This is a genomic window from Streptomyces sp. NPDC037242 (genome assembly GCF_055604165.1).
The window spans coordinates 1-57,671 of sequence record NZ_JBVJUY010000020.1 but is presented as its reverse complement, the minus strand read 5'-3'; the positions used below and the strand labels follow the sequence as shown (position 1 = coordinate 57,671).

Sequence of the window (57,671 nt, the reverse complement as noted above, 5' to 3'; positions counted from 1 at the left end):
CCGCCCAGGCGCAGGCGAGGCCGGCGTTGCCGCCGGAGGCGATGGTGACCCCGGCGTCCGGGAGGGCGCCGGCCCGGTGGTGGGCGGCGAGGAAGTTGTGGGCGCCGCGGGCCTTGAAGGAACCGGTGTGCTGGAGGTGCTCCAGGGCGTACCAGACGCCGTCGGCCGCGGGCACCACCGCGACGGGCCGCACCGCCCCGGCCGTCCGGTCGGCGGCGGCGCGTACGGCGGCGTAGTCGAGCTGGTCTTCCATGGACTCACTCCCCATCAGGCGGCAGGCCGGGCGGCCTCGATCAGCTGGCGCAGGGCGCCGTAGTACACCTCGTGGTCGGTCAAGGCGGGCAGTACGTCGGCCAGCCCGCCCGAGAGGACCGGGAACCGCTCCGGGTCCAGGGCGGCCAGGGCGGCCCGCGAGGCGGCGGTGGCCCCGGCCGGATCGCGGTGGTCCACGAAGGCGGCGCTGCCCAGGGTCAGCAGGTACATCCGGCGGTAGGTGGTCATCGCCTCGGCGGGGGTCATCCCGGCGGCCACGCTGTCGGCGAGCGCGGGTTCCACGAGCCGGGCCAGCAGCTGCCGCCCGAGCCAGGGCCGGCCGCCGCGCAGCACCAGCAGTCCGGGGTGCGCGGTGAGCAGCCGGTACAGGGCGGTGAACCGCTGCTCGGTGGCCTCGGCCCAGCCGGTCCCGGCCGGGATCTCGGGCAGCTGCGCCGCGAGGTGCTCGGTACAGAGGTCGAGCAGTCCGGCGAGGTCGGTGCAGCGGCGCTGGACGGTGGCGTGCGAGACCTCCAGCCGGTCGGCGAGGGTGCGGAAGCTCAGCGCCCCGGGCCCCTGCTCGTCGAGGATCCGCAGGGCGGCGACGGCAATGGCCCCGGGCGTGGCGCGGTCCAGGGCGGCTGATCTCCTCGGCATGAGATACAGCGTATCAGCCGACGTACCGTACGGCGTATCACCTTCTTGGCGCGGCACCGACTACACCCAAATTGCTGGTCATTGGCCAATAATCAGCGACTTATGTTGACAGCGGGTAGTCACACCGCTGCACTGAGCCGTCGACAGCCGTCCCCACGTCAAGGAGACTCCGTGCCGCCTCGCCTGCGCGCCTCGCTCCCCTGCCTGACCGCGGCCGCCCTGCTCGCCCTCTCGCTCTGCCCCGCCCCCGCGGCGGCCGAGCCGACGGCGACCTCGGACACCCCGCTCGCGCTGACCCCGCCCATGGGCTGGAACAACTGGGCCCACTACATGTGCGACATCGACGAGGCCAAGGTCGTCGCGAACGCCGACGCGCTCGTCTCCACCGGACTCGCCGCCAAGGGCTACGACACGGTGACCATCGACGACTGCTGGATGACCAGGAGCCGGGACGCGCAGGGCAACCTGGTCGTCGACACCGCGAAGTTCCCGCACGGCATGGCCTGGCTGGGCGACTACCTGCACGCCAAGGGGCTCAAGTTCGGCATCTACCAGGACGCCGGCTCCCTCACCTGCGAGCGCTACCCCGGCAGCGGGTCCCCCGAGGGCGGCGGCCCGGACCACTACGCCCGCGACGCCCGCCAGTTCGCCTCCTGGGACGTGGACTACGTCAAGATGGACGGCTGCAACCTCTGGGTGCCCCCGGGCAAGACCAAGGAGCAGGCCTACCGGGACGCGTACAACTCCGTCGCAAAGGCCCTGCGCGACAGCGGCCGGGACATGGTGCTGTCCGCCTCCGCGCCCGCGTACTTCCAGCAGGGCGAGTGGGGCGGCCCCGACTGGCACAAGGTGCTCGGCTGGGTCGGCGAGACGGGCCAGCTGTGGCGCGAGGGCCGCGACATCAAGGTGTACAAGCCGACCGCGCCGAACACCTCGCGGTGGAGCTCGGTCATGGGCAACTACGGCTACAACCGCTGGCTGGGCCGGTACGCGGGCCCCGGCAACTGGAACGACCCCGACTTCCTGATCGCGGGCGCCCCCGGCCTCACCGAGGCGGAGAGCCGCAGCCAGGTCGGCCTGTGGGCGATGATGGCCGCGCCGTTCATCCTCTCCTCCCAGGTCTCCGAGCTCTCGCCGGCCGGGCTGGCCGCGCTCGGCAACACCGAGCTGATCCGGCTGGACCAGGACCCGATGGGCCGCCAGGGCGCCGTGGTCTCCTCCAACGCCACCTTCGACATCCTGGTCCGCCCGCTGGCGGGCGGCGACCGCGCGGTGGCCGTGCTCAACCGGTCCGGCGCGGCGCGCGACATCAAGGTGCCGCTCGACGAGATCGGGCTGCGCGACGGGCACCACGGGGCCTGTACGGCCGAGGCGAAGGACCTGTGGAGCGGGGAACGCCGCGAGGTCTCCGAAGCGTTGACCGGGAAGCTGGGCGCCCACGACACCGCGGTGTGGCGGCTCACCCCGCGCGGCTGCGCCGAGGCCCTGCCCACCGGCCAGATCACCGGGGACGGCGTCAAGTGCGCCGACGGGGCCAACACCACCGGTGTCGGCGCCGTCGTGATGGCCGGGTGCACCGGCGCGCCCGACCAGCGCTGGACCGCGGGCCCCGACGGAGCCCTGCGGCTGGCGGGCGAATGCCTGTCGGCGGGCGAGGACGGCCTGGTGGAGCTGGCCGACTGCGCGGACCGCCGGCAGCCGGGGCAGAGCTGGACCCCGCGCCGCGACGGGGCGCTGATCGAGGACGCGAGCGGACTGTGCCTGACCGCCCCCGCTCCGGCCGCGACCCCGGGCGCTCCCGCCGAGCGGCTGCGACTGACCGAATGCGGCGATCACCGGGTCGATCAGGCCTGGGCGCTGCCGGTCTGACGGGCACGGGGATGAGCGATCAGATGCCGCGTACCCGACGCCTGTCCACCTCTCTCGTGGTGCTGCCCGCCGCGCTGCTGACCCTGGTCTGCGCGGGGGCCGCGCCCGGAGCCGCGGCGCCCGCCGCCGAGCCGGGGGGCGGCGTACCGGATGCCGTACGGGCACCCGCGCGGGTGGCGCCGAAGCCGCGGGCCCTGGACCACGGGCCGGCGCGGGCCGCGCTGCAGCGGCTGCTCCCGCGGCACGCCGCGCAGTTCACCCTCGTACCGGACCCGGCAGCCGGGGCCGACACCTTCACGGTGTCCGGAGTGGCCGGTGCGATCACCGTCCGGGGCTCCACCGGCGCCACCCTGCTCACCGGGGTCGGCTGGTACCTCCAGCACGTCGCCGGCGCCGACATCGGCTGGCCCGGCGACAGCATCGGCATGCTGCCCGCCGTACTGCCGCGGGTCCCCGAGCCGGTCACCCGCAGTGCGCTGGTCCCGCACCGGTACGCGCTCAACGACACCGACGACGGGTACTCCGGCCCGTACCGCTCCTTCGAGGACCACCAGCGGCAGATCGACCTGCTGGCCCTGCACGGCATCAACGAGGTGTTCGTGCAGGTCGGCGCCGAGTACCCGTACTACCGGGCGTTCCAGGAGTTCGGCTACTCCGCCGAGGAGCTGCGGGAGTGGATCCCCGGCGCCGGGCACCAGAGCTGGTGGCTGCTGCAGAACCTGAGCGGCTTCGGCGGCCCGGTCACCGAGCGGCTGATGCGCGAGCGCGCCGAGCTGGGCGGCCGGATCGCGGAGCAGTTGCGCGGCCTCGGCATGACGCCCGTGCTGCCGGGCTACTTCGGCACCGTGCCGCCGGGGTTCGCGGCGCGCAACCCGGGCGGGGCCACGGTCGCGCAGGGCGACTGGGCCGGCTTCGACCGGCCGGACTGGCTGGACCCGAACTCGGCGGCCTTCGGGAAGCTGGCCGCCGCGTACTACCGGGAGCAGCGGGCGGTCTTCGGCGACAGCACGATGTACCGGATGAGCCCGCTGCACGAGGGCGGCCAGACCGCCTCGGTCGACGTGAAGTCGGCGGCGGGCGCCGTGCAGTCGGCCCTGGATGCGGCGCATCCGGGCGCCTTGTGGGCGGTGCTGGGCTGGCAGGACGATCCGACGAAGGAGCTGCTGGCCGGGGTGGACACCTCGCGCCTGCTGATCCTGGACGGGCTGTCCGACCGGTACAACCGCCTGGACCGGGAGGCCCGTTGGGGCGGCGCCCGCTACGCGATGGGGACCATCTACAACTTCGGCGGGCACACGACGATCGGCGCGAACACCTCGGTGTGGATCGACCGGTTCGGCTCCTGGCGGTCCAAGCCGGACAGCGCGCTGGCCGGCATCGCCTATCTGCCGGAGGCAACCGGGACCAATCCGGCGGCCTTCGACCTGTTCACGGACCTGGCGTGGGAGCCCGGCCCCGTGGACCAGCGCACGTGGTTCGCGCGGTTCGCCCAGCGGCGGTACGGGCGGGCCGATGCCGCCTCGGCCGCGGCCTGGGAGGAATTGCGCAAGGGGCCCTACAGCACCTCGTCGGGGCTGTGGTCGGAGTCCCAGGACAGCCTGTTCACCGCCCGCCCGGACCTGGCGGCGGTGGGGGCGGCGTACTGGAGCCCGAAGTCCATGCGCTACCAGGCCGGTTCGGTGCGCCGCGCCCTGGGCCACCTGCTCAAGGTGGACCCGGCACTGCGCGGCTCCAGCGCGTACCGCTTCGACCTGGTGGACACGGCCCGCCAGGCCCTCGCCAACCACTCGCGGGTGCTGTTGCCGAAGATCAAGGCGGCCTACGAGGCCAAGGACCTGCCCCGCTTCCGCGAGCTCACCGCCGAATGGGCCTCCCGGGAGCGACAGTTGGACGCCCTCGTCGGATCCGACCCGAACTTCCTGCTCGGCAGCTGGCTGACCGCGGCCCGCTCCCGGGGCGCGGACGCGGCCGAGCAGGACCGGCACGAGTACGACGCCCGCTCGATCCTGAGCGTGTGGGGCCGGCGCAGCACGAGCGAGGGCGGTTTCCTGCACGACTACGCCAACCGCGAATGGAGCGGCCTCGTCTCGGAGTTGTATGCCAGGCGGTGGGCTTCCTACTTCACGTCGCTGGAGGAAGCGCTGGTCCGGCGGGCCGCGCCCCGCCCGATCGACTGGCACGCCTTCGAGGAGGAGTGGGCGCGGCGCACCACCCGCCACCCGGACCGGCCCCACGGGGACCCGTACGCGCTGGCGGAACAGGTCGCCGCCTCGCTCCCCGCCACCGACTGACGTACCTCACCCGGACGGTGGCGATCACATCATGCGGTGATCGTCACCCTCCCGTGGGAATCTCGGTACCCGTGCGGGGGAGATGGCCCGCTGCGGTTCGTCGCGCGGGGCGGACACTCGGTTCACTGGCCCGGAATTGATCAGGGGCGGCTGCCGGCGCGATCCGACGGCCGCCCCTTCCGACGCCATGACGGCGCGCAGCCGTCGTGCCTCACGCAGGAGTGCGCCGAACATGTCCGACACCGAACAGGGACGGCCCGAGGCCGCCGCGCCGACGGCCGCGCCGGCCGCGGGAGGGTTCAATCCCTCCGCGACGCTGGAGCTGCTGACCCTCCTCGCCGCCGGGGTCGCCGATCTGGCCCTCGACCAGTTACGCCAGTCCGCCGACAAGGCCCAGGACGTGCTGCGCCGCTCCGACCTGCGGGAACTGCTCACCGACGGGGTGGTCGAGCTGCGCAAGCGCGGGGAGCTGGCCACCGCCAGAGCGGGAGCGGGCTCCGACAACTACCTGGAGACCATGGCCCGCCGGGCCGCGGAGAGGGCCGGTCACCCCCGTGCATGACCACACCGGCTTCAAGGACCGCATCGACGAGGTACTGGTCCGGCTGGCGGACGAGGAGGAGCGGGCCCTGCTGGGCCTGCACATCGAACTCTCCCCGCTCTCGGAGCAGTTGCGCCGCTCGCTCGCCCGCGGCAAGCGCATCCGGGCCGCGTTCCTGTACTGGGGCTGGCGGGCGGCCGGACAGCCCGACTGCGAGGGCGTGATCCGGGCCGCGGCCGCGATGGAACTGGTGCACGCGGCGGCCTGCACCCACGACGACATCATCGACGACAGCCGGATGCGGCACGGGCAGCTCACCGCGCACGCCGCCTTCGCGGCCGCCGGGCAGCGCTCCACCGCACTGGCGATGATCCTCGGCGATCTGCTGATGGGCTACGCGGGCCACGTCTTCACCTCCTGCGGGCTGCCGGGGGCCTACCTCGCGCGGACCGTACCGCTCTGGTCCACGCTGCTGCGCGAGACCATGGCGGGCGAGTTCCTCGAAGTGCTGCGCACCGACGCTGGCCCGAACCGGGAGCCGCAGGTCGCCGAGTCCCTGGAGGTGTGCCGCTACAAGACGGCCAAGTACACCGTGGAGCGGCCCCTGCACCTCGGCGCCACCCTCGGCGGCGGTTCCCGCGCCCTGCTGGAGGCCTTCTCGGCGTACGGACTGCCGCTCGGCGAGGCCTTCCAGCTCCGCGACGACCTGCTGGGCACCTTCGGCGACCCGGCCAGGACCGGCAAGTCGAACCTGGACGACCTGCGGGACGCCAAGCCCACCGCGCTGCTCGCCCTGACCGTCGCGGCGGCCGGCGAGGACGACCGGCGGCTGCTCGCCAAGCTGGTCGGAAACCCCGAGCTGGGCGAGGAAGAAGCCGCCGCGGTACGGGAGTTGATGGAGCGGTGCGGCGCCCGTCAGCAGGTCGAGGACATGATCGGGGAGCGGATCGTGCGCGCCGGCGAAGCGCTGGACACCGCCCCCATGCCGGCGGAGGCGCGGTCCGCGCTGCGCGGGCTGGCCAGCACGGCGGCCGACCGGTCGCTGTGAGGCCCACGCCGCCGCCCGCGCCGACCTCACCAACAGCCCTTCGGCTTAAGACTTCGAGCACCCTGAACGACGAGGACTGACGTGAACGCCAACGCCACCAACACCGCTCCCCCGAAGACCCGTTACACCCACGCAGCCCTCGACGCGCTGCGCACCCAGGGCGATCCGCTCGCCGACGAGACCGTCGCGACGATGTTCCGCCGCAAGGAAGTGGGCGACCTCAACACCCTGATGCGGTTCTTCAGCACCGCCGGGGACAAGCTCCCCGAGAAGCTCCCGGCCGCGGCGGCCGCCTACTTCGAGGCCACCGCCATGCCGCCGAGCTGGGTGGACTGGGACGTCATGGAGCAGGCCCGGCTGTTCTTCATGGACAACGCGGCCCACATCAACACCGGCCTGTCCTTCTCCGCGATGCCCGCGACCTACGCCATTCCCCGGCTCTCGCGGCTGCTCTCCTCGACGCACTCGCTCTCGTACCCCTCGCGGCGCATGGCCAACACCGGCCAGTTCGTCACGTACCTGATGCAGACCAACTCCTTCGCCGAGGGCAGCAAGTTCATCCCCGCCGCGCAGAAGGTGCGGCTCCTGCACGCGGCGGTCCGCCACCACCTGCGCGAGGGCGGCCACTGGGACATCGAGAAGGACGGACTGCCGATCTGCCAGGAGGACATGATCGGGGGTCAGATCTGCTTCTCGCTGCTCGTCCTGGACGCCATGCACCGGCTCGGCATCCACATGAGCGAGGACGGCGCCGATGCCTACTTCTACGCGTGGCGGGTCGTCGGCTCCATGCTGGGCTGTGACATGTCGGCCGTACCGGAGAACCTGACCGAGGCCCGCGACTACTGCGACCTCTACCTGCTGCGCAACCTCGGCCCCTCCCCCGAGGGGGTCAAGCTCAACGCCCAGCTGATGCGGATGTACGAGGACGTCGTGCCGGGCACGCTCTTCGACCCGATGGTGCCCGCCACCGTCCGCCACCTCGTCGGCGACACCATCGCCGACTGGCTGGAGATCCCCCGCAGCCCCTGGGACACCGCGGCGAAGGCCGTGCCCGTGTTCCTCGGTCTGCTGGAGACCGTCGAGGACAGCAGCCCCTTCGCGGAGTGGGCGCTCGACAAGGCGGGCTCACTGCTCGCCGGCTTCGAACTGTCCGCGCTGACCCGGGGCCGGGTGATGCACCACGCCATCCCCGCAGAGCTGAAGACCGAGTACGGGGTGAAGCCGCCGCGGACCGGACGCTGGGTGCCGCCGGCGCCCGTGCACTGACGGGGGCCGTGCACTGACGGGGGCCGCGGTTCGGGGTGACACTGGCCCTGTGAACGCGCAACCCGCACCCCCGGCGGACCGCCAGGGCCGCCTGCCCGGCGCCGTCAGCGGGCTGGTCGCCGCCCTCGCGGGACTGGCGCTGGCGGAGCTGGCCGCGGCGGCCGTCCGGCCCGAGGCCGCCCCGCTCACCGCCGTCGGCGGAGCCGTGGTGGACCGTACGCCGGTGGCGGTCAAGGAGTGGGCGATCCGCCAGTTCGGCACCGCCGACAAGCTGGTGCTGACCCTCGGCATCGTCGTGGTGCTGGGCGCGGTCGCCGTACTGGCCGGCCTGCTCGCCGTACGCCGCCTCCCCGCGGCCACGGCGCTCGCCGGGGGCTTCGGGGTCGTGGGCGCGGTGGCCGCGGTCAGCCGCCCGGAAGCGACCTGGCGGGACGCACTGCCGTCGCTGGCTGGCGGGGTGGCCGCGGCCGCAGTGCTGTACCTGCTGGTCATGGCGCTGAGCCGGCCCCGGCCGGAACACTCCCCGGCCGGCGGCGCCTGGGCGATGGACCGGCGCGGCTTCGGCCGGCTGGTCGCCGCCGTCCTCGCGGCCTCGGCCGGGGCCGGATTCGCCGGGCGCCGCCTGGGCGCCTTCGGCTCGGCGGGGGCGACGGCCTCCAGGGCGGGCTTCGTCCTGCCGCCGCCTGCGGTGCCCGCACCGCCGGTACCGGCCGGGGCCGATCTGCGGGTGCCGGGGGTCTCCCGGTTCCTCACCCCCAACCGGGACTTCTACCGCGTGGACACCGCCCTGGTCGTGCCGCGCGTGGACGCGGACACCTGGCGGCTGAGGATTCACGGGGACGGAGTCGCGAGGCCCCTCACCCTGGACCTGCGGGAGCTGCTCGCCCGCCCGCTGGTCGAGCACGACATCACCCTGACGTGCGTGTCCAACGAGGTCGGCGGCCCGTACGCGGGCAACGCCCGCTGGCTCGGGGTGCGCCTCGCCGACCTGCTCCGCGAGGCCGGAGTGCGGCCGCCGTCCCAAGGGGGTCCGGCCGACCAACTGGTGGCGCGTTCGGTGGACGGGATGACCCTGGGCACTCCCGTCGAGGCCGTGATGGACGGCCGGGAGGCGCTGCTGGCCGTCGGGATGAACGGCGAACCGCTCCCCTTCGCGCACGGATTCCCCGTGCGGATGGTCGTACCGGGCCTGTACGGGTACGTGTCGGCCTGCAAGTGGCTGCGCGAGCTCCGGCTGACGACCTTCGACGCGTACGACGCCTACTGGGTGCGCCGGTCCTGGGCCGCGCAGGCACCGGTCAAGACCCAGTCGCGCATCGACACTCCGCGGCCCTCCGCGGACCTGACGGCCGGGCCGGTGGCGGTGGCCGGGGTGGCATGGGCGCAGCACCGGGGCATCTCCCGGGTCGAGGTACGGGTGGACGGCGGCCCGTGGCAGGAGGCCCGGCTGGGGGACGCGGACGGCGACGACACCTGGCGCCAGTGGGTGTGGCGGTGGGAGGCGACTGCCGGCCGGCACACCTTGGAGGTCCGTGCGACGGACCGCGGGGGCGCGGTCCAGACGGGGGAACGCACCGGGACGGTCCCCGACGGGGCGACCGGGTGGCACTCGGTCCCGGTGCGCGTGGCGTGAACCGGTAGCCGGGTCTTCCCGCGGTTGCTCAGTGGCGGCTGCCCGGGGTCGGTCCGGTGCCGGGTCCGGCGCAGATCATGGACTGGGGGCCGGCCAGCTCCCGGGCGAGGTGCAGGAGGTCCGGGTCGGTGGGGCCGTGCACCGTCCAGACCACCGCCCCCGAGGGGTCCGGCGGGGCCACGGCGGCGAACTGTGCGCGGATGGCGGCCTCGGTGACCGCGCCGTGGGGCAGGTGGAGGGTCTCGTAGCGCACCGGCGCGGTGTTCACCTCCCGTACCTCGATCCGGCCGCCCTCCTCGATCACCAGTTCCGCGAAGCCGCGGCCGCCCGCCTCGGCGGGGCCGCGGCCGTGGGTGTTGCCCGCGTACGCCGCGTCCAGGCCGACGGCGGGGACCAGCCGGTGGTGGACGTGGCCCAGGGCCCAGTAGTCGTACCCGGCGCCCGCCAGCGTGCGCACGCTGGTCGGCGCGCAGATCCGACGGCTCCAGGCGCCGTGCAGGCTGGTGTGCAGGAGGCCGATGTTCACGGTCCCCGGGATCCGCCGGGGATAGCCGGCCGCGAGGTCGCGCGTCTCGTCGGGGTCCCCCACCGACTGGCCGTGGACCGCGATCCCGAGGTCCGGCCAGACGACCGTCTCCGGCGCGTCGGCCGCCGGCCAGCGGACCGAGGGCGGCAGCAGCAGCTTGCGCGGCAGCGGAGTCTCGGCGTCGTGGTTGCCGGAGACGACCACGGTCGGCAGACCCGATTCGTGGAAGGCCCCGAGGATCTCCTGGAACGCGGCCAACGCGTGGCCGTCCGAGTGGCGGCGGTCGAACACGTCCCCGGCGACGAGCACCGCGTCGTAGCCGCCCGCGAGGATCCGGTCCGCGGCCGCGCGCAGCGCCTCGTACGGGGCCGCGTGCGGGTCTATCTCCGGTGCGCCGGCGTAGTCCTCCAGCCCGTGGAGGAAGGAGCCGATGTGCAGGTCGGCCAGGTGGGCCACACGTATTCGGCCGGGGTCGGCGCGGGTGGGATCCGCGCGGGTTGGGCCCGCTCGTCCGGGGTCGGCGCGGCTGGGGTCCGCCGGGCCGGGGGCTGCCGGGCCGGGGTCCGCTCGGCCGGGGTCCGCTCGGCCGGGAGGCGCGGCCATCAGCGGCCGCCTCCGTGTATCCGGTGGTGGGCGAGGATGAGGTCGGTCTTGAAGGCGTCCCGCTCCAGCAGCCAGCCCTCCGCCCGGAGCATGCCCATCAGGTGGGAGCGGAGCTCCAGGGCTTCGGGGAAGGTGCCCGCCTTGGCGGTGATCTCCGCGAACCAGGACCGCTCCCCGTGGCTCCCGGTGCGCAGCCGGGACACCTGCAACTCGATCGCGCGGTCGAGCACCCGGCCCGGGTGGTTGGTCTGCCGCACGGGGCCGTGGATCAGGGAGCCGGCCGCCGCGGACTGCGCCCGCTGCCACAGCCCGTCGGGCAGCCGCTCCAGGGCGAGGGCGCGGGAGGCCTCGGGGCCGGGAAGCTCGCCCGGCCCGAGGTGGGGGGCCGGGGCGCGCCGTTTCGCGCAGAAGTCGAGGGTGGCGCGCGTATGGCTGAGGTTGATCCGGGCGGCGCGGAAGCACCCGTCGGCGCCGAAGCCGTCCCGGCCCGCCCGTTCGAGCGCGCGCCTCAGGGCCGCCGGGTCGGTGCCGTCGCCGTCGATGCCGAAGCGGGCCTTGTACGCGAGGCGGATGCGGCCCTCGTCGTCGTGGCGCCGCATCCGGACGATCCAGCCCTGTCCACTGAGGCTCCGCTCGGCGTCGTCCAGGTATTGAGCGACCTCGAAGCTGCCGGCGGCGCCGAGCGAGAGCGTGGCGACGGGCCCGTCGAGCGGAGCGCCGTCGGCGTCGAGTACGTGGCACGGGTCGACCAGCAGCTTGACCTGGTACGCCCCGTGGTTGATCCGGCGAAGCAGGGCGTCCTCCATGGGTCTGTTGATCACGTCGCACAGGACACCAGCGCGCCCGGCGTCCTCCGGGCAGCGCCACTGCCCTCACCTTTGAACCTACCCCGGGAGCGCGGCCATGCCACCCGGATGGCCCTCCACCCGGGGGGCGCGAGCGCCGTACATTAAACGGGTTGTCCGGACATCACTCGTATGTCGCCGTCCCGGACGTCAGGAGCCGGTGCGCAGTGGAGCTGACCAGTACGTCGTTCCTCGTCACGCTGATCGTCGTCACCGTGCTCGCCATGCTCGCCGCACTGCTGCTGTGGAACCGGATCCCCGGGCCGGGCTGGCTGCGCTGGCCCGCGCGGCTCGTGATGATCGGCCTGTGTCAGCTCACCGCCATCTGCGTGGTGGCCACGTGGATCAACGGGAGCTACGGGCTGTACTCCTCGTGGGACGACCTGCTGGGCACCCCCACCGGCGAGGACGCCTCCGTGATGACGGGGCCGCCGCTGGGCAGGGCCAAGTTCACCCAGGGCAGCGACGGCACCCAGGTCACCTACTTCCGCGGCTCCCACTCGAAGCTCGCCGGGCAGGTCACCGTATGGACTCCCCCGGAGTACAGCGCGCCCGGGGCGGAGAAGACCCGGTTCCCCGTACTGATGCTGCTGCACGGCTACCCGGGCTCGCCGCGGACCTGGATCGACCTCGGCAACATGCCGGGCGCGCTGGACCAACTCGTCCAGGTGGGCGCGGCGCACCCGTTCATCCTGGTGATCCCGGAGCTCTACCCGGGCGGGGTGAACACCGACTGCACGAACACCCCGCAGCGCAAGCTGGCCAGCTGGCTGGCGGAGGACGTGCCGGATCTGGTCGCCAAGAACTTCCGGACCCTCCCGGAGCCCAAGGGCTGGGGGCTGATGGGCGTCTCGACCGGGGCCTTCTGCGCGGCCAAGCTGCCGCTCCAGTACCCGAAGGCCTTCCGGGCGGGCGTGGCCCTGGACCCGGACCCCCTGACCGGGGATCCGGGGGTGCTGGCCGACCCGGTCCTGCGTGAGCGCAACAGCCCGATGTGGCTGGTCCAGCACGTCAAGAAGGCGGACGTCGGGCTGTTCCTGGCCACGTCGGCGCAGGACAAGGACAGCCCTCCCGATCAGCTGGCCGCCTTCGTCAAGGCCGCGGAGGGCAGCGGGGTACGGGTCAAGACCCTGGTGCGACCTCAGGGCGGCCACAACTTCCAGACCTGGACCGGGATGTACCCGGACGCGCTGGGCTGGCTGAGTACGGAGATCTCGCCGCCGGCGGGCGGGGCGGACACCCCGGTGCCACTGCGCTAGGTCCCTGCTCCTGAGCGCCCGTGGGCGCCCGTCGGTGGGTCAGAACCAGTTGAGGGTGAGGGGGAAGGTGGTGGTTGCGGTGGTGGGGGTGGTGTCGGTTGCGGTGGCGGTGATCTGGACGGTTCCGATGGCCCAGGGTTTGCCGGTGATGCGGCCGGTGTTGGTGTCGAGGGTGAGGCCGAAGGGGAGTCCGGTGGCGGTGTAGCGGGCGGGGGGTTTGCCGCCGGTGGTGGTGAGTTGGATGGTGCAGGTCTGGTTGAACTTGCAGGTCTGGGGGCCGGGGTTGGTGATCTTCAGGTCACCGGGAGTCGGGGTCGGGGTGGGCGTCGGAGTGGGTGTGGGCGTCGGAGTCGGGGTAGGGGTAGGGGTAGGGGTAGGTGTGGGCGTAGGTGTGGTGCCGCATCCGGGGGTGGCCTCGGGCGGCAGCGGGACCCGCCAGATCTGGGTGTCGTTCTCCGAGCCGACCAGCAGGTTCGTGCAGTCGGCGTACGTCACCGTCTCGCCCTGGGACTGCGCGGGCAGGGCCACGTCCGCGAGCTTGGTCCCGGCGGCGCTGTACACGGAGGCCGTGTTCGCGCCGAGCGGCCCGCCGCTGCGCAGGGTGTACGAGGCACCCGACGGCGAGAACGCGCCGTCGGTGGCGAAGACCGGTCCCGGCCGGACCGCGGTGAGGGTGCCCAGCTGGCCGGCGACCGGCGGCAGCGGAGCCTTGTACAACTGGCCCGCGGCGCCGATCAGTTTGCTGGCGACGTAGAGCTGACCCGTGACGGGGTCGGCGAGCAGGGACTCGGCGTCGTGCTTGCCGTCGGCGTAGGCGAAGCGGTAGGTGACCGGGGTGACAGCGGCGTTGGCGAGCTGGTCGGGTTCGGGGAAGCTGTGCACGGTGATCTCGGCGCGGTTGGCGAAGTTGTCCCCGATGTCGCCGACCAGGATCACCGGGCCGCCGGCCGCGTCCTTGCCGAGGGCGAGGCCCTCCCAGTCGGTGTTGCCCACGCCGGAGACGGTGAAGGTGGCCTTGAGCTGCCCCGTGACGCCGTTGCAGTCGATGGCGAAGACCTGGTTGGTGTTGCCGCTGTCGTTGACGGCGTAGAAGACACCGGGGTGCTTGCGGCTCATGGCGAGACCGCTCTGTTCCGCCAGACCGCCGGGGAGGGTGCACTTCTTCTCGGGCGCCAGGGCGTCGGCGGCCGCGGCCGCGGTCACGGGTGCGGCTGAGGAGGCGGTGGCGCTGGTCATCCAGGCGGCCGCCGGCAGGAGGGTGGCGAGCGCCGCGGTCGCGATGACGGCGGCGGCCCGTGGGGGTGTGAGGTGTCGGGACATGCGCACAATGTGATGGGCCGTCAGTCAGTGGCGCCAGCGTCAACGGCAGCCCGTTTGAGCATCGTTCAATGCCGTGCGGGCATGCCTGACGGGTCGCCCGAGCCCTTCCGGTCGGCCGGGCCGCCGTCCGCCGGGCCGGTCAGGGCGCGGGCTCCCGGATGGGCGTGTTGTGCCGGGCGTGCGCGATGAACGCGCGCGCCGCCCGGCCCAGCGGCCGCCGGGCATGCGCGATGCCCACCGGGCGCAGCAGGGGCGGGGTGAAGGAGCGGATCTCCGCCCGACTGCCGAAGGCCCTGGTCACGACGTCCCGGTACCAGATGAGGGAGCCGCGGCCGTCGGTCACGCCCGTCACCCAGGCGAGGCGCTCGTCCACCTCCAGGCTCGGAACGGGGCGCACGCCCAGGCAGCTGAACATGGCCTCCATCTCGGTACGCCGGCCGGTCCCCGGGCAGGGCAGCACCATGGGCAGCCCGTCGAGCGTCCGGAACGGCACCGGGTCGGGCAGCCGCGAGCCGATCGGCGAGATCAGCACCACCTCGCGCTCCTGGATGTGGTGGGTGGACAGACCGCTGTCGACGGGCAGGTCGACGAGAGCCAGCTCGGCCCTGCCTTCGGTCAGTTCCTGGACCAGGACCTCCCGGCTGTCGTGCTGCTGGAGTCGCACGTCGACGCCGGGGTGGCGTTCGGTGAAGCCCGTCACCAGGTCGGTGGCCAGGTCGAGGGCCAGGGTGGGGGTGGTGACGAGGGTGAGGACGTCCCGGGTCACGTTGCCGTGCGGGGTCCCGATGTCGTCGATCGCCTCCACGGCGTTGAGGACGGTCCGCGCCAGCCGGACGACCCGGGCCCCTTCCGGCGTGAGGTCCACCCCCCTTCCCCGCCGGGCGAGGAGTTCGACGCCGAGGTCGCGTTCCATGGCCTGGACGGCCCGGGACAGGGCGGACTGGGCAACGAAGACCGAGGCGGCCGCGCCGGTGATGGAGCGGCAGTCCGCGACGGCGACCAGGTAGCGAAGCTGCGCGAGGGTGGGGGTCATGACCGGACGGTAACCGCGCGATGCTGTACCTGTAAGGGCCGACGGGTGAACAAATGTCCGCCTCACCAAAGGCTTTCATGCCGGAACGGCGACAAGACAGACCGGTGCGGCATGACCTCGGGCCCGGCGGTACGCCGTCCCGCGGGCCGGGGTACCGCCGCCCGGGCGGGGAACGCGCAGGCCACCGGGTCGGCGAGGGGTGGATTCCGGTCCGCCCGGGGCGTGTTCGGGGCGCGCCGCGGGTGCCGGGGATCCGAAGCAACGTACTCCGTATGCCCGTTGACAGTGCGCGGCGACCACCGCACGATGCAACCCGGCATCGGGGAAGTTGACCAACGTTCAAGACCGCCGTCCCCCGTGGCGGATCGCCCGGCCGATCCGTGTGCCGCGCCGCGACGGTTCGCGTCGCGTCGCACCGCGCAGCCCGATGCACCCGTCCTTCGTCGCTCGGACCCCGGCACTCCCGGGGGCGTACCACCGCGTCCGGCCCTGCGAAATGTGACACAGCACTCGATGAGGAGCGCCCGTGACCCCCCAGCCCGAGCCGTCCCCGCTGTCCGAGTCCTCCCCGCCGTCCGAGCCGTCGCCGCCGTCCGCCACCACCCGCGACCTCGTCGTCGCGGTCACCCCCTTCGAGGAGCCGAACCCCGGGATCGCCTCTGCCGCCGAACGGGCCGGGGCGCTCGGGCTGCTCGATCTCGGGCGGGACCCCGACGCCGCGCGGGCGGCCTTCGCCGAGCTGGACCGACGGATCGGGGGCCGCGGGAGCCGGTACGGGGTGCGGGTGCCCGCCGGGTGCCCGCTGGGGCCCGGCGAACTGCCGGCCGCGGTGGACACGGTGCTCCTCGCCGACCCGGCGGACCACACCCCCGAGCGGGTGGCCGGGTGGGCCGCGGGCGGCCTGCGCCGGGTGTGGGCCGAGGCGGTGAGCCCGGCGGAGGCGCGGACCGCGGTGGCCGCCGGGGTCGCGGCCGTCGTCGCCAAGGGCCACGAAGCGGCCGGCCGGGTCGGGTCGGCCACCACCTTCGTATTGCTCCAGCAACTGCTGGCCGGTCCCGGCCCCGGGGTGCCCGTCCTCGCGTACGGCGGCATCGGACCGCACACGGCGGCCGCGGCCGTCGCGGGCGGAGCCGCTGGCGTGCTGCTCGACGTACAACTGGCCCTGACCACGGAGGGGGCGGCCCCGCTACCGGCCGAAGTGGCCGCCGCTCTACGGTCCATGGACGGCTCCGAGACCCGACTGGTCGACGGCCGCCGGGTGTTCGCCCGGCCGGACCTGCCCCGGCCCGAAGGGGCGGCGGCCGAGCTGCTCGGAGCCCGGGACCTGCGCGCGCAGCTGCTGCCCGTCGGGCAGGACGGCGCCTCGGCGGCCCGGCTCGCGGCCCGCCACCGCACCGCGGGAGGCGTCCTTCAGGCCGTACGGGCCGCCGTGGCGGGGCACTTGGCGGCAGCCGCAGCGGCCCGGCCCCTGCTGCGGCCGCGACCCGTCGCGCAGGGCCCCATGACCCGGGTGAGCGACCAGGCGGCCTTCGCCGAGGCGGTGGCCACCGAAGGCGGGGTCCCGTACCTGGCCCTCGCGGTGATGGAGGGCCCCGACGTACGCCGGCTGCTCGCCGAGACGGCCCGCCGGCTGGGGGACCGCCCCTGGGGCGTCGGCCTGCTCGGCTTCGCCCCGCCCGAGCTGCGCCGGGAGCAGCTCGCGGCCGTCGCCGAGGCACGCCCGCCGTACGCGATCATCGCCGGCGGCACCCCCGCGCAGGCGGCCCCCCTGGAGGCGGCCGGGATCTTGACGCACCTGCACGTGCCCTCCCCGGGGCTGCTGGAGCGGTATCTCGCCGAAGGTGCACGGCGGTTCGTGTTCGAGGGGCTGGAGTGCGGGGGCCATGTCGGGCCGCGGGCCTCGTTCCCGCTGTGGGAGGAGCAGATCGAGCTGCTGCTCTCCTGCCCCGAACCGGCCGCGCTCGACGTGCTGTTCGCGGGCGGTGTCCACGATGCCCGGTCCGCCGCGATGGCGGTGGCGGCCGCGGCTCCGCTGGCCGAGCGGGGAGCACGGATCGGGGTGCTGATGGGGACCGCGTACCTGTTCACCGAGGAGGCCGTGACGGCGGGCGCGGTACTGCCGGTCTTCCAGCGGGCGGCGGTGGAGTGCGCGGACACCGTGCTGCTGCACACCGCGCCCGGACACGCCACGCGCTGCGCGGCCACCCCGTACGCCGAGACCTTCGAGGCGGCCCGGCGGCGGCTCACGCAGGACGGGACCGAGGCGCGCGCGGTGTGGGAGGAGTTGGAGCGGTTGAACCTGGGCCGGCTGCGGATCGCGAGCAAGGGGCTGCGCCGGGGTTCGGCCGGACTCGAACCGGTCGGGGAGGAACAGCAGTACCACGACGGGCTGTTCATGCTCGGGCAGGCCGCGACACTGCGGTCCGCAACGACGACGATCGCCACACTGCACGGCGAGGTCACCGAAGGCGCCACCGCGCTGCTGGAGCGGCGGGCCCGGGACTTCGCGGCCGCCGCACGGCCGGAGCCGGCCGAACCGCTCGACATCGCCATCGTGGGGATGGCCTGCGCCTACCCCGGGGCACCCGACCTCGCCGCCTACTGGGCGGCCGTCCTGGGCGGGAAGGACGCGGTGACCGAGGTCCCGGTCGAGCGCTGGGACCCGGCGCTCTACTACGACGCCGACCCGGGGCGGGCCGGCGAGCGCACCCCGTCCCGCTGGGGCGGCTTCCTGGACCCGGTGCCCTTCGACGCCCTCGCGCACGGCATCCCGCCGGCCTCGTTGGCCGGAATCGAACCGGTGCAGCTGCTGGCGCTGGAGATCTCGACGCGCGCCCTCGCGGACGCCGGATACGGCAAGGAGCGCGCCTTCGACCGCTCGCGGACCTCGGTGGTGTTCGGCGCGGAGGCCGGCACCGAGCTGGCGGGTGCGTACGGTCTGCGCGCGCTGCACCCCGCCTACCTGGGCGATCTGCCGCCGGAGTTGGACGGTCAACTGCCCCGGCTGACCGAGGACTCCTTCCCCGGCGTCCTGGCCAACGTGATCGCCGGCCGCGTCGCCAACCGCCTGGACCTCGGCGGCGCGAACTGCACGGTGGACGCGGCCTGCGCCTCCTCGCTCGCCGCCCTTGACCTCGCCTGCCGCCAACTGCGCGACGGGGACAGCGACATGGTGCTGTGCGGGGGCGCGGACGTGCACAACGGCATCAACGACTACCTGATGTTCGCCTCCGTACGGGCCCTGTCGCCTACCGGTCGCTGCCGGCCGTTCGACGCGGCCGCCGACGGGATAGCCCTCGGTGAGGGCGTCGGCGCGCTGGTGCTCAAGCGGCTCGCGGACGCGGAGCGCGACGGCGACCGCGTGTACGCGGTGGTCAAGGCGGTCGGGGCGGCCAGCGACGGCCGCTCCCTCGGCCTGACCGCGCCCCGGCCGGAGGGCCAGCGGCGGGCACTGGAGCGGGCCTACGCGCGGGCCGGGATCACGCCGGCCGAGGTGGGCCTGGTGGAGGCGCACGGCACCGGCACGGTGGTCGGGGACAGCACGGAACTGGCCGTGCTGAGCGACCTGTTCGCCTCCTCGGGCGCCGCGCCCGGCTCGTGCGCCCTGGGCTCGGTGAAGTCCCAGCTCGGACACACCAAGTGCGCGGCGGGCCTGGCCGGGCTGATCAAGGCGGCCCGGGCGGTGCACGCGGGCGTGCGGCCGCCGACGCTGCACCTCACCGCGCCGAACCCGGCGTGGGACGCGGAGCGGAGCCCCTTCTTCTTCGACACCGAGGCCCGGCCCTGGGCGGCGCCGGTGGAGCGGCGGATCGCCGGTGTGAGCGCCTTCGGCTTCGGGGGCACCAACTACCACGCGGTGCTCGCCGGTTACTCCGGCGCGGCCGAGCCGGCGCACGGCCACGAGGAGTGGCCGGCCGAGCTGTTCTGCTTCCGCGGCGAGGACCGGCGCGCGGCGGGTCGGGCGATGGCGCGGCTGGCGGCGCGGCTGGAGGAGAACGACGCGGCCGGGCGGCCCTGGGCGCTGCGCGACCTCGCGGCCGAGAATTCCCTGGCTGCGGGCCCGGCCCGGGGTGCCGGGCAGGGCGTGGGGCAGGGCGCGGGGCAGGGTGCCGGACGGGACACGATCCGGGTCGCGGTCGTCGCCGCCGACCTGGACGAGCTGGCGGACCGGCTGGAGCGGGCCCGGGCATTCACCTCGGGCCCGGGGGTCCACGTACGGGAGGAGGCGGCGGATCCGGGCCGGGTGGCGTTCCTGTTCCCGGGGCAGGGCAGCCAACGCGTAGGCATGCTGGCCGAGTTGTACGCCGCCTTCCCGGCGCTGCGCGCACAGCTCGACGAGGCCCCGGATGCGGTCGTCTCGGCGGTGTTCCCCCCGGCCGTGTTCACCGCCGGGGCCCGGGCGGAGCAGCGGGCCGCGGTCACCGACACCCGGGTGGCGCAGCCCGCGCTCGGGCTGGCGGGGGTCGCGGCGTACCGGCTCCTCGGGGGGCTCGGCGTACGGCCGGACTGCGTGGCGGGGCACTCGTACGGGGAGCTGACCGCGCTGTGGGCGGCCGGGGTGTACGACACGGCGGGCCTGCTGCGCCTCAGCGGGCGGCGGGCCGAGGCGATCCTCGCGGCCGCCGGGGACGATCCGGGAGCGATGGCCGCGGTGGCGGCCGCGCCGGAGGAGGTGCGCGAGCTCGCGGCGCGGGCCGGGTGCGTGGTGGCGAACCACAACGCACCACGGCAGTGCGTGATCTCGGGACCCACGGCAGCGGTCTCGGCGGCGGTGGACGCGCTGCGCGGGGCCGGCCTGTCGGGCGAACTCCTCCCGGTGGCCTGCGCGTTCCACAGCGGGGTGGTGGCCGCGGCGGCCGGGGAGCTGGCCGCCGAGCTGGCCGGTACGGACCTGTCCCCCGCTGCCGTCCCTGTGTGGTCGAACACCACGGCGGAGCCGTACCCGGCCGAGCCCGGTGCGGTACGGGACCTCCTGGCGCGGCAGGTGGCCTCGCCGGTCCGCTTCGTGGAACAGGTGGAGGCCATGTACGCCTCCGGAGTACGGACCTTCGTGGAAGCGGGCCCCGGGCGGGTCCTGTCCGGGCTGGTGGGACGCATCCTCGGCGGGCGCCCGCACACGGTGGTGCCGCTGGACGTGCCGGGCGAGCCCGGGCTGCGCCGGCTGGTCACGGCGCTGGCGGAACTGGCGGCGGCGGGCGTCCCGGTGGACCCCGAGCCGTTGTTCCGGGGCCGGTGCGCCCCGCTGCCCGAGCGGGCTCCGCGCCGCCCGGGCTGGCTGGTGGACGGCCATCTGGTCCGCACCGCGGACGGCGCCCCGGTCGCGGGCGGGCTGCAACCCGCCCGTCGCGTGGCGCCGGCGGCGGCACCGACGGCCGCGTCCTCGCCCGCGCCCGCGCCCTCGGCGGACCGCCGCGAGGAGGCCCTGCTGGAGTACCTGCGCGGGACGCGCGAGCTGGTCGAGGCGCAACGGGACGTGCTGCTGGGATATTTGGGAACCACGGCGGCACCGACGGCTGCCTCTGTGACGGACGCGCGGTGGGCGGCGGCGGTAAACGGCCACCCCGCGCGCGGCGCTGCCGACAGCTCGGCTCCGGCTCCGGATCCGGCTCCGGCCGACGAACCGCATCCGGCAGGCTCCGGCGCAGCGGCCCTGACTCCCACGGAGGTCATGGACGCGGTGCTGGAGATCGTCCACACCCGGACCGGGTATCCGCGGGACATGCTCGGTCCCGAGCTCGATCTGGAGGCGGACCTGTCCATCGACTCCATCAAGCGGGTCGAGATCATCGGCGCCCTCGCCGACCGCATCGGCCTCCCCCAGGACCCCGGCGGCTCTGCCGAGTCCGCGGTCGAGGAGCTGTCCCGGATCAAGACCCTGCGCGGCATCGTCGACTGGATCGCCGCCCGTACCACGCCCCCCGAACAAGCCGCCGGCACACAGCCCGAGCCTCGGGCCGGGGCCGGGGTGCCGGTGGGGGCGGCGGTTGCGCGGCTGCGGGTGGACACGGTGGCCGTCGGGGACGCCGGCGGGGACATGGAAGCGCTGCGGGGGCTGCGGATCGGGGTGGTCGAGGACGGGCAGGGCCTGGCCGCGGCCCTGGGTGCGGCCCTGCGGGAGCACGGGGCCGAGGTGGACCTCCTGGCGGAGGCCGGGCCCGGGTTCCACGGGGTCGTCGACCTCTCCGCGCTGCGGGCCGAGCCGGGGGCCGAGCCCGTGCTGCCCGGGGCGTTCGCCGCGCTCCAGCGCGCCCTGACCGGCGGGGTGGGCCGGCTGCTCCTCGTGACCGCGCCCGGCAGTGCCGGCGCCGGCCTGCACGGCTTCGCCCGCAGCGCCGCCGTCGAGTTCCCCGGCACGCTGGTCCGCGCCGTGGGCGTGCACCCCAAGGAAGCCCCCGAGCAGGTCGCCGCGCAGCTCCTCGCAGAGCTGGCCGGGGCGGCCGACGGGCCCGCCTCCGTCGCCTACACCGCCGAGGGGGTACGGGTGTGCCGCCGCGCGGTGCCCGCTCCGCTGCCCGAGGCGGAGTCCGCCGCGGAGTCCGCCGCCCCGGCCCGGCTCCTGGAGCCCGGCTCCGTGGTGCTGCTCACCGGCGGCGCCCGCGGGATCACCGCCCGCGGCGCGCTCGCCCTGGCCGCCGCCACCGGATGCCACGTCGAGCTGATCGGACGCACGCCAGAACCGGCTGCCGAGGCCGAGGAGCTCGGGCACGCCCACGACCGGGTCGCCCTGCGCGCGGCCCTGATCGGCGCGGGCCTGCGGACCCCCGCGGAGATCGAGGCCGCGGCTTCGCGGATCCTCGCCGAGCGCGAGGTACGGGCCAACCTGGCCGCCCTCCGCGAGGTGGCGGCCTCGGTGCGCTACCACTGCGCGGACGTCACCGACGAGCGGGCCGTACGGGGTGTCGTGGCCGACGTACGGGCCCGGCACGGCCGCCTGGACGGCATCGTGCACGGTGCGGGCACACTGCGCGACGGGCTGCTGTGCGACAAGCAACCGGCGGCGTTCGCCGAGGTGTTCACCACCAAGGTGGCCGGCGCCCGGCACCTCGCGGCCGCGGCGGCCGAGCACGGCGACACCCCCGCACCGCGGTTCCTCGTCCTGTTCGGCAGCGTCGCGGGCGTGTACGGGAACCGCGGTCAGACGGACTACGCCGCCGCCAACGACGCGCTCGACACGCTCGCCCTGGCCTGGGCCGGGACGTTCCCCGGCCGGGTGCTCAGCGTCGACTGGGGTCCCTGGGCGGCCGAGGCGGGCGGGATGGTCACCCCCGAGCTGGAGCGGGCGTACGTGCGGCGCGGCATCCCGCTCATCGCCCCCGAAGCGGGCACCGCGGCGCTCCTGGCCGAACTCGCGCACGGGTCCGACGTACAGGTGGTCCTGATGGCGCAGGAGGGCGGCGGCCATGAGTGAGCGACGACAGCGCGGCCCGCGGCCCACCGACGCGGCCGTCGTCGGGATGGGGGCGGTGTTCCCCGGTGCCGGTGACCTGGCGGCGTACCGCCGCAACCTCCTCGCCGGTACGGACTGCATCGGCGAGGTCCCGCCCGGGCGTTGGGACCCGGAGGTGTACTACGACCCGGCCGGCGCCACGGGTCCGGCGGCAGGCGACCGGTTCTACTGCCGGCGCGGGGGTTTCGTCGACGGCCTGGCGGCCTTCGACCCGACCCGGTTCGGGATCATGCCGGCCGCCGTGGAGGGCGCCGAGCCGGACCAGATGCTGGCCCTGCACGCGACCGCGGAGGCCATCGCCGACGCGGGCGGCGAGGAGCGGCTGCCGGCCGACCGCTCCCGGATCGGGGTGGTGCTGGGGCGCGGCGGGTTCATGGGCGTGGCCACTGCCCGACTCGACCAACGGGTGCGTACGGCACACCAGTTGGCGCAGACCTTGCGCGAACTCGCCCCGGAGCTGGGCGAGCGGCGGATCGCGGCGGTGCGCTCGGCCTTCCAGGACGCGCTGGGGCCCGAGCGCCCCGACGCCTCGATCGGCCTGGTGCCGAGCTTCACGGCCGCCCGGACGGCGAACAGGCTGGACTTCCGCGGCCCCGCCTACACCCTGGACGCGGCCTGCGCCTCCTCGCTGCTGGCCGTGGACCAGGCGGTGGGGCTGCTGGCGGGCGGGCGCTGCGACGCGGTGGTGGCGGGGGCGGTGCACCACTGCCACATCGCCACGCTGTGGAGCGTGTTCACGCAGTTGCGGGCGCTCAGTCCGAGCGAGCGGATCCGGCCCTTCGACCGGCGGGCCGACGGCACCTTGCTGTCGGAGGGCACGGGGGTGGTGCTGCTGAAGCGGCTGGCGGACGCGGAGCGGGACGGCGACCGGATCTACGCCGTCGTCCGGGGCACCGGCGTGGCCGGGGACGGCCGGGCGGCCAGCCTGATGAGCCCGCTGGTCGCAGGCCAGGTACGGGCCCTGGAGCGGGCCTGGCGGGAGGCCGGACTGGATCCCCGGGCGGCCGGCGCGCTGGGCCTGCTGGAGGCGCACGGCACGGGCACGCCGGTGGGTGACGCGGCCGAACTCGACACGCTGGCGCAGGTGTTCGGGCCCGCGGACGGATCCGGACCGGGCATCGGGTTCGGCTCCGTGAAGTCGATGGTCGGGCACACCATGCAGGCCTCCGGGATGGCCGGGCTGATCAAGGCCGTGCTCGCGGTCCACGAGGGGGTCCTGCCGCCGACGCTGCACCTGGAGGAGCCGCATGCGGACCTGGCCCGGACGCGGATGCGGCCGGTGACGGCGGCGGAGCCCTGGGAGCGCGGCCCGGCGCCGCGCCGGGCGGGGGTCAACGCGTTCGGGTTCGGCGGGATCAACGCGCACGTGGTGCTGGAGGAGGCGCCGGGCTCCGCGGCCACGGCCGCCCCGGTGCGGCGGTTCCTGCCCCTGGGCCCGGCGGGCGCCGCGCCGGGCGACCCGGCCGCGCGGGACGACGTACTCCTGCTCGCGGCGCACGGCCCTGCGGAGCTGGCGGCGCTGCTGGCGGAAACGGCGGCGGCGGCCGGGCCGGGTGTCGCCGGGGCCGGGCCGGCCTCCGTCGGGGACGGGCCGTGCCGGCTCGCGGTGGTCGGGCCGACCCCGCAGCGCCTCGCGCTGGCCGCGAAGGTGGTGGCGCGGGGCCGGGCCTGGCGCGGGCGCGGGGACGTGTGGTTCGCGCCGCAGCCGCTGGGCGGGCGGGTCGCGTTCCTCTTCCCGGGCCTGGAACCGGAGTTCGCGCCGGTGCTCGCCGATGTGGCGGACCGGCTCGGGCTGGCGCAGCCACCACTGAGCCGGGGCGGGGAGCTGATGGAACGCGCCCTGGACGCCATCGCGACGGGCCGCTTCTTCGCGCGGGTCCTGCCGGAACTCGGCATCGAGGCCGATGTGTTGGCGGGCCACAGCCTGGGTGAGTGGGCGGCGATGGTCGCGGGCGGGATGTACCCGCCGGACGCCGCCGACGCCTTCCTCGGCTCGCTGCGGCCGGGATCGCTCAAGGTCCCCGATCTCGTGTACGCGGCGCTCGGCTGCGGGGCGGGGCGCGCCGAGGCCGCGCTGCACGGGGTCGACGGGGTGGTGGTCAGCCACGACAACTGCCCGCACCAGTCGGTGGTCTGCGGAATCCCCGCCGGGGTGTCCGAGGTCCTGGACCGGCTGCGCGGCGAAGGGGTCCTGGGCCAGGAGCTCCCCTTCCGCTCGGGCTTCCACACGCCGATGTGGGAGCCGTACCTGGGCCAGGTCCGCGCCGCCTTCGCCCGGCTGCCGCTACGGCCTTCCGCCCTCCCGGTGTGGTCGGCGACGACCTGCGCGCCGTTCCCGTCCGGGCCGCAGGAGGTACGGGAGTTGGTGGAGCGGCACCTGCTGGAGCCGGTGCGCTTCCGGGAGTTGACGCTGCGGCTGTACGAGGAGGAGGGCGTGCGGACCTTCGTGACACTGGGCCCGGGCAGCCTGCCGGGCTTCGTCGAGGACACCCTGCGCGAGCGCCCCCACCTCTCGGTGTCCACCGCGTCCCCCCGCCTCCAGGGCCTAGCGGCCCTGCGCCGCACCTGCGCCGCCCTCTGGACGGAGTCCCGATCCCCCCGTTGGTCCCGCCTGACCCCCGGGGCCCCCGCCCGGATCCGGGACGCGGCACCCGGCACACCCCGACCGACCGACCCGGGCCGAGACGGAGCGGGCAGTTCGGCCGGCTCCGGGCGGGCGGTGGTCGGTGTCCGCGGGGGTGTCGGCGGTGGGCTGGGTGGGGCGGCCGTGGTGTTGGACCTCGGGTCGCCGTTGGTTCGGCTGGGGGAGGCGGCGCGGGTCGCGCTCGGCGGGCTGCTGTCGGCGGCCGCGCCGGACCCCGCGCCCGGCCCCGCGCCCGCGTACGGGCGGCCGGTGTTGCTGTCCGCCCTGGACGCAGTCCTCGCGGACACCCGCTCGGCGGCAGCCCAGCTCACCGAGGCCTGGTCCGCCGCGCGCTCCTCCGCCCCGGCCGGCGGGCCCGGCGGAGCCACCGGCAACCGCATCCTGCGGCTCTCGCTCGGCACGCTCCCGTACGTCCGCGACCACTGCGTCTACCTCCAGCCCGACGGATGGCCCGAGGATTCCGACCGGTTCCCGGTCGTGCCCATGACGACCATGCTGGAGCTCGCCTCCGAGGCCGCGCTCGGGGACGCCCCGCCCGGCACGGCCGTGCTCGGCTACGACGACGTACGGGCCCTGCGCTGGCTCCCCGTCGAGCCCGCCGTCGACGTCGAGGTCACCACCCGCCCCGACGGCCCCGGCCGGATCCGCGTCGTCCTGGGCGAGTACGCCACCGTCGTCGTCCTGCTCGGCGAGCGCTACGGCGAGCCCCCCGCGCCGGACACCACCCCGATCCGGGACCCGCGCCCCGCCCCCGTCAGCGCCGAGGCGCTGTACCGCGACCGGTGGATGTTCCACGGCCCCCGGTTCGCCGGCGTCCACGAGGTCCGGACCGTCGGCGCCGACGGCATCCACGGAGTCCTGCGGGCGCTGCCCGACCCCGGCGCGCTGCTCGACGCCGCCGGGCAGCTCTTCGGGCACTGGATGCAGCTCCGACTGCCCGTGGACCGGCTCGTGTTCCCCGCCACCGTCGACCGGATCCGCTTCTACGGGGCGCCGCCCGCCCCGCACTCCCTGGTCGGGGCCACCGCCCGGATCCGCGAGGTCCGCGACACCACCGTGCGGGGCGATCTCGACCTGCTCGACGCCGCCGGCCGGCTCTGGGCCCGGATCGACGGATGGACGTACCGCCGGTTCGGCGCCGACGAGCGGGTCTGGCCGATGAAGTTCACCCCGGAGGTCTGCGGCATCGGCGAACCCCAGCCGGCCGGCTGGTGCCTGGCCCGGCGCCGGTGGACCGACCCCGCCTCGCAGGAACTGGTGATGCGCCGCTACCTCGGCGCCGCCGAACGCGCGGCGTACGAGGGGCTGTCCCCGCGCGCCCGGGCGCCCTGGCTGCTGGGCCGGATCGCCGCCAAGGACGCGGTGCGCCGGCTGCTGTGGGACGGCGGCACGGGTCCCGTGTTCCCGGCCGAGGTGCCCATCGGCAACGACCCGGCCGGCCGGCCCGTCGCCGGGGGCCCGCTCGCCCGCGGGCTGCGGCTGTCGATCGCCCACAAGGACCGGCTCGCCGTCGCCCTCGCGCACCGCGACCACGCGGTCGGCATCGACGTGGAGCCGGTGACCGCAGACCCCGACGCGCTGGTGCGGATCGCCCTCACCGCGGACGAACTGCGCCTCGCCGAGGCCCTGTCGGAGCGGGAGGGCGCGGAGCTGCCCGCCGCGCTCACCATGCTCTGGTGCGCCAAGGAGGCCGCCGCCAAGGCCGAGGGCGTCGGCCTCGGCGGTCGGCCGCGCGACTGGCACGTCGCCGACGACCCGGGCTCCGGCGGCCTGCGGGTGCTGTCCCCGGACGGGCACCCGTACCGCGTCCGCACCACCGCGTTGCCCGACGGCCACGTCGTCGCCTGGACCGCCCTGCCGGATTCGCCCCCGCCGACCCCCTCCCCCGTCCCCTTCCCCTTCATGGAGACCCGCCATGGCCACTGACATCCTCGCCGAGATCACCGGCATGCTCGTGGAGATCGTCGGAGACGAGTTCCTCCTCGCGGAGGAGGTGACGATGAGGACGACGTTCAACGAGGATCTCGCCCTGGAGAGCATCGAGTTCGTCGCGCTCGCCGAGCTGCTCCACCACCGCTACGGCGCCGGGGTGGACCTGATGGGCTTCCTCTCCGAGAAGGACATGGACGGCATCCTCGCCATGTCGGTCGGCGAACTCGTCACGCACATCGGCCGGATCACCCACGCCTCCCTGGCCCGCGGTGCGGCTGCGGACCCGACGAGCCCGACGAGCCCCGCCGCGACGAACCCGGCCGCGACGAGCGCCGCCCTGGCCGGCTGAGCCCGCCATGGCCTTCGTCTCCGCGGGCTCGCTCCGCTTCCACGTCCAGCAACTCCCGGCCACCGCCGGCCCGGACCGCCCCGTCGTCGTGTTCCTGCACGGGCTGGTCGTCGACAACCTCTCCTCCTTCTACTGCCCCCTCGCCCTGCCGGTGGCCCGCGCGGGGCACGAGGTCGTCCTCTACGACCTGCGGGGCCACGGCCGCAGCGAACGCCCGGCCACCGGCTACGACAGCCGCACCGCCGTACGCGACCTCCTCGCCGTGCTGGGCTCCATCGGCCTGGGCGGCCGCCCACTCCACCTGGTCGGCAACAGCTACGGCGGCACCCTCGCCCTGTACGCGGCCCTGGCCCGGCCCGACCTCGTGGCCGGGCTCACCCTCCTCGAACCGCCGCTCAGCGGAGCCTGGGTGGAGAACATGGTCGACACCCTGTCGGCCGCCGCGCTCAGCCTGGAGGACAGCCCGGTCCCGGCCGAGCTGCTCACCCTGCGGCTGCGCAAGGCCGCCCACCTCACGGCCATCGCCGACGCGCTGCTCAACCGCACCACGCTCATCGACGACATCGCCGCCAGCCGCACCTTCACCCCGGCGGACTACGCCCGGCTGCGCTGCCCGGTGCTGATCGTCTGCGGGGAGCACTCCGAACTCGTACCGGGTGCACGCGAGTTGGCCGAATACGCCGCGCGTGTCGCCTCGTTGGAGATCCTTCCGGGTCTGGGTCACGACGTACTGAAGGAGAGCAGCGGGGCGCTACGGGCGGCCGTGCTGGCCCACCTGGAGGCGACGGCCGCGCACCAGGCGCCCGGCCGGACCGGGACCCGGGTGGGAGCGCTGGTCCCATGAGGGTGCTGTTCGTGGTCCCGCCGCTGGCGGGGCACGTCAATCCGACGGTGGCCGTCGGGGCCGAACTGGCTTCCCGGGGGCACGAGATCGCCTGGACCGGTCCGGCCGGCCCGCTGGCCCGGCTGCTGCCCCCGTACGCCCGGATCCTGCCGTCAGGAGAGCGGGCCGGCGGCGGCTACGCCGACCTGCACGCGCGGTGGCGGGACCTGCGCGGGGTCGGGGCCCTGCGGTTCCTGTGGGAGGAGGCGCTGATCCCGCTGGCCCGGGCGATGGTGCCGGGGGTGGCGGAGGCGGCCCGAGCGTTCGGGCCGGACCTGGTGGTCGCCGACCAGCAGGCACTCGCGGGGCCGGTGGTCGCGCAGCGGCTCGCGATTCCCTGGGCGACGTCCGCCAGCACCTCGGCCGAGCTGACGCGGCCCTTCGCCGACTTCCCGAAGGTGGGGGACTGGGTGGCGGGGCAGATCGGCGGGCTCCTCGCCGAATGCGGCGGCGGGCCCGCCGCCGACTGGGATCCACGGTTCTCCGACCGGCTCGTGCTGGTCTTCTCCACCCCCGAACTCGTGGGCAGGGCGGAGGACTTCCCCTCCCACTACGCCTTCGTGGGCCCGGCCTTCGGGGCCCGTCCGACGGGGCCCGGATTCCCCTGGCAGGCCCTGGATCCGGAGCGGCGGCGGGTGCTCGTGTCCCTGGGAACGCTCAACCAGGAAGCCGGCGCCCGTTTCTACGGCGCGGTGCTCGGCGCCGCCGAACGACTCGTGGACGAGGTCCAGTTGGTACTCGTGGCACCCGCCGAGCTGATCGGGCCCGCGCCCGGCAACGTGCTGCACCTGGCGCGCGTGCCGCAGCCGGCACTGCTCCCGCACCTGGACGCGGTGGTCTGCCATGCCGGACACAACACCGTCTGCGAGGCCCTCGCGCACGGGCTGCCGCTGGTGGTCGCCCCGATCCGGGACGACCAGCCGATCGTGGCCCGGCAGGTGGTGGAGGCGGGGGCCGGGGTCCGGGTGCGGTTCGGCCGGACCCGGGCCGAGGAAATGCGGGACGCGCTCACGGCCGTGCTGGACGAGCCCGGCCCCCGCCGGGCCGCCCGGCGGATCCAGGCCTCCTTCGCCGCGGCCGGCGGAGCCGCCGCCGCGGCCGACCGGTTGGAGAAGCTCATATGACACCGTCCGCGCGCCCTCCGCTCCTCCCCCTTCCTTCCCTCCCTTCGCTCTCCTCTGCCGCCTCGCTCCCCCGGGTGCCGTGGGCCCGTGCCGCGGCGCTCGTCGCGCTCGGCGCGGGCACCGTGCGGGCGCGGCGGCGGCTGCGGGCGGTGCCCGTGCTGCCCGCCCCGCCGGCCACTCCCACCGGGCTGCCGCGGGCCGCCGGGTGGCGGCTCCTCTGCGCACGCGGGGTCGAGGCGGACGGCGCCACCTTCCTGGCCGCCTGCGCGTACGCCGAGCGGGAGGGCCTGCGGGTGCTGGACCTGCTGCCGGGCGATCTGGCCGCCGAGCGGGCGCTGGGGCTGCTGCGGCTGGTGGACCCGGCGCGCTACCGGGAGGACCGGCTGGGCAGGGGGCGCGGGGCCGGGTACGCCGTGCTCGTCGCCGAGGAGGTGCTCGCGCGGGCCGGCTGCGTCACGGACGGGCCGCGCCCGGAGCCTGCGGAACTCCTCGCGCTGCTCCGCCGTTTGAAGGAGTACGCAGCGGACTCGACCGGGCTGGTCATCGCCCCGGGGCTCAGCGCGGGTGCGCCGGCCGGGGCGAGCGGCCCGGCGCGGGTCGCCGAGCTGCGAGCCCAGGGCCTGCCCGCGGGGGCGCTGGCCGCGGCGCAGCTCGCGGGGCTGGCGCTGCTCGCGCGTGCCGCCGTACGCCAGGGCGGGTGGGGCGCGGCCGCGGCCGGGCTGTACTGGCTGCAGCCGTACCTGGCCCTCGGCGGGCCGGGGGCCCGGCTGCGGCCCGCTGATCTGGCCCGGGCCACGGCGGCCCGGCCGGCGCGCTCGCTCGGCGCGGGGCTGCGTACGCTCGCGGCGGCTGCTCGGGCGCGTACCGTCGCCGACTCCGACTCCGCGCGGACCGCTGCCGCGTACCGGGCCGAACTGGCCGACGGCACGGACCGGTTCCTCGAAGCGCGGCGACCGGACTGCCCGTGGTGCGGATCCGGGCAGCTCTCGGTCCAGGTCACGGTGCCGGACCTGCTCCAGGGCAAGCCGGGGAGTTTCACCCTGGAGCGCTGCGGGCGGTGCGCGCACGTCTTCCAGAACCCCCGACTCACCCCGGAGGGGCTGGAGTTCTACTACCGCGACTTCTACGACGGCCGCGGCGGCGAGGGTGCGGGCACCGTCTTCGGGCGGCTGGGTGCGGCGTACCGGGGGCGGGCCGAGATGCTGCGGCCGTACACCGGATCCGCCGCCCCGGCGTCCTGGCTCGATGTCGGCACCGGGCACGGCCACTTCTGCAATGCCGCCCGCGCGGTGTGGCCGCAGACCCGCTTCGACGGCCTGGACATGGGCGACGGGGTGCGCGAGGCGGAGGCGCGCGGGTGGGTGGAGACCGGGTTCCAGGGGCAGTTCCCGGAGTTCGCGGGGAAACTCGCGGGCCAGTACGAGGTGGTGAGCATGTACCACTACCTGGAGCACACCCGGGAGCCGCTCGCCGAACTGGACGCGGCGACGGCGGTGTTGGCCCCCGGCGGGCATCTGACCATCGAGGTCCCCGACCCGCAGTCGCGGATGGCCCGGCTGCTGGGGCCCGCGTGGCTGCCCTGGTTCCAGCCACAGCACCAGCACCTGATCCCGGCCGCGAACCTGCGGGAGGCGCTGGCCGACCGGGGGTTCACCGTGCTGTCCGAGCAGCACGGCCCGGCCCACCAGGGCAACGACTTCTTCGGGGCGGTGGCCCTGACGGCGTCCCGGCTGGCTCCGGATCCGGACCGCCCGTGGGCTCCCCCGGCCACGGCCCGGGCCCGTGTCCTCGCCGGCGCCGTACGGGCGGCGGCGCTCCCGCTGTTCGCCGGCGCGGCGGTGCTGGACGCCCTGCGCACGGCAGAGGCCCGCCGCGCGGACGGCGGAAACGCCTACCGAGTCCTGGCCCGCAAGGACACCCCGTGACACCCCCGACCGCCCGCCGCCCGGACACCCCGGGCCCGTCGGCCCCGCCGCACACCCGGCCGCCCGGCCCCTCCGCCCCACACCCCGCGGATCCCCACAGCCCCGCCACGCCCCCGCATGCGGGCACCGAAGCCGACTCCGCCGCCGAAGCCCCACCCCAAGCCCCCCACCGGACCGCCGCAGCACCACCCCGCCCCGCCGGGGGCGACCCGGAGCTCCGGGATGCCGCGGAGGGCGGCCGCGGCGCCGGAGGCGATTTGGCTCGGCGGGCTGGCGCCGATCCCCTGTTCCGGCTCGTCGCATATGCGTTGGAGGCCGCGCACGGGCGGGCTCCTGGGGCCGTGTGGAGTGCCCCGTACGCCTTTCACCTCGGGTCGCCCGGGCTCGTGGCCGCGGCCGGTTGGCCCGTGGCGGCCGCGGCCGCCCCCCGTACGGACGGGCTGGTGCGGCTCAGCTCCCTCGCCCACCCCGCCGACAGCTGCGATCTGCCGCTGACCCTGTGGGGGCCGGTGCCGGACGCCCCCGCCTGGGCCGTGCGGCCGTATGCCCTGCTGCGGGCGCTGGCCCGCGCCGGGTACGGCCGCGGCGGCACCGACCTGCACGTGCAGGGCTCGCTCACGCCGGCCGCCGGGCTGGCCACGGCGGAGCCCGCCGACTGCGCGCTCGCGCTCGCGGTGGCCGACGTACACACGCCGCCGGGCGAGGAGCCGGACCGCGCGGGCCTGGCCCGGCTGTTGGCCGGGACGCTGCCGGACGGGGACGACGCCCTGCGCCGGGCGGCGCTCTTCGCCCGGCCCGGCACCGCGCTGCTGTCGGGCGGCGCCGGACGCGCACCGCGGTACGTCGCCTTCGACCCGGCGGCCACGGGCGCGCGGCTGGTGCTGCTGGCGGTGCGCGGCGGCCCCGGGGCCGCCGACCGGCAGGCGGATCTGGCCCGGGCGGTGGCCTGCGCACGCCGGGCCGGGGCGCTGAGCGCCTGGCCGCCCGGGCACGGCCCGGGACCCGGACCGGGGCGCAGCGCGCTCGTGCTGCTGCCCGGGGCACGTCTGACGGCGGTGCGGGCCGCGGTCGCGGACGACTTCCGCGGCCGGGGTCGGCCCGTACCGCGCTTCCTGAACATCGCCGTGGCCGGTGCGGCACGGCGGGAGGAATGACACCAGCCAGTTCACCCACAACGAGGAGGAACCACCTCATGCGCACTCCCTCAAGACGGCGGGCCCGCCGGTCCGCACTGGTGGCAGGACTGGGCGCCATCGGGCTGCTCGGAGCCTTCACCATCGCCAACTCGGAGGCGGCGGTCGGCATTTCGGCCCCGGCCGCGGCCACCGGCAGCGCCGCGGCCGGGCTGCCCTCGTACGACCGCGTGGTCGTGGTGGTCTACGAGAACAAGCAGTACGGCGAGATCATCGGCAGCTCGGGCGCCCCCTACATCAACCAGCTGGCGAACGGCGGCGCGAGCCTGACCGGCATGAAGGCGCTGACCCACCCCAGCCAGCCGAACTACTTCAACCTGTTCTCCGGCGCCACCCAGGGCATCACCGGTGACGGCTGCTACACCCCCCAGTCGATGACCGCGGCCAACCTCGGCCAAGAGGTCATCGCGGCGGGCAAGTCCTTCGGCACGTACAACGAGGACCTGCCGAGCGAGGGTTCCACGGCGTGCACCAGCGGCCAGTACGCGCAGAAGCACAACCCCTGGTTCGCCTTCAAGAACGTCCCGCTCAACACCGGCAAGACGTGGGCGCAGTTCCCGCAGAACAACTTCGCGGCGCTCCCCAGCCTGTCCTTCATCGTGCCGAACCAGTGCAACGACATGCACTCCTGCTCGGTGGGCACGGGCGACACCTGGACGAAGAACAACCTCGACGCCTACGCGCAGTGGGCGAAGGCCAACAACAGCCTCCTGGTGCTCACTTGGGACGAGGACAACTACCTCGGCTCCAACCAGATCGCCACCGTCTTCTACGGGGCGCACGTCAAGACGGGCAAGTACGCGACCGCGTACAACCACCACCACCTGCTGCGCACTTTCGAGGACCTGTTCGGGACGGCCACGCACGCGGGCAACGCCGCCAACGTCCAGCCGATCACCGAGGTGTTCGACAGCACGACCCCGACCCCGACGCCTACCCCCACCCCGACTCCGACGCCCACACCCACTCCGACGCCCACCCCGACCCCGACTCCCGGTGACCTGAAGATCACCAACCCCGGCCCCCAGACCTGCAAGTTCAACCAGACCTGCACCATCCAACTCACCACCACCGGCGGCAAACCCCCCGCCCGCTACACCGCCACCGGACTCCCCTTCGGCCTCACCCTCGACACCAACACCGGCCGCATCACCGGCAAACCCTGGGCCATCGGAACCGTCCAGATCACCGCCACCGCAACCGACACCACCCCCACCACCGCAACCACCACCTTCCCCCTCACCCTCAACTGGTTCTGATACACCGACCCAGGGAGACATCCGTGTACCTCTCCGCCGGCCGGGCGGCCGACGCCGCCCGGGGCCTCCCCCCGCCCGGCCGCCGCACCCCGGTCCCCGCGACCGTGGTCGTGCTCGGCCTGGTCAGCATGGTCACGGATGTCTCCGCCGAGATGGTCACCTCCGTACTGCCCCTGTACCTGGTCGCCGGGCTCGGCATGACCCCGCTGGCCTTCGGCGCCCTCGACGGGCTCCAGCAGGGCGCCACGGCGCTGCTGCGCATCCTCGGCGGCCGCGTCGCGGACCGCACCCACCGCCGCAAACTGGTCGCGGGCGCGGGCTACGCGCTCTCCGCCGCCTGCAAGGCCGCCCTGCTCGTCGTCACCACCCCCTGGTCGGTGGCGGCGGTGCTGGCCGCCGACCGGACCGGGAAGGGCCTGCGCACCGCGCCCCGCGACGCGCTGATCTCGCTGTCCTGCCCGCCCGGGGAGCAGGGCCGGGCCTTCGGGGTGCACCGCGCCCTGGACACGGCCGGTGCGCTGCTGGGGCCGCTGGCCGCGTTCGGGGTGCTGTGGGTGGCGGTGGACGGGTACGGCGCCGTGTTCACCGTGAGCGCCTGCGTCGCGGTGTTCGGTGTGGTGCTGCTCGCGCTGTTCGTACGCGAGGCTCCCGCGCCGGCGCCCGCCGCCGCGTCCGCGCCCGCCCCGGCCCTGCGGACACTGCTGCGCGTCCCCGGCCTGGGGGCGCTGTGCCTGACCGCCGCCGCGCTGGGCCTGTTCACCGTCGGCGACGCCTTCCTCTACCTGCTGCTCCAGCGCCGGCTCGACCTGCCGGCCGTCTACTTCCCGCTCCTGCCCGTCGGTACGGCCGCGGTGTTCCTGCTGGCGGCGCTGCCCGCCGGCCGGCTCGCCGACCGGCGGGGGCGCCACCGGGTGTTCCTCGGCGGCCACGCACTGCTGCTCGGCGCCTGCCTGCTGCTCCTGGCGCCGCTGCCCGCCGGGCCCCTGCTGGTCGTCGGCGTCCTCGGCCTCCTCGGGCTGTTCTACGCCGCCACCGACGGGGTGCTGATGGCCGCCGCCGGGCCGCTGCTGCCGGACGGGCTGCGCGCGACCGGGCTCGCGGTGCTCCAGACCGTGCAGGCCGTGTCCCGGTTCGCGGCGTCGCTGCTGTTCGGGGCGGCCTGGACCCTGTGGGGACCCGGCCCGGCGCTGGCGGCCGCGGCCGGCGGTCTGCTGCTGGTGCTGGCCGCGGCCGGCGCGGCCGGCGCGTACCGGCTCCGCGGGGGCCGCCGGGGCAGCGCGGGCCGCCCGGTCAGCGGGCCAGGTGCAGCCGCGTGTGGAAGTACCCCGCGGACTCCTTCCCCGCCGGGTCCTCGCCGAGAGCGGTGACGGTCTCGACGGCGATCCGCTGCTCCTGCGGGTCGGTGAAGCGCCGCTGCGGGTGGGTGGCGGTGGAACGCTCGACGGCGAGCCCGTACGAGCGCAGGCACTGGGCGATCGGCCGGTAGTCGTGGGTGCGCAGTACGAAGGCGGCCACCGGCACCGGCCGGCCGGCGGCGGTGAACAGCCGCCCGAAGGTGCGCTCGGACAGGAAGCTGACGCCGCCGGTGACGGTGATCAGCCCGGCTCCGGCGGCCGCCCGGCGCAGGCCCGTGCCGGGTTCGGCGGTCTCCAGGTTCTCGCAGTACCCCTCGTCGAGGAGGCCGACGGACAGGGCGTAGGCGACGGCGGGCGCCGACACGTCGACGCCGATGGCCCGGACGGCGTCGTGGCGCCGCCGGGAGGCGTAGAACTCGCGGTCCCACTCGATGAGTTCGGCGGTGGTCAGCTCGGCGGTCTTCGCCGAGGTGTAGCGCTCGTACAGCTCCTCCAGGGTCACGTCGTGGTTGACGAGCGCGGCGTTGATCCCGTAGGAGCAGCACAGGTCGAGCATCGCCGACCGTCCGGGCGGCAGTTCGCGGCCGGTGAGGGCGCGGAACACCGCCTGTGCGTGGTGCGGGGTCTGGTATCCGTACGGTCCGAGCCCGGTGAAGTACCCCCGGGGGTCGGGCAGTCCGTAGATCTCGTCGAAGCTCGTCATACCGGGTGCGCTCATCGGGGGCACGTCTCCCTGGGGTCGCGGGCAGGACACGGGCCCCAGTCGTATCCAGCCGCGGGGCGGCGCGAAAGAACGCCGATCCGGCCACCCGTACGCGCGGGCCCGCGTTGCCGTGACCGGCGGGCGCGGGCGACGTAGGGTCGGAGCATGGCGCAGGTACAGCAGATCCTAGAAGGCAAGGTGGCCCTGGTGGCGGGGGCCACGCGGGGCGCGGGCCGGGGCATCGCGGTCGAGCTCGGCGCGCGGGGCGCGACCGTGTACGTGACGGGGCGCAGCACGCGCGGTCACCGCTCGGAGTACGACCGGCCGGAGACGATCGAGGAGACCGCGGAGCTGGTGACGGCGGCGGGCGGCCAGGGGATCGCGGTGGTCGCGGACCATTTGGTGCCCGCGCAGGTCGAGGCTCTGGTCGGGCGAATCGATGCCGAGCAGGGCCGTCTGGACGTGTTGGTGAACGACATCTGGGGCGGTGAGCTGCTCTTCGAGTGGGAGAGCACGGTCTGGGAGCACGACCTGGACAAGGGGCTGCGGCTGTTGCGGCTCGCGGTGGAGACCCATGCCGTGACCAGCCACTACGCGCTGCCGCTGCTGCTGCGCGGGCCGGGTGGCGGGCTGGTGGTGGAGATGACGGACGGCACGGCCGAGTACAACGCGAGCCGCTACCGGGTGTCGTTCTTCTACGACATCGCCAAGTCGGCGGTGCTGCGCATGGCGTTCGCGCTCGGGCACGAGCTGGGGCCGCGGGGCGCGACGGCGGTGGCGCTGACGCCGGGCTGGCTGCGTTCGGAGATGATGCTGGACACCTTCGGTGTGACCGAGGCCAATTGGCGTGACGCCCTGGAGAAGGTCCCGCACTTCGGGATCTCCGAGAGCCCCTCGTACGTCGGGCGTGCGGTGGCGGCGCTGGCCGCCGACCCGGAGGTGTCGCGCTGGAACGGGCAGTCCCTCTCCAGCGGACAGCTCGCCGGGGTCTACGGCTTCACGGATCTCGACGGCAGCCGTCCGGACGCCTGGCGGTACATGGTCGAGGTCCAGGACCCGGGCCGCCCGGCGGACGCCACCGGCTATCGCTGACCACCGCGACCCCACCGGCTACCGCTGATCACCCGCGGCCCGTCGGCTACGGCCGTCCGGCCCGCGAGTCGATCAGCCGGGCCAGCCCGTCCAGGACGCACCGCAGGCCGAACTCCCATACGGCCGCGGGGTCGTACGCGCCCACCGTGCTGCCGACGCGCACGCCCAGCGGGTAGCGCGCGGGGTCCATGGCCCGTTCCAGGAGCGGGGCGCTGACGGCCCACCACTCCTCGTCGCTCTGGCGGCTGTTGTGCGCGGCCGCGTCCGCCGCCGCCAGGGCGTTCGCGTGGACGAAGCCGAGGAGGTGGGTCAGGGCGGCGTCCATCTCCGCGTCGGTCAGCCCGATGTTGTCGAAGGCCGCCAGCTCGTACTCGTACTTGCCGATCACCCCGGGGCCGAGCGGCGGGCGGGTGACGGCGAGGTCGGCGATCCAGGGGTGGCGCAGGAGCAGGGCCCGGTTGTCCTCGGCGACGCGGGTGATCCTCGCCCGCCACGGCTCCGCGCCACCGGCGCCCGCTCCGGCGCCACTGGGGCCCTCCACCCGCGCCATGCCCTTGTACGCCCCGTCGAGCATGAGGTCGAGCAGTTCGGCCTTGCCGGGGACGTAGGTGTAGGGCGTCATCGGCGTGACGCCGAGCCGCTGGGCCAGCGCGCGCATGGTCACCGCGGCGAGCCCCTCCTCGTCGGCGAGGGCGGTGGCGGCCAGCACGACGGCGTCCACACTCAGCCCCTGCCGCGGGCCGCGCCGCCCGGCTCGCGGCTCCTCCCCCGGCTCGCGCCACAGCAGCTCCAGGGTGCGGACGGGGTCTCCCGCGCCGCTCCGGTCCTTCGCCATTCGATCTCCCTCCAAAACTCACTACGCCGTATAGAGTACAATGTATAAAGTAAGCCGAAACACCGCCACGCGAGGAGTTCCGTGCAGATCACCGCCGACAGTCACCAGGTCATCCAGGTCCGCGGAGCCCGGGAGAACAATCTGCGGGACATATCCCTGGACATCCCCAAGCGCCGGCTCACCGTCTTCACCGGCGTCTCCGGCTCCGGCAAGTCCTCGCTCGTCTTCGGCACCATCGCCGCCGAATCGCAGCGCATGATCAACGAGACGTACACGGCCTTCATCCAGTCGTTCATGCCGAGCCTGGGCCGCCCGGACGTGGACGGGCTGCACAACCTGAGCGCCGCGATCGTGGTCGACCAGGAGCGGATGGGGGCGAACTCCCGCTCCACCGTGGGCACCGCCACCGACGCCTACACGATGCTGCGGATCGTCTTCTCCCGGCTCGGCGCCCCGCACATCGGCACCTCCAGCGCCTTCAGCTTCAACACCCCCGACGGCATGTGCCCGCACTGCGAGGGAATCGGCCAGGTGTCCGACATCGCGGTGGACCAGCTCGTCGACCGTGAACTCTCCCTCAACGAGGGCGCGATCACCGTGCCCGGCTTCGCCGTGGACTCCTGGTACTGGCAGACCATGGCGAACAGCGGCTTCTACTCCCCCGACGCGAAGCTGAAGGACTTCACGGAGCAGGAGTGGGCCGACTTCCTGCACAAGGACCCGGTGAAGGTGAAGGCCGGCTCCAACAACTTCACCTACGAGGGCCTGATCACCAAGATCCAGCGGACCTACCTCTCCAAGGACCGCGAGTCCATGCAGCCCCACATCCGGGCGTTCGTGGACCGCGCCGTGGTCTTCGCCGACTGCCCCGACTGCGCCGGCACCCGGCTCTCGGCCGCCGCGCTCTCCTCGCGGATCGACGGGGTGAACATCGCCGACTGCTCGGCCATGCAGATCAGCGACCTCGCCGCCTTCGTCCGGCGGATCGACGACCCCGGGGTCGCGCCCCTGCTGGCCGGCCTGCGGGACCTGCTGGACTCCCTCGTCGAGATCGGCCTCGGCTACCTCAGCCTCGACCGGCAGTCCGGGACGCTGTCCGGCGGCGAGGCCCAGCGGGTGAAAATGGTCCGCCACCTCGGATCCTCGCTCACGGACATCACCTACGTCTTCGACGAGCCGACCACCGGCCTGCACCCGCACGACATCCAGCGCATGAACGACCTGCTGCTGCGGCTGCGCGACAAGGGCAACACGGTGCTGGTCGTCGAGCACAAGCCCGAGGTCATCGCCATCGCCGACCACGTCGTCGACCTCGGTCCCGGCGCGGGCACGGCCGGCGGACAGCTCTGCTACAGCGGGGACGTGGCCGGGCTGCGCACGTCCGGCACCCTCACCGGCCGCCACCTCGAACACCGGGCGCGGCTGCGGGAGTCGGTGCGCACACCGCGCGGCCACCTGTCGATCAAGGACGCCGACCTGCACAACCTCAAGGACGTCAGCGTGGACGTGCCGCTCGGCGTGCTCGCGGTGGTGACCGGGGTGGCGGGCTCCGGGAAGAGCTCGCTGATCCACGGCTATCTGGCGGGGCGCGAGGGGGTGACCGTGGCCGACCAGTCGCCGATCCGCGGCTCGCGCCGGTCCAACCCGGCCACGTACACCGGCCTGTTGAACCCGATCAGGACCGCCTTCGCGAAGGCCAACGGCGTCAAGGCGGCGCTGTTCAGCGCGAATTCGGAAGGCGCCTGTCCGAAGTGCACCGGCCTCGGCCTGGTCTACACGGACCTGGCGATGATGGCCGGGGTGGCCTCGGTCTGCGAGGAGTGCGAGGGCAGGCGGTTCACGCCCGAGGTGCTCACCTACCTGCTGCGCGGCAAGAACATCAGCGAGGTGCTCGACATGCCGGTGGCGGAGGCGTACGAGTTCTTCACCACCGGGCAGGCGCGGGCGATCCTCGGCCGGCTCGCCGACGTGGGCCTCGGCTACCTGCGGCTGGGGCAGCCGCTGAACACCCTGTCCGGGGGCGAACGCCAGCGGCTCAAGCTCGCCATCAACATGGCGGAGAAGTCCGCCACCTACATCCTGGACGAGCCCACGACCGGACTGCACATGGCCGACGTGGACAAACTGCTCGCGCTGCTGGACCGGCTGGTCGACGACGGCAACTCGGTCATCGTCATCGAGCACCACCAGGCGGTGATGGCGCACGCCGACTGGCTGATCGACATCGGCCCGCACGGCGGCCACGACGGCGGCGAGGTCGTCTTCGAGGGCACGCCGGCGGCGCTGGTGGCCGGGTCGGACACACTGACCGCCCGGCACCTGCGGGAGTACGTGGCCTCCTGGTCTTCCGAGTCTTGAGTTCTGTTCAGATGTATAGGGTTGACCCGTGGCGCAGACGGGGCGGCCGAAGGCCGAGTTGACGCTGTCGGACGAGGAACGGGCCGCACTGGAGGGGTGGGTGCGGCGTCGTTCCACGCCTCAGGCGTGAGCTTTGCGATGCCGGATCATCCTGGCCTGCGCCGAGGGTGTCTCGGACAAGGATGTGGCCGTCCGCCTTGGATCGACACCTCAGGCGGTCGGCCGCCGGCGGGCCCGTTTCGTGCAGTACCGGATCGCCGGCCTGGGAGACATGCCGCGTTCCGGCGGCCCCAGGACTGTGACGGATGAGCAGGTGGCCGCGGTGGTCACCAGGACGCTGGAGTCCACGCCGAAGAGCGCGATGCACTGGTCGACGCGGTCGATGGCGAAGGAAATGGGCCTCTCCCAGTCCTCGGTCTCACGGATCTGGCGGGCGTCGGCCTGCAGCCGCACCGCTCGGAGACGTTCAAGCTGTCGACCGATCCCTACTTCGTCGACAAGGTCCACGACGTCGTCGGCCTCTACCTGGACCCGCCCGAGCGGGCGCTGGTGTTCTGCGTGGACGAGAAATCGCAGATCCAGGCCCTGGACCGGTCCCAGCCCGTGCTGCCGATGATGCCCGGGGTCCCGGCACGGGCCACCCACGACTACGTCCGCGCCGGCACGACCACCCTGTTCGCCGCACTCAACGTGGCCACCGGCAAGGTCATCGGCTCCCTGCACCGCCGCCACCGCGCCGAGGAGTTCAAGAAGTTCCTCATCAAGCTCGACAAGGAAGTACCCACAGGCCTGGACGTCCACCTGATCTGGACATCAAGAAGTGGCTGCTCGGCCACCCCCGGTTCCACCTGCACTTCACCCCGACCGGGTCGTCCTGGCTGAACAGAGTTCCCGACTCAGAAGACTGAAGGGTGTTGCAGAAGGTCCGTCTCGGGCAGGCCGGAGTACGGCTGCCGGCTTCGCCGCCTTCGAGCACGCACCACGCGCGGCCGGGCCACCACTGTTGTCGCCGGACGTCATCGGATGAGGCAACTGCGCCGGCCGGGCGCACGGCACGTGCCGACGCCAAAGGCAGGCGTCCTTGGAGTGGACGCCTCTGAGCCGCCTGTCGGCGTGCGACCCAATGGCGGAGGCCGCTGAGCTGCGACGGCTCGCGCTGCATATCGTTGCCGAAGAGACCCCAGGAGGCCCCGATGACCGATCACCCACACATCGCCGTGTTCCACCGCGCCCTGGCTGCCTTCTCGGCCGGCGACATGGACGCGCTGGCGGAAGTCTTCCACCCCGACGTGGTCTGGCACATCGGGGGCAGGAACCTGTTGGCAGGGGAGACCCGGGGGCGCGAGGAAACGTTCGTGCGGTTCGGCCGAGAGTTCGAGCTGACGGGCGGCACCTATCGCCCACGGCTCCAGAACGTCCTCGCCAACGACGACAACACAGTCGCCCTGCTGCACGTCACGGCGTCACGCGAGGGAAAGCAGCTCGACATGGACAACGTCATCGTCTTCCGCATTGCCGACGGCGTGATCACCGAGGGCCGGGTCTTCGTTGCGGACCCGCCCGCATATGACGAATTCTGGTCGTAGAAACACGACGGGCGACGCCGGGAGCACTCCGGCAATGCCAGGAAAGCCGAAGCCCGGGCATGGGACCGAGCCGGCCGGTCCCGGCTCACCCACCGTGCGACCGGGCTTGACCTGCGCTTGACGACGGCCCGGCATGGGGCTGCACTGGATTCATGGACGTTGCGGCGACTCCATCCCAGGGAGAGCAGCGATGACAACCACGGAAAGCTTCGCCCTTCTGCGGCCGTACAAGATCGCCGAGGAGACGTTCGTCATCCCGTGGGCCCTCGAGGCCCCGCCGGTCGGCCACTTCCCGATGAATTCGATGGTGATCCGGGGAGCCGAACCGGTCCTCGTGGACACCGGGGCGCCCGCGGTGCGCTCCCAGTGGCTGGAGGCAGCCTGGTCCGTCGTGGATCCCCTGGACGTACGGTGGATCTTCCTCACCCACGACGACCGCGACCACGCCGGCAACCTCCTGCCGGTCCTCGCGGAATGCCCGAACGCGACCCTGCTGACGACATGGTTCTCCATCGGCCGCATGGCCGAGGAGTGGGAGACCCCCATCAACCGGTGCCGCTTCATGACCGACGGCGACACGATCGACGCGGGCGACCGCACCCTGGTCGCCAAACGACCACCCCTGTACGACAACCCCACAACCCGCGCCCTCTTCGACCCGAAGACCAACGTCCTGTGGGCCGTCGACACCTTCGCCACGAACGTGCCGACCCCCATGCCCGAAACGGCAGCGCTGTCGCCGGACGAATTCCGCGACGGCCAGTTCTTCGGCGGAAGGCTGGTCTCCCCCTGGGTCGCACTGCTTGACGCCCAGAAGTTCGAGACGGTGGTCTCCGGCTTCCAACACCTGAACGCCGAGGTCATCGCCGGCTGCCACTGCCCTGTCCTCCGCGGTTCCCGGATCCCCGAGGCCTACGACCTCCTTCGCCAGCTCCCCGAGATCCCACCGTGGGCAGAGTTCACCCAGGCCGACCTGGACCAGTGGATGGCGGTTGCCGAGAGCTCGGTTCCGCCGGAGCAGCCGCGGCCGTCGGCGACGTGAGCGGCGCTGCCGCCGGCCCTCGCAGCCTCAGCTGTACCAAACCGCACTCCGCGCGGGCATCCTCATCTGAACAGAATTCCCGACTCGGAAGACTAGGTCGTGTCGTCAAACCCGGCGCACGCCCTCGCCGCTCAGTCGAGGGTGGAGTCGGCCTCGGGGAAGGGGAGTTCCACCGAGTCCCCGAGCGGGGTGAGGAACCGGGCCACGTCCGCGCCGGACACCCCGGAGAGCGCCGCCGGGGACCAGCGCGGCCGCCGGTCCTTGTCCACGACCTGGGCCCGGATCCCCTCCACCAGGTCCGGCGTCCGCAGCGCGTGGCACGAGACCCGGAACTCCTGGGCGAGCACCCGCTCCAGCGTGCCGAGCGCACCGGCCCGGCGCACGGCGGCGAGGGTCACCTTGAGCGCGGTCGGGGACTTGGCCAGGATCACCTCGGCGGTCTCCTTGGCGGCCGGGTCGCCGTACGCGAGCAGCCGCTCCACGATCTCCTCCACCGAGTCCGCGGCGTAGCAGTGGTCGATCCACTCGCGCTGCTCGTGGAGCACGCCGCCGGGTGCGGGTCCGGCGTACCGCTCCAGCACCTCGGGTACGGGCAGCAGCGCGAGCTCGGCCGTCAGTCCGGGGAGCCGGGCGGCGGGCACGAAGTGGTCGGCGAGCCCGCACAGCAGCGCGTCGGCCGCGCCGACGGCGGTGCCGGTGAGGGCCAGGTGGACTCCGAGCCGGCCGGGGGCGCGGGCCAGCAGGTGCGTGCCCCCGACGTCGGGGACGAAGCCGATGCCGGTCTCGGGCATGGCGACGCGGGAGCGTTCGGTGACGATGCGGACGCTCCCGTGGGCCGAGACCCCGACCCCGCCGCCCATCACGATGCCGTCCATGAGGGCGACGTAGGGCTTCGGGTAGCGGGCGATCCGGGCGTTGAGCCAGTACTCGTCCCGCCAGAAGCTGGCCGAGGCGCTGGTGCCCGCCTTGGCGTCGTCGTGGATGGCCCGGATGTCCCCGCCCGCGCACAGTCCCCGCTCGCCCGCGCCCCGGATGAGGACCTGGGCGACGGCCGGGTCGTGCTCCCAGGCGGTCAGGGCCTCGTCGATGCGCAGCACCATGGGGTGGGTGAGGGCGTTGAGGGCCCGGGGGCGGTTGAGGGTGATCACCCCCGTCCGGCCTTCGGTGTCGAACAGGACCGTGTCGTCTTCGGCATTCACACCGGCCAGTATGGAGCCCGGACGTTCCGTTGCGGGAGCTCGCGCAGGTGCGCCCCGGGCGTGTGCCCGAAGGCCCGGCGGAAGACGTCGATGAAGGCGCTCGCCGAGGCCCAGCCACAGCGGTGCGCGACCGCCGTCACCGGGGTCCCCACGGCGAGCAGCCGCAGGGCCTGGTGCAGCCGCAGTTGGGTCCGCCACTGCGGGAAGGTCATGCCCAGCTCGGCGCGGAACAGCCGGCTCAGCGTCCGCTCGCCCGCCCCGGCCCCCGCCGCGGCACCGAGCTCGGCCAGCCCGCGCGGATCGGCCGGGTCCGCGTACAGCAGCGCGCACACCGCCGCGAGCCGCGGGTCCGGGGGGGGCCGGCAGGTGCAGCGGTTGCAGCGGTGAGGCACGCAACTGGTCGAGCAGCACCGCGCGCATCCGCAGGCGCTGCGCGCTGCCGTCGTCGGGGGCCCGCGTGTAGGCCAGGATCAGCTCGCGCAGCAGCGGTCCGACGGCGAGCACGGCGGGGGCCGAGAGGCCGAGCGGGTTCAGGTGGACCGGGAGGCCCACGCTGTGCAGGTCGGTGCGGCCGTAGGCGCGGTGCTCGTGCACCGTTCCGGCGGGGATCCACAGCGCCCGGGTCGCGGGGGCCACCCAGGTACCGGCATCGGTGGTGATGGACAGCACCCCGGAACCGGCGTAGGCGATCTGATGGTCGTCGTGGCGGTGCGGGTCGATCCCGTTGTGGGTGTCGAGCTCGCGGATGCTGGTCGCGGCCCTCGGGGTGTGGCGGATTTTCTGCATCACCCGGCAATTTATCGGAAGCGCGATGACCGCGGCGAGGGCGATTCTCGACCGGTGACCTCAACGAATCCCGTACGGGACCCCGCCGAGAAGCCTGCCGCACCGCGCGCCGGCACCGCCGCTGCGCCCCTTGCAGAAAACGGGCCGGCCGCCGCCCGGCGGCGCACCGCCGCCTTCTCGGCCGGGCATTCGTGCGTGGACGTCTACCAGGGCTCCGTCGCCGCGCTCGTCCCCTTCCTCGTCGCCGAGCGCGGCTACGGATACGCCGCCGCGTCCGGCATCGTGCTCGCCGCCTCGCTCCTGTCCTCGGTGGTGCAGCCGCTGTTCGGGGCCCTGGCCGACCGGTGGCCGATGCCCTGGCTGATACCGCTGGCCACGGCCGCCGCCGGACTCGGTGTGGCGCTGGTGGGGCTGGACGCCGGCTATTGGGCCACGCTGGCGGCCGTGGCGCCGTCCGGGCTGGGCGTCGCCGCCTACCATCCCGCGGCGGCCCGGCTGGTACGCACCGCCGGCGGGGCCGGGCACGGCGCGATGAGCTGGTTCGCGCTCGGCGGCAACATCGGCTTCGCCTGCGCGCCGCTGCTGGTCGCGGGAGCGCTGTCGGTGTCCGGCCCGGCGGGATGGTGGCTGCTGGCGCTCCCGGCGGCCCTCGGGGTGTTCCTCAACCGGCCGCCGCGGCCGGGGCGCTCCGCCGCCGGACCGAAACCCGGCGGGCAGGACGACGGGACCCGGCCGCCCGGCCCCGAGGACCTGCGGGCGTTCCTGCGGCTCACCCTGGTCGTCATCGTCCGGTCGGTCGTCTTCATCGGCCTCAGCACCTTCATCGCGCTCTACGTCCGCGAGCGCGGCGGCAGCGGGACCGCCGGCGCCGTGGCCCTGTTCGCCCTGTTCGCGGGGAGCGCCGGCGGCACCCTGCTCGGCGGTCGGCTGGCCACCCGCTGGGGCCGGGTCACCACCGTGCACCGGGCCTATGCCGCCGCCGGGCCCGCCATCGCCGGCGTCCTCTTCCTTCCGCTCCCCCTCGTGTACGTGTGCGCGGCGCTGGCGGCCGCCGCGCTGTACGTGCCGTTCTCCCTCCAGGTCACCCTGGGCCAGGATTACCTGCCGACGCGCATGGGCACGGCGAGCGGAGTCACCCTGGGCCTGACGGTCAGCGTCGGCGGTCTCACCGGACCGCTGATCGGCGCCGCCGCGGATGCCTCCTCCCTGCATGCCGCGCTGCTGCCCCTGGCCGTCCTCCCCCTGGCGGCCTGGGGCCTGGCCCGCCGGCTGCCGGAGCCCGCCTGAGCGCCACGGTCGGGTCCGCGATAGTCATAAGGCTTCCTTGCAAGTTTGACTGTATGTCCCTATTGTCGAATCATGCCCGTTCCGGAATCCGACAGCAGCGAGCCCCGAGACGTCGCGGAGGAGTTGCAGCACGCGATCGGCATGCTGGTCCGGCAGATGCGCGGGGCCACGAGCGGCGGGGTGAGCCTGTCCCAGATGTCCGTGCTCAAGCGGCTCGACCGGATCGGCCCTGCCACGGCCTCGGATCTGGCGCGTGCCGAGAAGATCCGGCCGCAGTCGGTCATCGCCACCGTGAACGCACTCCAGGCCGACGGCTACGTCACCCGCATCCCCCATCCCACCGACGGCCGCCGGATGTTCGTCTCGCTCACCGCCGAGGGGCAGGCCCTGGTGGGCGAGCGCCGCAAGGCCGGACACGGGCGGATCGCGGAGCTGATCACCGCGCGGCTGACCCCGGCGGAGCAGCAGCTGCTGGCCGCGGCGGTACCGCTGCTGCGGCGCCTCGCCGAGGACTGACCACCCGTACGCCCCCACGGACTCCGACGCAGCACCACCCGAAGGGAACCCGATGAGCCCCAGCCCGACCCTCGGCGAGGACACCGCCCTGGTCCTGATCGACCTGCAGAACGGGATCCTGGCGCTGCCGACCGCCAGGCCCGCCGCCGAAATCCTGAAGAAGGGCATCGCGCTCGCCGAGGCCTTCCACGCCCGCAAGCTGCCCGTGGTCCTGGTCAGGGTCGCCTGGTCGCCCGACGGCGGCGACCTGCCCACCTCGGAGGTCGACCGGCCGGGCCCGGCCACCGCGCCGCCCCCCGCGTTCTCCGAGATCCCCGCCGAGCTCGCCGCCCTCGGCGACGTCGTCGTGACCAAGCGGCACTGGGGCGCCTTCACCGGTACGGAGCTCGACCTCCAGCTGCGCCGCCGCGGCATCCACCGCATCGTGCTCGCCGGGATCTCCACCAGCGTCGGCGTCGAGTCCACCGCCCGTACCGCCTGGGAGAACAGCTACCGGCTCGTCTTCGCCGAGGACGCCACCGCCGACATCGACGCCGACTCGCACGCCCACAGCTTCGGCAAGATCTTCCCGCGCATCGGGAAGGTCGCCACGACCGACGAGATCATCGCCGCCCTCAGGCCCTGAGGACGGCGCTGCGGACCGCCGTGAGGACGGCTCTGCGGATCACGCGGTCCGGGGCCGGTCCCGGTGCTCCCGCCAGGCCGTCAGCGCCTGGTCCCGCGAGCCGTCCGGGTGCTCCGCGTGCCAGTCGCGCAGGAAACGGTTGAACTCGAACTGGGCCCCCACCTCCTGCGCTTCGGCGGCGCGGGCGCGCGTGGCGTGCCAGTGGTCCACCGCGTCGGCGAGGGTACGGCCCGCGCCCCGGGCCACGTACTCCCGCATGAACGCGTCGAAGTGGAAGCCCGGGCCGATCTCCCGGCGGAAGAACTCCCGCAGCACCTGGCTGCACCGCTGCCCTTCGGGGATCACGGTCCGCCCGTCGACGGGCGCGGCCAACTGCCTCCCCGCGGGCGCCCGGCGGGCCACCGGCTCCCCGGGCAGCCCGTCCAGCGCCGCCCGCAGCCGCCGGGTCAGCGCCGCCTTGCCGCCGCCCCGGGGTACGCCCATCTCCCGGGCCAGTCCGGTCAGTTCCTCCAGGGTCCAGTACCACCGGGCCAGCTCGTCCCCGGTGAGCCGCGGACTCGGCGACGGCCGAACCTCCCCCTCATTCGTACTCATGTTCCCATTCTACGGGGTCACCCGTACGGTCACCGTCTTCGGCCGCTGGTACTCGTGCAGGGCCAGGACGCTCAGGTCGGTGCCGTGGCCGGACGCGCCCCGGCCCCCGTGCGGGAGTTCCGCCGTCTGCACCAGATGGCAGTTGAGCCAGGCCTCGCCGGCGTCCAGGCGCGCGACCAGGTCCAGGCCGGCCCGCAGGTCGGTGGTCCACACGCTGGCCGCGAGCGCCTGCGGGACGCTGTTGGCCAGGGTCAGGGCAGCCTCCACCCCGTCCGCTCGCTGGACGGTGAGCAGGGGGCCGAAGACCTCTTCCGTGACCGCCGGGTCGTCGTGCGGGAGGTCTGCCAGCAGCCGGGCCGGGCGCCAGTGGCCCCGCTCCCCGCCGACGTCCGGGGCGATACCGGCGACGAGGTTGCGCTTCGCCTCGGAGGAGGCGACGAGGCGGTCGTAACGCGCGGCCTGGTCCGGGTTGTTCAGCGGCCCGAAATCGCGGCCGGCGAGCCGGGAGGCCAGCGCCGCCGCCAGCCCGGCCACGGCAGCCTCGTAGTTCTCCCCCAGGGTGATGACCCGGGCCGGGGCCGCGCAGCTCTGGCCCGCGTTGTACGTGACGGCCTCCGCGAGCGAGGCGAAGGTGTCGGCGGGCGCGTCCGGGAGGACGATCGCCGGGGCGTTGCCGCCCAGTTCCAGGCTGACGCGGCGGCTCCCGGCCCGTGCCACGACATCGGCACCGGCTCGGCCACTGCCGGTGAACGCGACCATGTCCACCGCCGATTCGACGAGCAGCCGGCCGGTCCGCCGGTCCCCCGGAAGGGACTGGAGCACGCCTTCGCCCAGGGCTCGCGCCGCGTGCTCCGCGAGCAGGTCCACGCTGTCGGGTGTGGTCTCGGCCGGCTTCACCACCACCGTGTTGCCCGCCGCCAGCGCCGGCGCACAGCGCCAGGCCGCCATCAGCAGCGGGTAGTTCCAGGGGAGGATCGCCCCGACCACGCCGACCGGCTCCCAGCGGACCCAGCTCTCATGGCCCGCCACCAGGTGGCCCGAGGCCGGGGCGGTCCGGGTGCGCGCCGCCGTCGCGTAGAACCGGAACAGATCCGCCACCTGCTCGATCTCGCCCGCCGTCTCCGTGTCGGGCTTGCCCGTGCCGGCCCGCTCGCGCGCCGCGTAGTGCGCCGCGTGCTCCTCGACCAGGGCCGCGAGGCGGTCCAGGCGCCGGCCCCGCTCCTTCGGCGTCAGGGCGCTCCAGCCGGGGAGGGCGGCGCGCGCCGCCGAGACGGCCGTCGCCACCTCGGGCTCCCGGGAGAGGAGGGCCCTGCCGCGGGTGCGCCCGGTGCGGGGATCGGTGAGCTCGGTCAGCTCGGCCTGTTCGGTCCCGGCCGGTTCGCTGGTCATGGGATCGCTGGTCATGGGTGCCTTTCGCCTGTGAGGTTTCGCAGGGGTTCACACGTCGTACGAGCGCAGCCACAGCTCCAGGGTCAGCACCAGCCAGAGCTTGCCGCCCTGGCGGGGCAGCAGCAGGCCCTCACCCTTCAGCCAGGTCCGGATCGTGTCCTGGCGGAACAGGCCCCGCTGCCGGGAGCGGCGGCCGAGGAGTAGCTCGTGGCCCAGTTCGCGCAATGGACCGGTCAGCCACTGCTGGACCGGCACGCGCATGCCGCTCTTGGGACGGTCGACCACCGTGCCCGGGAGCAGGTCCCGTACGGCCTCCTTGAGGATCCACTTCTCCGACGTGCCACGGAGCTTGTAACCGGGCGGGGTCGCGAAGGCGTGGTCGACGACCGACCGGTCGAAGAGCGGGGAGCGGCCCTCCACGCCCTGGGAGGAGGTCAGGCGTTCCACCTTCGTCAGGATGTGGTGGGCCCCCTTGGTCCGCAGGTTGCAGTGGAGCAGCCGGTTGAGGAGGTGGTCCATGCCGTACGGGCCGCCGGCCTCCCGCATCAGGTAGGGCTCCACGTGGCGCTGGGGGCGCGGGGCGTCCTTCAGGGCGTCGAGCGCCGGGGCCGTCAGCAGGACCGGGAGGTCCGTCCAGCACTTGCGGTACGAGCGCAGGTAGGCCGTCGCCCGGTCCTCGTCCCAGGGCGCGCCGGGCGTCCGGTGCATCTCCTGGACCAGCATCGGGAGGTTCTTGGGTCCGCCGAAGACCGGGTCGCCGCCCTCGCCGTTGAGGACCACGGAGGCCCCGTCCGCGGCCACGGCCTCGGCCAGCATCAGGTTGGGCACCGTCAGGGGGTCGCCCACCGGGCTGTCCAGCAGCGCGGCGGCCTCGGCCAGTCGCGCGGCCACGGCCGCCCCGGAGACGGTCAGGACCCGGTGGCGGGTGTGGCAGTGGGCGGCCACGAGGCCCGAGTAGCCCAGCTCGTTCGGCAGGTCGTCGCCGAAGCTGATCGAGTACGTGTGGACCGGGTGGGTGTGGAGCTTCGCCGCCAGGGCGGTGACGAGGGAGCTGTCGATGCCACCGGAGAGCAGCACCGCCGCGGGCTCCGCCGCGGGCAGCCTGGCCGCCGTCGCCTGCTCCAACAGGGAGCGCAGGGTGAGTGCATGGCCCGTCGCGTCGTCGGCCGGGCCGGTGTCCCCGATGGCCTCGCGGGGCTCCCAGTACACCGTTTCGGTGGTCGTGCCGTCCCGGCCCAGCCGCAGCACCCGGCCGGGCAGCACCTCCCGTACTCCGGTGAGCAGGGTCTCCTCCCCCGGCAGGTACGCGAAGGTGAGGAAGGAGCGCACCGCCGACAGGTTCATGGACGTGCCGAGCGCCGGCCAGCGGCGCAGCGCCCGTAGCGAGGTGGAGGCGGCCCACGCGCCGCCGGCCCGCGCGTAGTAGAGGGTGCGGGCGCCGACGTGGTCTCGGATCAGGACCAGGTCGGGGCCGTCCAGCACGGCCAGCACGAACATGCCCTCGGCCAGTGCCACTCCGGCCTCACCGAGCAACGCCCAGCAGTGGAGGAGGAGTTCGGCGTCGGAGCAGGTGGGGCGCGGCGCGGTGCCCCGGGCCGTGAGGGCGGCGAGCAGCACCGGACGGTTGTGGAGGGTGACCTCGCCGGCCGCGGTGCGCCCGTACGCGGTGAACGGGCCCTCGGCGCGGCCGGGTTCACCGGTGATGAGGCCCAGCCCGGCGCCCGGTACGTCCACGGGGTCGCAGCCCCGTCCGGCGGCGCCCATCGCCTCCAGATGGGCACGGGCCTGCCCGGTGGTGTCGGCCAGGCAGGCGCACAAGCGTGCCACGGACAGCTCCCTTCCCTCGTGCTCGTGTGTTCCGTCCTGGGGCCCGGCCTCCCGGCGGAGCCCCGGTTCAGCCGAAGTCGTCGTCGCTCCAGGCGTCCTCGTCGCCGTCCCAGCCGGATTCCCAGCTGTCGTCGCCGGAATCCCCGCCGGAATCCCCGCCGCCGTCGCCGCCGTCGCCGCCGGAGGACGAGGCCTGGCTCTGCTCCTGTTGGCGGCGCAGGGCCTCTTCCTCCTCCGGGGTCATGCTCAGCGGCGGCAGTTGGGCGGCCGTCACGGCCATGCTCGCCACCCCCAGGCCGGCGAGGAGGGCCCCCATCCGGCCGCCGAACGAGGTCCGGTTGACGGTGACCCGCTCGCCGCGCGGCCAGACGGTGCGGCCGTACCCGATGTCCCGGGCGTAGATCGCCGTGCCGTCGCCGAAGGTGCGTTTGATGACGCGGTCACCGAGCAGCTCGTCGGTCCCCGAGGCTGCCCGGTTGTCGTGCCAGCGCACCACGTGGGGGCGGCCCGGCGTGCGGCTGCGCCACTCCTCCAGACCGTCTTCGTACCTGCGGTGGACCGTGCCGTCGGCGAGGAGTTCGTCCGAGTAGCCGATCTCTTGGGGCCGGATCATCGTGTGCGCACCTCGGGTGTGTCGGTTCGGTCGCGGGGGCCGCTCACGCGGTCGGCCAGGTCATGAAGCCGGCGGTGCGCAGACCGCTCAGCTCGCCCCACAGGGAGTCGCGGGGCGGCCGTGGGCCCCGGGCCAGGCGCAGCACGGTCCGCACCAGCCGGGCCGGCGGTACGGCCGCCACCTCGGCGAACCGGCCCCGCGCCAGCCACGCCGCCTCGCGCGGCCGCAGCGCGGCGGGCCAGTCGCCGCCCGCCTCCGGGGCGAGGGCCGGGCCGCGGCCCGCCGGCAGGCGCAGGGCGGCGGCGTGCCGCGGTACGAGGCCCAGGGAGCCGACCCGCACCCCGGGCAGGGGGCCGAGGGCGGCCCGTACCCGGGCCGGGAGCGTCACGCCGTCGGGGCTCGCGTCGTGCAGGACGTACACCGTGGCGTCGTCCGCCCGCTCCAGGGCCGCGAGGAGGCCAGGGGCCAGGGGCAGCGCGTCGGGCGCCGCGAGGACGGGGCAGGCCGCCTCCAGGTGGACGTGGTTGGCCAGCAGCATCGCGGCGAGCGAGCGGTCCTGGCAGAGGAGGAGGCGCGGCAGCCCGTAGGCGTACAGGTCCGGGTCGGCCGCCGGCCGGCCCTCCCCGTACGCCCGTTGCGCCGGTGGCCGTACGGCCGGCAGCAGGCGCGGTACGGCCTCCCGGCCCCGCGCGTCCAGGACCCGGGTGAACGTGGGCAGGCGCAGGGCCGGTGGCGGGGTGCCGGGGACACGGCGCAGGAGCGGCGCGGCGGGGCTGAGCACCCGGCAGGTCTCGTAGTAGAGCTGCCGCTCGGTGAACCGCAGCCCGCCGGGATCGGCCGCGCGGGCGGCGGCCTCGGCGATCGCGCGGCCGACCAGCCGGTCTGTCGTACGCGTACTCATGCGCTCGACGTGCCTTTCGTCTCAGGGGCGTCGGGCCAGGTCAGGAAGCCGTACGCCGGCGCGGCGCCGGAGTCGGCCGCGGCCATCGCGACGGCCCGCTCCACCGCCTCCTCGACCACCTCGGCGAGCCGCGCCGGCGACACGGCCGCGATCGGGCTCCAGAACCCCTCGGCCAGCCAGGCGGCGTCCTCCTCGGACAGGCCTGCCAGGGCTCGCAGTTCCGCGGCGTCCACGGCCGGGGCGTGCGCACCGGCCGGGAGGCGCGTGACGCGGTGGACGGCGCCCCGCCGGTCCCGGACCGCGGACGCCGGCAGCCCGGCGTCCACCACGGCCCGGTTCGGGTGGGCGATGCGCAGGAGCGGCGTCAGCAGCGCGCCGAGTGCGCTCGCGTCGTGCAGCACCACGACCGGGAGCCGGCCCGGGAGGTCCACGAGGGCGAGGTGGGCGGAGTCCGGGTCCGCCTCCACCAGCACCGCGCGCACGCGGGCCGGCATGTCGTTGGCCTCCAGGAACACCGCGACGGCGTGGTCGGTGCACAGGATCACGGCCCTGGGGCGGCGCGGCTGCGGCGCGCTGTACCCCGGGATGCGCCTGCCTTCGTCGACCACGCCGGGCGGCAGGCCCCCGTACGCCGACCGCCAGTTCCCGTTCATCATCCGCCGGAAGTCCGACTCGGTGGGGGTGAGGGACGAGCCCATGGGCAGGGCCGGGTCGTACGGGAGCAGCTTGGGCGCCGCGATGAGTACGGCGACGGCGGCGGCCGCGGCCAGGAAGGCGGGGAATCCGCTGCTGAGGACCCAGCAGACGGCGAGTCCGGCACTGAGCGGCAGCGACACGAGCCGGCGGACCCAGGGCCGGACCCCCCGCGCTTCGCGCGCCCGCCAGGCGCGGCTGTACGTACGGGAGCGGTACCAGAGCTGGGTGATGGTCACCTGGAGGCGGCCGTGGTCGGTGAAGGACTCCACGCAGCGGCGGATCCGCAGGTCGTGCATGCCGCGGCCGTCGGCCTTGGGGTCCAGGGCGAACCGGCGCTCGCAGTGGGAGCACACCCGGCCCGTGCGCTGCCTGCAGTTCAGCGAGGTCGAGCAGTTCGGGCAGATCACGGTGCACCCTCCGCATCCGGGCCGTCCCCGGCCGCCGTCCCGGGCCAGGTCATGAAGCCGACCTGCGCGGCGTGGCGCCGGTCGGCGTCGACACTGCGGCCGATCTGCTCGGCGAGCCGGTCGAGCACGGCGAGCAGCCGGACCGGGGGCACGCCGACGAGCGGGAACCGCCAGCCCTCCGACAGCCACTTGAGCTCCTCCGCGGTGAACTCGCCGAGGGCGGTGAGCCGGCTCATCTCCTCATGCGCCGGCTTGCGGCCCCGGTCCCGGTACGGGACCGCCTGCGGCAGGCCGCGGACCGTGCGCATCGACAGCCCGGCGTCGACCACCGGGCGCCCGGGGAGGGTCTCGCGGAGCCGGTGCAGGAGCAGTTCGCCGCCCGCGTCGGCGTCGTGGAGCACCAGGACCGGGCAGCGCTCCGGCAGGGCGGGGACGTCCTCGATGCTCCGGACGACGATGATGCCACGGCGGTCGGGCAGCCCGTCGGCGGCGAGGAACGCGGCGACGGAGGGGTCGGGGCAGACCATGACCATCGCCCAGGCCGCCGCGCCGGCCGGCTGCCGCGTCCAGGGGTCGCCGCTGTCGTCGACCACGCCGGGCGGCAGTTCCCCGTACACCCGCAGCCACGCGGCGAGTTCGTAGGAGCGGAAGGAGTCGCGGGGCACGGGCGGGATGCCCCGGCCCGCGCCCCGGTGCCGGGCGATGTAGATGCCGGCCGAGGTGACCAGGAGGGCTCCGGCGACGAACGGGATGAACGCGGGCGTGCCGGAGAAGGACCAGACGGTGAGGAGCACTCCGCCGAAGAGCGCCCAGCCCGCGCATCCGGGCGCGAACTCGCTCTCCCCGATCCGCTTACGCGACAGGGCGTACCACAACTGGCCGGGGGTGATGCGGATCCGGCCCTCGTCCGTGAGCTGGGTGGCGATCCGGCGGACCCGGAGGTCGCTCAGGCGCAGGGAGTTGGTCTTGGGGTCCAGCGCGTAGCGGCGTTTGCAGTGGCTGCACGTGTTGTCGGTGCGCTCCTTGCGGAGCAGGTTGCGTTCGCAGTGGGGGCAGATCACCGGCCGGCCTCCAATGCGGTGGCCACCCGGCGCAACCGTGCCGCCAACCGCTCGCGCACGGTGGTGCCGGCGATGCCGTGGACCCGCTGGGCGCGCTCGATGCCGCGCAGTGCGGCGGCGAGGACCCGGTAGTCGGTGGCGGCGGCGACCGCGGGGACGGTACGCCCGGCGGGCCCGGACCCGGGAGCGGGCGGCACGGCGCGGGCGGTCGCGCGGTGTTCGGCTTCCGCCGCGGTGATCGCGTAGTCCTCGTGGTCGATCCCGTAGCCGGTGTTGGCGGCGAGGATCGTGAGCGGGGACTCACCGCGGTTCGCGAAGGAGTGCGGCATCATCTCGGGGATGCGGATCAACATGCCGGGTGCGAGCGGGACTTCGGCGACCCGGCCGCGGTCCGGGTCGTAGAGGCCGCAGGCGGCGTGGCCGAGGCTGAGGACGAAGTGCTCGCCTCCGTGCGCGTGCGGGGTGAAGGCGCTGCGCGGGCCGACCACCCCCAGTTTCACCGTGGCGTTGGACGGCCGCTCCGGCGAGGTGGCGGCGTCGCCCACCAGGTAGTGCGCGAACTGCCCGTCGTCGATGAAGCGCAGGAACTCCCGCTCGGGCCCGAGTTCCCGGCTGCCCTCCCGGTCGGCGAGGACGATGCTGCCGTCGGGCCTCAGGTGGTACAGCTCCACGCCGCCCGGCAGCCCCCGTCCGGCGTGGTGCGGCAGGTCCTCGGGTATTCCGCGGATCTGCGGTGTGCGGTCGTACGGTCGTGCGGCCATCGCGCCTCCCCCTGACGCCCCGGTGCGCTGCACGCGCCTCGCACGCGCATCGTAAGGCCCTGATCCGCACCAGGGGGAGGACTCGGAGCGACACCCCGACAACCGGCGGGTGGCCGGCCGGGGGAACGGGGTCTCACGAAGGGGATGGGGACAAGCCGTGAACCAGTGGGAGCGCTCCCAGCGTGCAGACTGGACGCAGTTGGCGTCAAGAGGCGCGAAGAGTCGAACCCTTGCGCCGGGAACTTTTCCCGACTCCTCTTTTCCTCGGCGTCAGTTGCCGTTACGGTCTGGCCCAACCAGTGGGAGCGATTCCGTCAGTCGGCGCGCCGCCAGAGCGCGCCCTCACGCGAGGAGTCGCTCATGCGACACCCCCCACGCCTGTCCGCGCTGTTCACCGGGGCAGTGCTCGTGATGGCGAGCGGTACGTTCGCGGTCACGGGTACGGCCTCAGGGGCCGCGGCAGCACCCTTCTGCACGGTGGAGTACTCGGTCGTCGGCGAGTGGGCCGGCGGTTTCCAGGGCTCGGCCACCGTCACCAACAACAGTTCCGGAGCGCTGAACGGCTGGAGCCTCGGCTTCGGCTTCCCGGCGGGCCAGGCGGTGAGCCAGGGCTGGGGCGCCAAGTGGTCCCAGTCCGGGGCTGCCGTCACGGCCGCGAACGAGAGCTGGAACGCCACGCTCGGCACCGGCGCGAGCGTGACGGCCGGCTTCATCGCCTCCTGGTCGGGGACCAACACGGCGCCCGGCGCGTTCACGCTCAACGGAACGCCCTGCGCCACCGGCTCCGGACCGGCTCCTACACCCACGGCGCCGACGCCGACGCCCACCGGCCCGACCGATCCCCCCGACCCGGCCCCCGGGGCGCCCGAACTGGGCGTCACCGGCAATCGCCTCACCGACGGGAACGGCGCCACCCGCCGCCTCCTCGGCGTCAACCGCTCCGGAGGCGAGTTCATGTGCGTCCAGGGCCACGGCATCTTCGACGGTCCCGTCGACGACGCCTCGGTCCGCGCCATCGCCGACTGGCAGGCCAACACCGTCCGCATCCCCGTCAACGAGGAGTGCTGGCTCGGCCTCGACAACATCAAGCCCGAGTACCGGGGCACGGCCTACGTCGATGCCGTCAAAGGCCTGGTCGACCGGGTCCTCGCCCACGGCATGACCCCGGTCGTCGAACTGCACTGGACGCACGGCCAGTACACCGGCAACTCCGCCGGGTGCGCCGACGTCCACGCCTCCTGCCAGAAGCCGATGCCGAACGCCCAGTACACCCCGGCGTTCTGGACCTCGGTGGCGAACACCTTCAAGAACGACCGGCGGGTCGCCTTCGACCTGTTCAACGAGCCCTACCCCGACCGGGCCACGCCCACCGCCGCACAGGCGTGGACGTGCTGGCGCGACGGCGGCACCTGCCCGGGCATCGGCTACGAAGTCGCCGGCATGCAGGACCTGGTGGACGCCGTCCGTGCGACCGGGGCCCGCAATCTCGTCCTCGTCCCCGGCATCGCGTACTCCAACGACCTGAGCCAGTGGCTCGCCCACTCCCCCACCGACCCGACGGGCAATCTGGCCGCGGCCTGGCACGTCTACAACTTCAACACCTGTTCCGACGAGGCCTGTTGGAACAGCACCCTGGCCCCGGTCGCCGCCCGGGTCCCCCTGGTGGCGGGCGAGATCGGCGAGAACACCTGCGCACACGCGTTCATCGACCGCGTCATGAAGTGGTTCGACGACCGCACCCTCTCGTACCTCGGCTGGACCTGGAACACCTGGAACTGCTCCTCGGGACCGGCGCTGATCACCTCGTACGACGGCACGCCCACCGCATTCGGGACCGGGCTGCGCGACCATCTGCGCGCACTGAGCGGAAGGGCACCCGCGAAATGAAGGACCGGGCGCGCTGACGAGCGTCGACACGTACGGCTCCGGTCCGGACCGGAGCCGTACAGCCCTCAGGAGGAGTCCCGCACGATCAGCTCGGTCGGCAGGACCCGGCGCGGCTCCCCCGCCTCTGCCTCGGCCGCCTCCACCTCGACCCCCACCTCGGCGATCTTCTGGAGCAGCAGCCTGGTCATCGTGCGGCCCATCTCCTCGATCGGCTGGCGCACGCTGGTCAGGGGCGGATCCATCAGACGC

At 74.4% G+C, this 57,671-nt stretch carries 42 protein-coding genes and 2 pseudogenes (1 of these 44 running past the window's edge); 25 read left to right on the top strand and 19 right to left on the bottom strand.

Annotation, left to right across the window (positions count from 1 at the left end):
• A protein-coding gene (locus ACZ7GJ_RS23445; protein ID WP_470754384.1) for a serine/threonine dehydratase crosses the window boundary here: on the bottom strand, nucleotides 1-253 show its 5' end (the start). The gene continues 686 nt to the left of window position 1, outside the view; the window shows 253 of its 939 coding nt (coding positions 1-253); it begins with the start codon at nucleotides 251-253; its stop codon lies beyond the left edge, outside the window.
• 14 nt (nucleotides 254-267) lie between these two features.
• Entirely contained in the window at nucleotides 268-909 is a 642-nt protein-coding gene (locus ACZ7GJ_RS23440; RefSeq protein WP_470754383.1) for a TetR/AcrR family transcriptional regulator, read from the bottom strand.
• 171 nt (nucleotides 910-1,080) lie between these two features.
• Between ACZ7GJ_RS23440 and ACZ7GJ_RS23435 the strand changes: the two genes are divergently transcribed.
• From ACZ7GJ_RS23435 to ACZ7GJ_RS23410, 6 genes are all read left to right on the top strand, one after another.
• The gene (locus tag ACZ7GJ_RS23435; protein WP_470754382.1) at nucleotides 1,081-2,778 is read left to right on the top strand and encodes a ricin-type beta-trefoil lectin domain protein; all 1,698 of its coding nucleotides are present in this window, start codon (nucleotides 1,081-1,083) and stop codon (nucleotides 2,776-2,778) included.
• Nucleotides 2,779-2,801: 23 nt separating this feature from the next.
• Nucleotides 2,802-5,069, top strand: coding sequence for an alpha-N-acetylglucosaminidase (locus ACZ7GJ_RS23430; protein ID WP_470754381.1), 2,268 nt, complete (start codon nucleotides 2,802-2,804; stop codon nucleotides 5,067-5,069).
• A gap of 232 nt (nucleotides 5,070-5,301) precedes the next feature.
• Nucleotides 5,302-5,631, top strand: a complete 330-nt coding sequence (locus ACZ7GJ_RS23425; RefSeq protein WP_470754380.1) for a hypothetical protein — start codon at nucleotides 5,302-5,304, stop codon at nucleotides 5,629-5,631.
• Nucleotides 5,624-6,658: a polyprenyl synthetase family protein gene (locus ACZ7GJ_RS23420; RefSeq protein ID WP_470754379.1), complete on the top strand. Its 1,035-nt coding sequence runs from the start codon at nucleotides 5,624-5,626 to the stop codon at nucleotides 6,656-6,658. Before ACZ7GJ_RS23425 ends, ACZ7GJ_RS23420 begins: the two co-directional genes overlap by 8 nt.
• An 81-nt stretch (nucleotides 6,659-6,739) precedes the next feature.
• Complete coding sequence (locus ACZ7GJ_RS23415; protein WP_470754377.1) at nucleotides 6,740-7,927, top strand: oxygenase MpaB family protein; 1,188 nt, start codon at nucleotides 6,740-6,742, stop codon at nucleotides 7,925-7,927.
• 49 nt (nucleotides 7,928-7,976) lie between these two features.
• Complete coding sequence (locus tag ACZ7GJ_RS23410) at nucleotides 7,977-9,560, top strand: molybdopterin-dependent oxidoreductase (RefSeq protein ID WP_470754376.1); 1,584 nt, start codon at nucleotides 7,977-7,979, stop codon at nucleotides 9,558-9,560.
• Between the two features lie 28 nt (nucleotides 9,561-9,588).
• On the opposite strand, the gene ACZ7GJ_RS23405 is transcribed toward ACZ7GJ_RS23410, so the two are convergent.
• Together ACZ7GJ_RS23405 and ACZ7GJ_RS23400 are read right to left on the bottom strand one after the other, a co-directional pair.
• The gene (locus ACZ7GJ_RS23405) at nucleotides 9,589-10,542 is read right to left on the bottom strand and encodes a metallophosphoesterase family protein (protein ID WP_470754375.1); all 954 of its coding nucleotides are present in this window, start codon (nucleotides 10,540-10,542) and stop codon (nucleotides 9,589-9,591) included.
• Nucleotides 10,543-10,688: 146 nt separating this feature from the next.
• Nucleotides 10,689-11,510 carry a CYTH domain-containing protein gene (locus ACZ7GJ_RS23400; RefSeq protein WP_470754374.1) on the bottom strand — a complete coding sequence of 274 codons (822 nt, stop codon included), beginning with the start codon at nucleotides 11,508-11,510 and terminating at the stop codon, nucleotides 10,689-10,691.
• A gap of 191 nt (nucleotides 11,511-11,701) precedes the next feature.
• Here ACZ7GJ_RS23400 and ACZ7GJ_RS23395 point away from each other — a divergent pair, with 191 nt between their 5' ends.
• Nucleotides 11,702-12,793, top strand: coding sequence for an alpha/beta hydrolase (locus ACZ7GJ_RS23395; protein ID WP_470754372.1), 1,092 nt, complete (start codon nucleotides 11,702-11,704; stop codon nucleotides 12,791-12,793).
• A gap of 39 nt (nucleotides 12,794-12,832) precedes the next feature.
• Here ACZ7GJ_RS23395 and ACZ7GJ_RS23390 read toward each other — a convergent pair whose 3' ends face one another.
• The gene (locus tag ACZ7GJ_RS23390; RefSeq protein ID WP_470754371.1) at nucleotides 12,833-14,113 is read right to left on the bottom strand and encodes a putative Ig domain-containing protein; all 1,281 of its coding nucleotides are present in this window, start codon (nucleotides 14,111-14,113) and stop codon (nucleotides 12,833-12,835) included.
• Between the two features lie 139 nt (nucleotides 14,114-14,252).
• The gene (locus ACZ7GJ_RS23385) at nucleotides 14,253-15,146 is read right to left on the bottom strand and encodes a LysR family transcriptional regulator (RefSeq protein ID WP_470754369.1); all 894 of its coding nucleotides are present in this window, start codon (nucleotides 15,144-15,146) and stop codon (nucleotides 14,253-14,255) included.
• Between the two features lie 526 nt (nucleotides 15,147-15,672).
• On the opposite strand from ACZ7GJ_RS23385, the gene ACZ7GJ_RS23380 reads away from it, so the two are divergent.
• The 9 genes from ACZ7GJ_RS23380 to ACZ7GJ_RS23340 all read left to right on the top strand — a co-directional run bounded on the left by ACZ7GJ_RS23380 (nucleotide 15,673) and on the right by ACZ7GJ_RS23340 (nucleotide 35,269).
• Nucleotides 15,673-22,554 (top strand): SDR family NAD(P)-dependent oxidoreductase, encoded by a 6,882-nt coding sequence (locus tag ACZ7GJ_RS23380; RefSeq protein WP_470754367.1) that lies wholly within the window; start codon nucleotides 15,673-15,675, stop codon nucleotides 22,552-22,554.
• Nucleotides 22,547-27,163 (top strand): beta-ketoacyl synthase N-terminal-like domain-containing protein, encoded by a 4,617-nt coding sequence (locus tag ACZ7GJ_RS23375; RefSeq protein ID WP_470754365.1) that lies wholly within the window; start codon nucleotides 22,547-22,549, stop codon nucleotides 27,161-27,163. Before ACZ7GJ_RS23380 ends, ACZ7GJ_RS23375 begins: the two co-directional genes overlap by 8 nt.
• On the top strand, nucleotides 27,153-27,518 hold the full coding sequence (locus tag ACZ7GJ_RS23370; RefSeq protein ID WP_470754363.1) for an acyl carrier protein: 366 nt from the start codon (nucleotides 27,153-27,155) through the stop codon (nucleotides 27,516-27,518). Before ACZ7GJ_RS23375 ends, ACZ7GJ_RS23370 begins: the two co-directional genes overlap by 11 nt.
• A gap of 7 nt (nucleotides 27,519-27,525) precedes the next feature.
• Entirely contained in the window at nucleotides 27,526-28,362 is an 837-nt protein-coding gene (locus ACZ7GJ_RS23365) for an alpha/beta fold hydrolase (RefSeq protein ID WP_470754362.1), read from the top strand.
• Nucleotides 28,359-29,525: a glycosyltransferase gene (locus ACZ7GJ_RS23360; protein ID WP_470754360.1), complete on the top strand. Its 1,167-nt coding sequence runs from the start codon at nucleotides 28,359-28,361 to the stop codon at nucleotides 29,523-29,525. Before ACZ7GJ_RS23365 ends, ACZ7GJ_RS23360 begins: the two co-directional genes overlap by 4 nt.
• Nucleotides 29,526-29,599: 74 nt before the next feature.
• Nucleotides 29,600-31,450, top strand: coding sequence for a methyltransferase domain-containing protein (locus ACZ7GJ_RS23355; RefSeq protein ID WP_470754359.1), 1,851 nt, complete (start codon nucleotides 29,600-29,602; stop codon nucleotides 31,448-31,450).
• Nucleotides 31,451-31,836: 386 nt separating this feature from the next.
• Complete coding sequence (locus ACZ7GJ_RS23350) at nucleotides 31,837-32,604, top strand: galactokinase (RefSeq protein WP_470754357.1); 768 nt, start codon at nucleotides 31,837-31,839, stop codon at nucleotides 32,602-32,604.
• A 38-nt stretch (nucleotides 32,605-32,642) separates the two neighbouring features.
• On the top strand, nucleotides 32,643-33,902 hold the full coding sequence (locus tag ACZ7GJ_RS23345; RefSeq protein ID WP_470754354.1) for an alkaline phosphatase family protein: 1,260 nt from the start codon (nucleotides 32,643-32,645) through the stop codon (nucleotides 33,900-33,902).
• Between the two features lie 23 nt (nucleotides 33,903-33,925).
• Complete coding sequence (locus tag ACZ7GJ_RS23340; RefSeq protein ID WP_470754352.1) at nucleotides 33,926-35,269, top strand: MFS transporter; 1,344 nt, start codon at nucleotides 33,926-33,928, stop codon at nucleotides 35,267-35,269.
• Here ACZ7GJ_RS23340 and ACZ7GJ_RS23335 read toward each other — a convergent pair.
• Nucleotides 35,193-35,975 carry a hypothetical protein gene (locus ACZ7GJ_RS23335; protein WP_470754350.1) on the bottom strand — a complete coding sequence of 261 codons (783 nt, stop codon included), beginning with the start codon at nucleotides 35,973-35,975 and terminating at the stop codon, nucleotides 35,193-35,195. The genes ACZ7GJ_RS23340 and ACZ7GJ_RS23335 overlap by 77 nt on opposite strands.
• 150 nt (nucleotides 35,976-36,125) lie before the next feature.
• Here ACZ7GJ_RS23335 and ACZ7GJ_RS23330 point away from each other — a divergent pair, with 150 nt between their 5' ends.
• Nucleotides 36,126-37,052, top strand: a complete 927-nt coding sequence (locus tag ACZ7GJ_RS23330) for an SDR family oxidoreductase (RefSeq protein WP_470754348.1) — start codon at nucleotides 36,126-36,128, stop codon at nucleotides 37,050-37,052.
• A 46-nt stretch (nucleotides 37,053-37,098) separates the two neighbouring features.
• Here ACZ7GJ_RS23330 and ACZ7GJ_RS23325 read toward each other — a convergent pair whose 3' ends face one another.
• Nucleotides 37,099-37,887 (bottom strand): TetR/AcrR family transcriptional regulator, encoded by a 789-nt coding sequence (locus ACZ7GJ_RS23325; protein ID WP_470754346.1) that lies wholly within the window; start codon nucleotides 37,885-37,887, stop codon nucleotides 37,099-37,101.
• Between the two features lie 81 nt (nucleotides 37,888-37,968).
• Between ACZ7GJ_RS23325 and ACZ7GJ_RS23320 the strand changes: the two genes are divergently transcribed.
• From ACZ7GJ_RS23320 to ACZ7GJ_RS23305, 4 genes and pseudogenes are all read left to right on the top strand, one after another.
• Nucleotides 37,969-40,245, top strand: a complete 2,277-nt coding sequence (locus ACZ7GJ_RS23320; RefSeq protein WP_470754344.1) for an ATP-binding cassette domain-containing protein — start codon at nucleotides 37,969-37,971, stop codon at nucleotides 40,243-40,245.
• 28 nt (nucleotides 40,246-40,273) lie between these two features.
• Nucleotides 40,274-41,135, top strand: a pseudogene (locus ACZ7GJ_RS23315) (IS630 family transposase); the annotation flags it as partial.
• A 303-nt stretch (nucleotides 41,136-41,438) separates the two neighbouring features.
• Entirely contained in the window at nucleotides 41,439-41,831 is a 393-nt protein-coding gene (locus ACZ7GJ_RS23310; protein ID WP_470754342.1) for a nuclear transport factor 2 family protein, read from the top strand.
• A gap of 190 nt (nucleotides 41,832-42,021) precedes the next feature.
• Nucleotides 42,022-42,873, top strand: coding sequence for an MBL fold metallo-hydrolase (locus tag ACZ7GJ_RS23305; RefSeq protein ID WP_470754340.1), 852 nt, complete (start codon nucleotides 42,022-42,024; stop codon nucleotides 42,871-42,873).
• Nucleotides 42,874-43,004: 131 nt separating this feature from the next.
• Here ACZ7GJ_RS23305 and ACZ7GJ_RS23300 read toward each other — a convergent pair whose 3' ends face one another.
• A complete protein-coding gene (locus tag ACZ7GJ_RS23300) occupies nucleotides 43,005-44,072 on the bottom strand; it encodes an enoyl-CoA hydratase/isomerase family protein (RefSeq protein ID WP_470754339.1) in 1,068 nt (355 codons plus the stop codon).
• Nucleotides 44,069-44,858 (bottom strand): annotated as a pseudogene (locus ACZ7GJ_RS23295) (AraC family transcriptional regulator). Before ACZ7GJ_RS23295 ends, ACZ7GJ_RS23300 begins: the two are co-directional and overlap by 4 nt.
• 195 nt (nucleotides 44,859-45,053) lie before the next feature.
• On the opposite strand from ACZ7GJ_RS23295, the gene ACZ7GJ_RS23290 reads away from it, so the two are divergent.
• From ACZ7GJ_RS23290 to ACZ7GJ_RS23280, 3 genes are all read left to right on the top strand, one after another.
• Nucleotides 45,054-46,145 (top strand): MFS transporter, encoded by a 1,092-nt coding sequence (locus tag ACZ7GJ_RS23290; RefSeq protein ID WP_470754509.1) that lies wholly within the window; start codon nucleotides 45,054-45,056, stop codon nucleotides 46,143-46,145.
• 72 nt (nucleotides 46,146-46,217) lie between these two features.
• Nucleotides 46,218-46,661 (top strand): MarR family winged helix-turn-helix transcriptional regulator, encoded by a 444-nt coding sequence (locus ACZ7GJ_RS23285; RefSeq protein WP_470754337.1) that lies wholly within the window; start codon nucleotides 46,218-46,220, stop codon nucleotides 46,659-46,661.
• A 52-nt stretch (nucleotides 46,662-46,713) separates the two neighbouring features.
• On the top strand, nucleotides 46,714-47,286 hold the full coding sequence (locus ACZ7GJ_RS23280; protein ID WP_470754336.1) for a hydrolase: 573 nt from the start codon (nucleotides 46,714-46,716) through the stop codon (nucleotides 47,284-47,286).
• A gap of 39 nt (nucleotides 47,287-47,325) precedes the next feature.
• Here the strand turns inward: ACZ7GJ_RS23280 and ACZ7GJ_RS23275 are convergent, their stop codons facing one another.
• The 8 genes from ACZ7GJ_RS23275 to ACZ7GJ_RS23240 form a co-directional block, all read right to left on the bottom strand.
• The gene (locus tag ACZ7GJ_RS23275; RefSeq protein ID WP_470754334.1) at nucleotides 47,326-47,880 is read right to left on the bottom strand and encodes a DUF6434 domain-containing protein; all 555 of its coding nucleotides are present in this window, start codon (nucleotides 47,878-47,880) and stop codon (nucleotides 47,326-47,328) included.
• Between the two features lie 9 nt (nucleotides 47,881-47,889).
• A complete protein-coding gene (locus ACZ7GJ_RS23270) occupies nucleotides 47,890-49,284 on the bottom strand; it encodes an aldehyde dehydrogenase family protein (RefSeq protein ID WP_470754333.1) in 1,395 nt (464 codons plus the stop codon).
• A gap of 33 nt (nucleotides 49,285-49,317) precedes the next feature.
• Entirely contained in the window at nucleotides 49,318-51,096 is a 1,779-nt protein-coding gene (locus ACZ7GJ_RS23265; RefSeq protein WP_470754332.1) for an asparagine synthetase B family protein, read from the bottom strand.
• Nucleotides 51,097-51,163: 67 nt separating this feature from the next.
• Nucleotides 51,164-51,709: a hypothetical protein gene (locus ACZ7GJ_RS23260; RefSeq protein WP_470754330.1), complete on the bottom strand. Its 546-nt coding sequence runs from the start codon at nucleotides 51,707-51,709 to the stop codon at nucleotides 51,164-51,166.
• 43 nt (nucleotides 51,710-51,752) lie between these two features.
• Complete coding sequence (locus ACZ7GJ_RS23255; RefSeq protein WP_470754328.1) at nucleotides 51,753-52,610, bottom strand: hypothetical protein; 858 nt, start codon at nucleotides 52,608-52,610, stop codon at nucleotides 51,753-51,755.
• Entirely contained in the window at nucleotides 52,607-53,713 is a 1,107-nt protein-coding gene (locus ACZ7GJ_RS23250; protein WP_470754327.1) for a hypothetical protein, read from the bottom strand. The genes ACZ7GJ_RS23255 and ACZ7GJ_RS23250 overlap by 4 nt, the downstream gene beginning before the upstream one ends.
• The gene (locus ACZ7GJ_RS23245; RefSeq protein WP_470754325.1) at nucleotides 53,710-54,774 is read right to left on the bottom strand and encodes a hypothetical protein; all 1,065 of its coding nucleotides are present in this window, start codon (nucleotides 54,772-54,774) and stop codon (nucleotides 53,710-53,712) included. Before ACZ7GJ_RS23245 ends, ACZ7GJ_RS23250 begins: the two co-directional genes overlap by 4 nt.
• Nucleotides 54,771-55,535 (bottom strand): cupin domain-containing protein, encoded by a 765-nt coding sequence (locus tag ACZ7GJ_RS23240; RefSeq protein WP_470754324.1) that lies wholly within the window; start codon nucleotides 55,533-55,535, stop codon nucleotides 54,771-54,773. Before ACZ7GJ_RS23240 ends, ACZ7GJ_RS23245 begins: the two co-directional genes overlap by 4 nt.
• Nucleotides 55,536-55,895: 360 nt before the next feature.
• Between ACZ7GJ_RS23240 and ACZ7GJ_RS23235 the strand changes: the two genes are divergently transcribed.
• Nucleotides 55,896-57,422: a cellulase family glycosylhydrolase gene (locus ACZ7GJ_RS23235; RefSeq protein ID WP_470754322.1), complete on the top strand. Its 1,527-nt coding sequence runs from the start codon at nucleotides 55,896-55,898 to the stop codon at nucleotides 57,420-57,422.
• Nucleotides 57,423-57,487: 65 nt separating this feature from the next.
• Here ACZ7GJ_RS23235 and ACZ7GJ_RS23230 read toward each other — a convergent pair.
• On the bottom strand, nucleotides 57,488-57,671 hold a 184-nt coding region (locus ACZ7GJ_RS23230; RefSeq protein ID WP_470754321.1), incomplete at its 5' end, for a substrate-binding domain-containing protein.

What these genes read in the sequence shown, in the direction of transcription:
- ACZ7GJ_RS23335 (WP_470754350.1), bottom strand. Translation starts at nt 35,975, where the DNA reads ATGAGCGCACCCGGTATGACGAGCTTCGACGAGATCTACGGACTGCCC.
- ACZ7GJ_RS23370 (WP_470754363.1), top strand. Translation starts at nt 27,153, where the DNA reads ATGGCCACTGACATCCTCGCCGAGATCACCGGCATGCTCGTGGAGATC.
- ACZ7GJ_RS23285 (WP_470754337.1), top strand. Translation starts at nt 46,218, where the DNA reads ATGCCCGTTCCGGAATCCGACAGCAGCGAGCCCCGAGACGTCGCGGAG.
- ACZ7GJ_RS23255 (WP_470754328.1), bottom strand. Translation starts at nt 52,610, where the DNA reads ATGAGTACGCGTACGACAGACCGGCTGGTCGGCCGCGCGATCGCCGAG.
- ACZ7GJ_RS23365 (WP_470754362.1), top strand. Translation starts at nt 27,526, where the DNA reads ATGGCCTTCGTCTCCGCGGGCTCGCTCCGCTTCCACGTCCAGCAACTC.
- ACZ7GJ_RS23275 (WP_470754334.1), bottom strand. Translation starts at nt 47,880, where the DNA reads ATGAGTACGAATGAGGGGGAGGTTCGGCCGTCGCCGAGTCCGCGGCTC.
- ACZ7GJ_RS23260 (WP_470754330.1), bottom strand. Translation starts at nt 51,709, where the DNA reads ATGATCCGGCCCCAAGAGATCGGCTACTCGGACGAACTCCTCGCCGAC.
- ACZ7GJ_RS23330 (WP_470754348.1), top strand. Translation starts at nt 36,126, where the DNA reads ATGGCGCAGGTACAGCAGATCCTAGAAGGCAAGGTGGCCCTGGTGGCG.
- ACZ7GJ_RS23270 (WP_470754333.1), bottom strand. Translation starts at nt 49,284, where the DNA reads ATGACCAGCGATCCCATGACCAGCGAACCGGCCGGGACCGAACAGGCC.
- ACZ7GJ_RS23325 (WP_470754346.1), bottom strand. Translation starts at nt 37,887, where the DNA reads ATGGCGAAGGACCGGAGCGGCGCGGGAGACCCCGTCCGCACCCTGGAG.
- ACZ7GJ_RS23280 (WP_470754336.1), top strand. Translation starts at nt 46,714, where the DNA reads ATGAGCCCCAGCCCGACCCTCGGCGAGGACACCGCCCTGGTCCTGATC.
- ACZ7GJ_RS23235 (WP_470754322.1), top strand. Translation starts at nt 55,896, where the DNA reads ATGCGACACCCCCCACGCCTGTCCGCGCTGTTCACCGGGGCAGTGCTC.
- ACZ7GJ_RS23390 (WP_470754371.1), bottom strand. Translation starts at nt 14,113, where the DNA reads ATGTCCCGACACCTCACACCCCCACGGGCCGCCGCCGTCATCGCGACC.
- ACZ7GJ_RS23440 (WP_470754383.1), bottom strand. Translation starts at nt 909, where the DNA reads ATGCCGAGGAGATCAGCCGCCCTGGACCGCGCCACGCCCGGGGCCATT.
- ACZ7GJ_RS23430 (WP_470754381.1), top strand. Translation starts at nt 2,802, where the DNA reads ATGCCGCGTACCCGACGCCTGTCCACCTCTCTCGTGGTGCTGCCCGCC.
- ACZ7GJ_RS23310 (WP_470754342.1), top strand. Translation starts at nt 41,439, where the DNA reads ATGACCGATCACCCACACATCGCCGTGTTCCACCGCGCCCTGGCTGCC.
- ACZ7GJ_RS23305 (WP_470754340.1), top strand. Translation starts at nt 42,022, where the DNA reads ATGACAACCACGGAAAGCTTCGCCCTTCTGCGGCCGTACAAGATCGCC.
- ACZ7GJ_RS23425 (WP_470754380.1), top strand. Translation starts at nt 5,302, where the DNA reads ATGTCCGACACCGAACAGGGACGGCCCGAGGCCGCCGCGCCGACGGCC.
- ACZ7GJ_RS23345 (WP_470754354.1), top strand. Translation starts at nt 32,643, where the DNA reads ATGCGCACTCCCTCAAGACGGCGGGCCCGCCGGTCCGCACTGGTGGCA.
- ACZ7GJ_RS23360 (WP_470754360.1), top strand. Translation starts at nt 28,359, where the DNA reads ATGAGGGTGCTGTTCGTGGTCCCGCCGCTGGCGGGGCACGTCAATCCG.
- ACZ7GJ_RS23375 (WP_470754365.1), top strand. Translation starts at nt 22,547, where the DNA reads ATGAGTGAGCGACGACAGCGCGGCCCGCGGCCCACCGACGCGGCCGTC.
- ACZ7GJ_RS23385 (WP_470754369.1), bottom strand. Translation starts at nt 15,146, where the DNA reads ATGACCCCCACCCTCGCGCAGCTTCGCTACCTGGTCGCCGTCGCGGAC.
- ACZ7GJ_RS23240 (WP_470754324.1), bottom strand. Translation starts at nt 55,535, where the DNA reads ATGGCCGCACGACCGTACGACCGCACACCGCAGATCCGCGGAATACCC.